This window comes from Mycolicibacterium peregrinum (assembly GCF_001665625.1).
Taxonomy (GTDB): Bacteria; Actinomycetota; Actinomycetes; order Mycobacteriales; family Mycobacteriaceae; genus Mycobacterium; species Mycobacterium peregrinum_B.
Map to the genome: position 1 here is coordinate 1 of NZ_LZSY01000110.1, position 57,671 is coordinate 57,671.

Annotated in this window: 49 protein-coding genes (1 of these 49 running past the window's edge); 23 read left to right on the forward strand and 26 right to left on the reverse strand. The window is 65.6% G+C overall.

Annotated elements, in window-relative coordinates; translation table 11 throughout:
• From A5779_RS16510 to A5779_RS16520, 3 genes are all read right to left on the reverse strand, one after another.
• On the reverse strand, window positions 1-1,943 hold a 1,943-nt coding region (locus A5779_RS16510), incomplete at its 3' end, for a condensation domain-containing protein (RefSeq protein ID WP_165609797.1).
• A 48-nt stretch (window positions 1,944-1,991) separates the two neighbouring features.
• Entirely contained in the window at window positions 1,992-2,207 is a 216-nt protein-coding gene (locus A5779_RS16515; RefSeq protein ID WP_004571464.1) for an MbtH family protein, read from the reverse strand.
• Between the two features lie 1,167 nt (window positions 2,208-3,374).
• Window positions 3,375-5,477 (reverse strand): RecQ family ATP-dependent DNA helicase, encoded by a 2,103-nt coding sequence (locus tag A5779_RS16520; RefSeq protein ID WP_064883675.1) that lies wholly within the window; start codon window positions 5,475-5,477, stop codon window positions 3,375-3,377.
• A gap of 388 nt (window positions 5,478-5,865) precedes the next feature.
• On the opposite strand from A5779_RS16520, the gene A5779_RS16525 reads away from it, so the two are divergent.
• A complete protein-coding gene (locus A5779_RS16525) occupies window positions 5,866-7,479 on the forward strand; it encodes an alpha/beta hydrolase (RefSeq protein ID WP_165609798.1) in 1,614 nt (537 codons plus the stop codon).
• On the opposite strand, the gene dmpG is transcribed toward A5779_RS16525, so the two are convergent.
• From dmpG to A5779_RS16540, 3 genes are read right to left on the reverse strand one after another with little or no spacing between them, the layout of a single operon-like run.
• Window positions 7,476-8,528 carry a 4-hydroxy-2-oxovalerate aldolase gene (gene dmpG / locus A5779_RS16530; protein ID WP_064883679.1) on the reverse strand — a complete coding sequence of 351 codons (1,053 nt, stop codon included), beginning with the start codon at window positions 8,526-8,528 and terminating at the stop codon, window positions 7,476-7,478. The genes A5779_RS16525 and dmpG overlap by 4 nt on opposite strands.
• Window positions 8,525-9,445 carry an acetaldehyde dehydrogenase (acetylating) gene (locus A5779_RS16535; protein ID WP_064883681.1) on the reverse strand — a complete coding sequence of 307 codons (921 nt, stop codon included), beginning with the start codon at window positions 9,443-9,445 and terminating at the stop codon, window positions 8,525-8,527. The genes dmpG and A5779_RS16535 overlap by 4 nt, the downstream gene beginning before the upstream one ends.
• 23 nt (window positions 9,446-9,468) lie before the next feature.
• Entirely contained in the window at window positions 9,469-10,254 is a 786-nt protein-coding gene (locus tag A5779_RS16540) for a 2-keto-4-pentenoate hydratase (RefSeq protein WP_064883683.1), read from the reverse strand.
• A gap of 73 nt (window positions 10,255-10,327) precedes the next feature.
• Between A5779_RS16540 and kstD the strand changes: the two genes are divergently transcribed.
• The 3 genes from kstD (at window position 10,328) to A5779_RS16555 (ending at window position 13,991) form a co-directional block, all read left to right on the forward strand.
• Window positions 10,328-12,031 carry a 3-oxosteroid 1-dehydrogenase gene (gene kstD / locus A5779_RS16545; protein WP_064884023.1) on the forward strand — a complete coding sequence of 568 codons (1,704 nt, stop codon included), beginning with the start codon at window positions 10,328-10,330 and terminating at the stop codon, window positions 12,029-12,031.
• A gap of 1 nt (window position 12,032) precedes the next feature.
• Window positions 12,033-12,893 (forward strand): enoyl-CoA hydratase ChsH3, encoded by an 861-nt coding sequence (locus A5779_RS16550; RefSeq protein ID WP_064883684.1) that lies wholly within the window; start codon window positions 12,033-12,035, stop codon window positions 12,891-12,893.
• Between the two features lie 252 nt (window positions 12,894-13,145).
• Window positions 13,146-13,991, forward strand: coding sequence for a hypothetical protein (locus A5779_RS16555; protein ID WP_064883686.1), 846 nt, complete (start codon window positions 13,146-13,148; stop codon window positions 13,989-13,991).
• Between the two features lie 207 nt (window positions 13,992-14,198).
• On the opposite strand, the gene A5779_RS34045 is transcribed toward A5779_RS16555, so the two are convergent.
• The 8 genes from A5779_RS34045 to A5779_RS16595 form a co-directional block, all read right to left on the reverse strand.
• On the reverse strand, window positions 14,199-14,996 hold the full coding sequence (locus tag A5779_RS34045) for a hypothetical protein (protein ID WP_236734793.1): 798 nt from the start codon (window positions 14,994-14,996) through the stop codon (window positions 14,199-14,201).
• Between the two features lie 26 nt (window positions 14,997-15,022).
• Complete coding sequence (locus A5779_RS16565) at window positions 15,023-16,129, reverse strand: hypothetical protein (RefSeq protein ID WP_064883690.1); 1,107 nt, start codon at window positions 16,127-16,129, stop codon at window positions 15,023-15,025.
• Window positions 16,130-16,204: 75 nt separating this feature from the next.
• The gene (locus tag A5779_RS16570) at window positions 16,205-17,359 is read right to left on the reverse strand and encodes a 17-hydroxy-3-oxo-4-pregnene-20-carboxyl-CoA lyase (protein ID WP_174554232.1); all 1,155 of its coding nucleotides are present in this window, start codon (window positions 17,357-17,359) and stop codon (window positions 16,205-16,207) included.
• 2 nt (window positions 17,360-17,361) lie between these two features.
• Window positions 17,362-17,772, reverse strand: coding sequence for a MaoC family dehydratase (locus A5779_RS16575; protein ID WP_236734794.1), 411 nt, complete (start codon window positions 17,770-17,772; stop codon window positions 17,362-17,364).
• Window positions 17,769-18,740, reverse strand: coding sequence for a bifunctional MaoC family dehydratase N-terminal/OB-fold nucleic acid binding domain-containing protein (locus tag A5779_RS16580; RefSeq protein ID WP_064883696.1), 972 nt, complete (start codon window positions 18,738-18,740; stop codon window positions 17,769-17,771). The genes A5779_RS16575 and A5779_RS16580 overlap by 4 nt, the downstream gene beginning before the upstream one ends.
• A gap of 14 nt (window positions 18,741-18,754) precedes the next feature.
• On the reverse strand, window positions 18,755-19,918 hold the full coding sequence (fadE29, locus tag A5779_RS16585) for an acyl-CoA dehydrogenase FadE29 (RefSeq protein ID WP_064883698.1): 1,164 nt from the start codon (window positions 19,916-19,918) through the stop codon (window positions 18,755-18,757).
• Window positions 19,918-20,922: an acyl-CoA dehydrogenase family protein gene (locus tag A5779_RS16590; protein WP_064883700.1), complete on the reverse strand. Its 1,005-nt coding sequence runs from the start codon at window positions 20,920-20,922 to the stop codon at window positions 19,918-19,920. Before A5779_RS16590 ends, fadE29 begins: the two co-directional genes overlap by 1 nt.
• A gap of 36 nt (window positions 20,923-20,958) precedes the next feature.
• Complete coding sequence (locus tag A5779_RS16595) at window positions 20,959-22,209, reverse strand: cytochrome P450 (RefSeq protein WP_064883702.1); 1,251 nt, start codon at window positions 22,207-22,209, stop codon at window positions 20,959-20,961.
• Between the two features lie 167 nt (window positions 22,210-22,376).
• Between A5779_RS16595 and A5779_RS16600 the strand changes: the two genes are divergently transcribed.
• From A5779_RS16600 to A5779_RS16625, 6 genes are all read left to right on the forward strand, one after another.
• On the forward strand, window positions 22,377-23,528 hold the full coding sequence (locus tag A5779_RS16600) for a steroid 3-ketoacyl-CoA thiolase (RefSeq protein ID WP_064883704.1): 1,152 nt from the start codon (window positions 22,377-22,379) through the stop codon (window positions 23,526-23,528).
• Window positions 23,528-23,902 carry a DUF8021 domain-containing protein gene (locus A5779_RS16605; protein WP_064883706.1) on the forward strand — a complete coding sequence of 125 codons (375 nt, stop codon included), beginning with the start codon at window positions 23,528-23,530 and terminating at the stop codon, window positions 23,900-23,902. The genes A5779_RS16600 and A5779_RS16605 overlap by 1 nt, the downstream gene beginning before the upstream one ends.
• 10 nt (window positions 23,903-23,912) lie before the next feature.
• Window positions 23,913-24,392 (forward strand): nitroreductase family deazaflavin-dependent oxidoreductase, encoded by a 480-nt coding sequence (locus A5779_RS16610; RefSeq protein WP_064883707.1) that lies wholly within the window; start codon window positions 23,913-23,915, stop codon window positions 24,390-24,392.
• A 198-nt stretch (window positions 24,393-24,590) separates the two neighbouring features.
• Window positions 24,591-26,057, forward strand: coding sequence for a histidine phosphatase family protein (locus A5779_RS16615; RefSeq protein ID WP_064883709.1), 1,467 nt, complete (start codon window positions 24,591-24,593; stop codon window positions 26,055-26,057).
• 236 nt (window positions 26,058-26,293) lie between these two features.
• Window positions 26,294-27,736 (forward strand): histidine phosphatase family protein, encoded by a 1,443-nt coding sequence (locus A5779_RS16620; protein WP_064883711.1) that lies wholly within the window; start codon window positions 26,294-26,296, stop codon window positions 27,734-27,736.
• A 175-nt stretch (window positions 27,737-27,911) separates the two neighbouring features.
• Window positions 27,912-29,207, forward strand: coding sequence for a histidine phosphatase family protein (locus A5779_RS16625; protein ID WP_064884025.1), 1,296 nt, complete (start codon window positions 27,912-27,914; stop codon window positions 29,205-29,207).
• Between the two features lie 69 nt (window positions 29,208-29,276).
• Here the strand turns inward: A5779_RS16625 and A5779_RS16630 are convergent, their stop codons facing one another.
• Window positions 29,277-30,182, reverse strand: coding sequence for an SDR family oxidoreductase (locus A5779_RS16630; RefSeq protein WP_064883713.1), 906 nt, complete (start codon window positions 30,180-30,182; stop codon window positions 29,277-29,279).
• Between the two features lie 21 nt (window positions 30,183-30,203).
• Window positions 30,204-30,986 (reverse strand): SDR family oxidoreductase, encoded by a 783-nt coding sequence (locus tag A5779_RS16635; protein ID WP_064883715.1) that lies wholly within the window; start codon window positions 30,984-30,986, stop codon window positions 30,204-30,206.
• A gap of 59 nt (window positions 30,987-31,045) precedes the next feature.
• Here A5779_RS16635 and echA20 point away from each other — a divergent pair, with 59 nt between their 5' ends.
• The 9 genes from echA20 (at window position 31,046) to narI (ending at window position 42,312) form a co-directional block, all read left to right on the forward strand.
• On the forward strand, window positions 31,046-31,801 hold the full coding sequence (gene echA20 / locus A5779_RS16640) for a (7aS)-7a-methyl-1,5-dioxo-2,3,5,6,7,7a-hexahydro-1H-indene-carboxyl-CoA hydrolase (protein WP_055117843.1): 756 nt from the start codon (window positions 31,046-31,048) through the stop codon (window positions 31,799-31,801).
• Window positions 31,798-32,685, forward strand: coding sequence for a cholesterol ring-cleaving hydrolase subunit IpdA (gene ipdA, locus A5779_RS16645; RefSeq protein ID WP_064883717.1), 888 nt, complete (start codon window positions 31,798-31,800; stop codon window positions 32,683-32,685). The genes echA20 and ipdA overlap by 4 nt, the downstream gene beginning before the upstream one ends.
• Window positions 32,682-33,431, forward strand: a complete 750-nt coding sequence (gene ipdB / locus A5779_RS16650) for a cholesterol ring-cleaving hydrolase subunit IpdB (RefSeq protein WP_064883719.1) — start codon at window positions 32,682-32,684, stop codon at window positions 33,429-33,431. Before ipdA ends, ipdB begins: the two co-directional genes overlap by 4 nt.
• 3 nt (window positions 33,432-33,434) lie before the next feature.
• Entirely contained in the window at window positions 33,435-34,505 is a 1,071-nt protein-coding gene (ipdC, locus tag A5779_RS16655; RefSeq protein WP_064883721.1) for a (3aS,4S,5R,7aS)-5-hydroxy-7a-methyl-1-oxo-octahydro-1H-indene-4-carboxyl-CoA dehydrogenase, read from the forward strand.
• Between the two features lie 94 nt (window positions 34,506-34,599).
• Window positions 34,600-35,271, forward strand: coding sequence for a class I SAM-dependent methyltransferase (locus A5779_RS16660; RefSeq protein WP_064883723.1), 672 nt, complete (start codon window positions 34,600-34,602; stop codon window positions 35,269-35,271).
• 328 nt (window positions 35,272-35,599) lie between these two features.
• The gene (locus tag A5779_RS16665; RefSeq protein WP_064883725.1) at window positions 35,600-39,274 is read left to right on the forward strand and encodes a nitrate reductase subunit alpha; all 3,675 of its coding nucleotides are present in this window, start codon (window positions 35,600-35,602) and stop codon (window positions 39,272-39,274) included.
• A gap of 1 nt (window position 39,275) precedes the next feature.
• On the forward strand, window positions 39,276-40,880 hold the full coding sequence (gene narH / locus A5779_RS16670) for a nitrate reductase subunit beta (protein WP_064883727.1): 1,605 nt from the start codon (window positions 39,276-39,278) through the stop codon (window positions 40,878-40,880).
• Window positions 40,877-41,572, forward strand: a complete 696-nt coding sequence (narJ, locus tag A5779_RS16675; protein WP_064883729.1) for a nitrate reductase molybdenum cofactor assembly chaperone — start codon at window positions 40,877-40,879, stop codon at window positions 41,570-41,572. Before narH ends, narJ begins: the two co-directional genes overlap by 4 nt.
• A complete protein-coding gene (gene narI / locus A5779_RS16680; RefSeq protein WP_064883731.1) occupies window positions 41,569-42,312 on the forward strand; it encodes a respiratory nitrate reductase subunit gamma in 744 nt (247 codons plus the stop codon). The genes narJ and narI overlap by 4 nt, the downstream gene beginning before the upstream one ends.
• Window positions 42,313-42,315: 3 nt before the next feature.
• Here narI and A5779_RS16685 read toward each other — a convergent pair whose 3' ends face one another.
• The 10 genes from A5779_RS16685 to A5779_RS16730 all read right to left on the reverse strand — a co-directional run bounded on the left by A5779_RS16685 (window position 42,316) and on the right by A5779_RS16730 (window position 53,050).
• Entirely contained in the window at window positions 42,316-42,951 is a 636-nt protein-coding gene (locus A5779_RS16685; protein ID WP_055117862.1) for a DUF1345 domain-containing protein, read from the reverse strand.
• Window positions 42,951-45,248 carry an FdhF/YdeP family oxidoreductase gene (locus A5779_RS16690; RefSeq protein WP_064883733.1) on the reverse strand — a complete coding sequence of 766 codons (2,298 nt, stop codon included), beginning with the start codon at window positions 45,246-45,248 and terminating at the stop codon, window positions 42,951-42,953. Before A5779_RS16690 ends, A5779_RS16685 begins: the two co-directional genes overlap by 1 nt.
• A 70-nt stretch (window positions 45,249-45,318) precedes the next feature.
• Entirely contained in the window at window positions 45,319-46,296 is a 978-nt protein-coding gene (locus A5779_RS16695; protein WP_064883735.1) for a cation diffusion facilitator family transporter, read from the reverse strand.
• Between the two features lie 84 nt (window positions 46,297-46,380).
• Complete coding sequence (gene fadA6, locus A5779_RS16700; protein ID WP_064883737.1) at window positions 46,381-47,529, reverse strand: steroid 3-ketoacyl-CoA thiolase FadA6; 1,149 nt, start codon at window positions 47,527-47,529, stop codon at window positions 46,381-46,383.
• 17 nt (window positions 47,530-47,546) lie between these two features.
• Entirely contained in the window at window positions 47,547-48,146 is a 600-nt protein-coding gene (locus A5779_RS16705; protein WP_064883739.1) for a TetR/AcrR family transcriptional regulator, read from the reverse strand.
• A gap of 114 nt (window positions 48,147-48,260) precedes the next feature.
• Window positions 48,261-48,941, reverse strand: coding sequence for an AmiS/UreI family transporter (locus tag A5779_RS16710; protein WP_064883741.1), 681 nt, complete (start codon window positions 48,939-48,941; stop codon window positions 48,261-48,263).
• Complete coding sequence (locus A5779_RS16715; RefSeq protein ID WP_064883742.1) at window positions 48,941-49,699, reverse strand: cysteine hydrolase family protein; 759 nt, start codon at window positions 49,697-49,699, stop codon at window positions 48,941-48,943. The genes A5779_RS16710 and A5779_RS16715 overlap by 1 nt, the downstream gene beginning before the upstream one ends.
• Before the next feature lie 64 nt (window positions 49,700-49,763).
• A complete protein-coding gene (locus A5779_RS16720; protein WP_064883743.1) occupies window positions 49,764-51,290 on the reverse strand; it encodes a DUF4153 domain-containing protein in 1,527 nt (508 codons plus the stop codon).
• Window positions 51,287-52,324, reverse strand: coding sequence for a HAMP domain-containing sensor histidine kinase (locus A5779_RS16725; RefSeq protein WP_064883745.1), 1,038 nt, complete (start codon window positions 52,322-52,324; stop codon window positions 51,287-51,289). Before A5779_RS16725 ends, A5779_RS16720 begins: the two co-directional genes overlap by 4 nt.
• A gap of 60 nt (window positions 52,325-52,384) precedes the next feature.
• The gene (locus A5779_RS16730) at window positions 52,385-53,050 is read right to left on the reverse strand and encodes a response regulator transcription factor (protein WP_064883747.1); all 666 of its coding nucleotides are present in this window, start codon (window positions 53,048-53,050) and stop codon (window positions 52,385-52,387) included.
• Window positions 53,051-53,173: 123 nt separating this feature from the next.
• Here A5779_RS16730 and A5779_RS16735 point away from each other — a divergent pair, with 123 nt between their 5' ends.
• The 4 genes in view from A5779_RS16735 to A5779_RS16750 are tightly spaced (each overlapping or abutting the next) and all read left to right on the forward strand, a layout consistent with a single transcriptional unit that may run on beyond the window.
• Window positions 53,174-54,475, forward strand: coding sequence for an SWIM zinc finger family protein (locus tag A5779_RS16735; RefSeq protein WP_064883749.1), 1,302 nt, complete (start codon window positions 53,174-53,176; stop codon window positions 54,473-54,475).
• Entirely contained in the window at window positions 54,472-55,932 is a 1,461-nt protein-coding gene (locus tag A5779_RS16740) for a DUF5691 domain-containing protein (protein ID WP_064883751.1), read from the forward strand. The genes A5779_RS16735 and A5779_RS16740 overlap by 4 nt, the downstream gene beginning before the upstream one ends.
• The gene (locus A5779_RS16745; protein ID WP_064883753.1) at window positions 55,929-57,020 is read left to right on the forward strand and encodes an ATP-binding protein; all 1,092 of its coding nucleotides are present in this window, start codon (window positions 55,929-55,931) and stop codon (window positions 57,018-57,020) included. The genes A5779_RS16740 and A5779_RS16745 overlap by 4 nt, the downstream gene beginning before the upstream one ends.
• A protein-coding gene (locus tag A5779_RS16750; protein ID WP_064883755.1) for a DUF5682 family protein crosses the window boundary here: on the forward strand, window positions 57,017-57,671 show its 5' portion. Its footprint extends 1,541 nt past the window's final position; only the first 655 of its 2,196 coding nucleotides appear in the window; it begins with the start codon at window positions 57,017-57,019; its stop codon lies off the right edge, out of view. Before A5779_RS16745 ends, A5779_RS16750 begins: the two co-directional genes overlap by 4 nt.

The window sequence follows — 57,671 nt, forward strand, 5'->3', positions numbered from 1 at the left end:
AACGACGAACACTGCGACCACACCTGCTGCGGCCCCAACTCGACACCCACATCCATACCGTCGAACAACCGCGTCACATTCTGATGCGTAACCGCAACACCTTTCGGCGTCCCCGTCGTCCCCGACGTATAGATAATGTGCGCCACATCATCAGGCGCAGGAAGTGGTAGCGCGGCGACCGACTGACCCTCAATCCGTGGATCATCAACAGCGATCACCGGCACACCGGATCCGTGGAACCGCTCGCCACGCCCAGCCACGGTGACCGCCGCGACCGGCTGCGCATCGGCCAACATGAACTCCACCCGAGCATCAGGGTGCGCCGGATCAATCGGCAAATACGCCGCACCAGACTTCAACACAGCCAAGATCGCCACCACCGCATCAACCGACCGGCCCATCATCAAACCGACACACCGACCCGGCCCAGCACCCTGAGCAATCAACAAGCGCGCCAACCGATTCGACGCCTCATCCAACTCCCGATACGACAACACACGACCATCAAAACTGACCGCCACCGCCTCCGGAGCACGCGCCACCTGCGCCGCAAATGCCGCCGGAACCGACAACTCCACTGCCGGCCGCGTCAATACACCCCGATGACCGACCTCCTCCAACCGAGCACAATCAGCAGCATCGAGAACATCCACAGCCGACAACCGCAGAGCCGGATCGGAGACGAACGCTGCGAGAATCCGCTGCAAACGCTCTGCCAGATCCGTGACGTCGAAACTGGAGAACGGTTGACCAGTGCCCATCGTGCTGAGAATCAATTCGTCTCCGGCACTGGAGAAGACGAGACCGAATCCACCGACAACACCGACGTTGGTCAACGATGCCGAAGCCTCCGCACCGCCGAAGTCCAACGTGAACGTAGACGGAAGGAAGTTGACACTCACCCGATTCGCCATCTGACCCGCCGACCGCGGGTTGAGCTTGCGCTCGAGTGCTTGTACCGGATAGCGCTGATGCTGCAACGCTTCCTGTATGTGGCCGTCGACATCGTCGATGAATTGGGAGATCGACATTGCCGGTGAGGACTTCACCCTGAGCGGCACGACGCCGGCCACCATGCCAGGCAGCGTCCGCGACTCCGGGCTTACCCGCCGACTGACCGGGAAGTCGAGCACAACGTCCGAACCCTCGGGAATCCACCCACGCACGAGCAACGCGCACGCCGCCGTGATGACCGATGAGCGGGCAACGTTCTTCGACCGAGCCAGAATGTCGACCTGGCGCAGCAGCTCAGAGTCGAATTGCACTGAGGTGGAATGCGAATGCTGCTCATCGCGATCGACGGATTCGGTCTGCCAAGAGTTCGGCCCCGCTTCCGGCGGAAGATGCCCAGTCCAATAGGCCTGGTCTGCGAGATACTCGCCGGAAGCCTCGTACTTCGACTCGTTGTCGATCAGATCCGCGAGCGAACCGAAGATCGGCGGAGGTATGGGAGCGCCGGAGAAAACTGCGGAGTACACCGACGCAAGCCGAGACCCGACAAGCGCAATCCCGGTTCCGTCGAGCACGATGTGATGACAGCAGGCGATCAGGAAGTGCTCATCGTCGCGTGTCTGATATAGCGCAAATCTGAACAGCGGTTCGGTGAAAGACATTGGCGCGCGCTGAATTGCGGCCGCCATGTCACGGGCTTCTGCTACGGGGTCAGACGTGCTGCGCAGGTCATAGAATTCCAGCTGCACGTCCGGGTGATCGACCGCCTTCTGGTAAACCTGCCCGTCCACTTCGAAGAAGCGGGCGCGGAGCGGCTCAGCCTCTCGCACGACTCGGTTGATCGCCCACTCGAGGGCGTCGCGGTCGAGCGCGCCCGCGATTTTCACGAATAGACCGAGTAACCACTCCGTGCCGGATTCGGCTACATCGTGCGCAAGCCAAATATCGAGCTGTGCGCGCGTTACTGGCAGCGACTGTTCATCAAGCTGCATCGGACTCTCCCACCGCAAGTTTCGGGCCCCCGCGCCGGTGTCTATTTGTCAGAGTCCCGCCAACCTGTCGCGCAGACTCTTAGGGCGTATGTCAGGCCAGTGCTGTTCGATGTAGTCCAAACAAGAAGCTCGATCCGCCTCGCCGTACACGACCTTCCAGCCGGCAGGGACGTCAGCGAATGTTGGCCATAGACTGTGTTGCTCCTCGTCGTTGACCAAGACGCGAAAGCTGCCATTGTCGTCGTCGAACGGATTGATGCTCACTTGGTCCTCCCCATCGTCGAGTAGACCAGTGAAAATCGATCAACAACCCGGCGCAGGCACCCAGCCCCGCCGGTTGCTTCACGATGCCTGTTTCCTGTGGCCCACTCCAGCTATGACGTTCTCGTTGCAGGGCGCCAGCATATCCACTTATCTTGACGAGAGTGCAGAAATTAGAAATCAGAGGATTTCCGGTTGCTGCAGTTCCGCCATTCAAGTACCAACTTGTCACGAGTTCTGGGATTCGGCAAATGTTTCTCAGGACCTGTCCAGACTTGCCGCCCACCGACCAGACGCGCGATGGCCTGCGGGTTGGGCAGCGTCGGCCCATGAGTCAGCGACCACGGCCACCCACGGACCGCGATTACGGCGAAAAATCTGGGCCTGGCCATCCACCATGGCCCGCTCCGCTGCGACGGTCCGGGCGCGCAAACGGCGATGGGACGCTCCGCTCCGCGATTGCCGGTGGCCCCGGAAGCCGAGGATCAACCTGCTCGACGCGGCGCCTCCACGCCCCGCCGATGTGTTCCCCCTGGACCAACACGACATCGTTAACAGGGCTAAATGCCCAGCAGATACACAGTTTCGAGCGGCATCGACCGACGGCGTTGCCGAGCCGGCCGCACGCCGCCTGCGCAGGCACAACGCGCTCGTGACGTAGCGCTTCACGCGATACCTGGCGAGCCCGTCAGGGCTAACACTCGGACGTCGCCAATCGGACAGAACGACACGCCCGGCTGCGGCGACTCGCCCGGACGTCTCACCTGTGAATACGACAACGACACGTCTGTAGTTCAATTCAGCGAAGCGAACAATCAGGGCCGAGAAACCCGCTGACCCGCCGAAGCGCGGACGACGGCACCGTAGCCCGGGCCCCTCCGCCGGTCAGCAAATTCTGTCGATAACGTAAGAGGCGTTCGATATAGGTTAATGGTGCCCAACGGCGAAGCAGTTTGAGTTAGCCACGCCTTCCTACCGCGATCTTGAATATGCAAAATCAAGATCGTTTGTATTAAATTTGCGATCGCAAATAGGGAACCACTCCACACAGGCACGGCGAAGCACTTAATACACCGGTTTTTGGCTAGTTTGGCAAACAACCGGCCGCCGAATAACGTTTGCAATTGGTCAGACGTTCCTATGAACTCGCTGAAGAACGTCGGAAAGGCCTCAGCTGACGGATGCCAAAACGAACGGCAAGACCCCGGGCGCTCCGGCGTCGCGCAGCAGCCGCGCGGCCATGGTCAGCGTCCAGCCGGTGTCCGTCATATCGTCGATCAGAAGCACCGGGCCCTCCCAGTGTCCGCCTGTTTCCCCGTCGGCGACACCCAAGTGCGGCTGTTCCCAGGCACCGTCCAGGGCCGCCACCCGATAAGCCGAATTCGCGGCGGTGACAGGGCGGTGCTGTGGGGCGTAGGACAGGACGCCGAGGTTTGTCAGCCGCCCGATCTGCGCCAGCCGCTGCACCGTCGAAGAGATCAACAGCGGGTGTGTGTGAGAGTCCAGCCCGATGACTGCGGTCGGCCGTTGATCCCAATCCCATGCCTTGAGGACCTCGATCGCCGCGCCGATCACGTCGTCGGGTACGTCGCCGTCGGGTTCGGCGAGCAGCCGCCGGAGCCGCGCTCCCCAGCCGAGATCGGTGAGTCGGCCGATCGCCCGGCCCGGGGCGGCGCCCTCGGTGATTCGGCCGGACAGCGGCACACCCAGCGCGGCCAGTCCGGACGGCCACTGCTTGCGCGGGGCAACCAGGACTCCGGGCCGGGACAACCGCTGGGCGGTATCGGCGAGGATGTCCCGCGCCACCGCGGCCTCGTACCGCCGGCCGGTGCAATTGTCACACCGCCCGCACTGGTCGCCGGGAATCAGCTCGGGATCGTCGAGCTGACCACGCAGGAAGACCATCCGGCAGCTGTCCGTGGCCTGATAGTCGAGCATCGCCTGTTGCTCACGGCGGCGTGCCTCGTCGAGTGCCCGGTAGCGGGGTTCGTCATAACTCCACGGTTCTCCGGTACCGACCCAGCCGCCCTTCACCCGGCGGACCGCACCGTCCACGTCGAGCACTTTGAGCACCATCTCGAGCCGCGACCGGTTGAGATCGACCAGTGGTTCCAGCGCCTGGGTCGACTGTGCGCGGTCGGTCTCCAGGGCACCGATGACGTGGCGCACCATCGATTCCGAGGGGAACGCCACCGACGCGAAGTACCTCCAGACGTCCTGATCTTCGGTGCCGGGAAGCAGGATCACCTCGGCGCTGTCGGTTGCCCGTCCGGCGCGGCCTACCTGCTGGTAGTAGGCGATCGGAGACGACGGCGCCCCCAGGTGCACGACGAAACCCAGGTCTGGCTTGTCGAAGCCCATCCCCAGCGCCGACGTTGCCACCAGCGCCTTGACCCGATTGCCGAGTAGGTCGGCTTCCAGTTGTTCGCGTTCGGTTGTGTCGGTGGACCCGGTATAGGCGGCCACCTTGTGGCCGCGCTCGGCCAAAAGCGCCGCCACGTCGTGCGCCTGGGCCACGGTCAGGGTGTAGATGATGCCGGAGCCGGGCAGAGAATCCAGTTGCGCCGCAATCCAGGCAGCACGCTGTGCGGGGGTGCCCGCCTGCACCACCGACAGGCGTAACGACTCGCGGTCCAGCCCGCCACGCAGCACCAAGGTATCCGATCCGCCCACCCCCAACTGGGCCGCGACGTCACTGACCACCCGGTCGTTGGCAGTCGCAGTAGTCGCGAGAACCGGTACCTGGGAACCCAATTCGGCGATCAGGGTGCGGATCCGGCGGTAGTCCGGCCGGAAGTCGTGCCCCCAGTCCGAGACGCAGTGCGCCTCGTCGACCACCACCAGACCCGCATCGGCGGCCAGGGCCGGCAGGACGTTGTCACGGAAATCGGGATTGTTGAGCCGCTCGGGGCTGACGAGCAGCACGTCGAGTTCCCCGTCGGCGACCTGCTGGTGTATCGCGTCCCACTCGGTGACATTGCCGGAGTTGATCGTGGCGGCCCGTACTCCGGCCCGCTCGGCAGCGGCCACCTGGTTGCGCATCAATGCCAGCAGCGGAGAGACGATGACCGTCGGCCCGCGACCGGAGGCACGCAGCAGCTTGGCCGCGATGAAGTAGACCGCGGATTTGCCCCACCCCGTGCGTTGTACGACCAATGCCCGGCGCCGCTCGACCACCAGGGCCTCGATGGCAGCCCACTGGTCATCGCGTAGCACCGCGGCGGGTCCGGCCAATTGTTCGAGGATCGACTGGGCCTGCTCGCGGGTTGCCATGGCTCAATCATGCCGGGAGCGGCTGACACCACTCACCGCGCCAAGGAACCGATCACCAAAACCCCTGGGACGCTAAGCGTTCCGCTTAAACATGAACATTTGTCAAGTTTTTCTCAAACCACTTCGAAGACGATGTTGATCCGGTAGACGTGAACGAATGCATCCGGGGGGATATGTAGGGCACGTCGGCGCGTTGGCGGTGGTTCTCGGCGTGGGATCAGCGGTGGCATTGGGGTTGGGATGCGGGGTGGCCACGGCTGACCCCACGCACTCGTCCACGTCGTCGGGCTCGTCAGGCTCGTCGAAGACGTCGGCCAAGACGCCTGATCGCGTGAAACCAAAACGGCAGCGCGCAGCGAAACCGCGCAATCCTGCCCCGGATACCGAGGTGACTCCGAGAACCGCGATCGACAAGGTGGGCGCCAAACTGCGCACCGCCGTGAGCGACGCCTTGGACGCTGTCGGTCCTACCCGGCCGCGCTCCGACGGCGATGCGACAGCAGGGACAACAACAGCCGCGGTGAAGGTCACGACCACCAAGGCACGGACAAAACGCGAGACCAGAACTGTCGGGCGCCTCCGGCCGCAGAGCCAGGCCACGAGCAGTGCACCCGAGATCGCGCCCGAAGCCGTGCAGACCATCCCCGAGACGTCCGAACCAAAAACACCCTTGGCTGTCGCTGTCGAATCGATCGCCGCGATCCCCAAGCCGGCGTTCACACCCGAGCCGAGGCCCGAGATTCCCGCACCGCCGAAGGCCGAGAAGGTGCAGACCGAGATAGCGGGAGCCGTCGCCACGGTGATCAACACCGTAATGAACCCGTTCTCGCTGAACGCCACGCCCGACTCCCCGGCCGATCCGCCCGCGGCGTGGGCCATGCTGGCATTCGCGCGCCGCGAATTCGAGCATGCTCTCAGGCAACCGCAAGACCTCCTGACCCGGGCCGGCATCGTCACGAGCACCGTCACCGCGGAGGGACCGGTGGCGCTTGCCCCGGGGATCGTCGTTCCGCCTGAACTCGCCGACCACGTGATCGCCACCCCCGCACCCTCGATCACCGACCAGATCACCGTGTTCGGGATGGAGGCGCTCAAGCAGGTCTCCCAGGCCATCGGCGTCAACATCACGATGAAGCTGGGTGAGCTGATCACCACCCCCACCCCGCCGTGGTTCACCACCATCGGGCTGACTGTCACCAAGGAGACCTACGAGGGCGGTGACGTCTGGGTCATCACCCCGCCGAACCCGACCGGTGAGCGGGTCATCGCGGTACACGGCAGCGGATTCGTCTACGACCCCAACATCATTCACTGGATGGACTACACCCAGATGGCACGTCAGACCGGTGCCACGATCGTCGTACCCCGCTACCCGCTGATCCCGGACGGCGGCACCGCCGAGAACTCCGTCCCGCCGATGGCCGATTTCATCGCGGCACAGGTCGAGGAGTACGGCGCCGAGAACGTCAGCGTGTATGCGGATTCGGCCGGCGGCACCCTGTCCATGCTCGCCGTGCAGAAGATCGTCCGCGATTGCAACGGCGATTCTGCATGCCTGGAGAGCCGAGTCCCGTCACGCATGGTGCTGCTCTCCCCTGGCCTCGAAGGCGAAGCTGCCTACACCGATCCGAACGTGGAGTTGGTGAACGACCCCGTCGTGTGGCTCACGGAGGAGGACAAGGAGTACTACGGCTCATGGGCCACCGGGCCGGAAGCGTTGTGGAACCCGATGATCGGGCCGACCGACGGAATGCCGCCGACCACGATCTACGTGGGTTCGCGCGAGCAGGCCGCGCCCGGCGCACTGCTTTACGCAAAGAGGATGGTCGACGCCGATCCGAATGCCGACGTCACCGTGGTGATCGGGATGGGCCAGATCCACGACTGGGCTCAAGGCGGTTATCTGCCGATCAACTCACAGGCCGCCAACTACCGCGACGACGTCTACCGACAGCTCGGCATCGTCGCTGACGACGACACCGAGCCGGCGGTCGAACTTTAGGCCTTGGCCTTTTCGGCTTCCTGCTCGCGCTTGATCTCCAGCGCGATGTCGATCAGCTGATCTTCCTGACCACCGATCAGCTTGCGCTGGCCGACGCGCAGCAACAGCTCGTGGGCGGGCACCCCGTAGCGTTCGCCCTGGCGCACCGCGTGCTTCAAGAAGCTGGAGTACACCCCCGCGTAACCCATCACCAGCGCGTTGCGGTCCAGCAGGCACTCGGCCGGCATCGCCGGGGCGACAACCTCTTCGGCGGCATCGGCGATGTCGAAGAAGTCGATGCCGGTCTTGACGCCGATCTTGTCGAATACGCCGACCAGCGCCTCGACCGGGGCGTTGCCCGCACCCGCGCCGAACCGACGGCACGAGCCGTCGATCTGCTTGGCACCGGCGCGCACGGCCTCGACCGAGTTGGCCACGCCGAGGCCGAGGTTCTCGTGGCCATGGAAACCGACCTGCGCGTCGTTACCGAGTTCGGCCACCAGAGCCGACACCCGGTCGGCGACACCTTCGAGCACCAGGGCGCCCGCGGAGTCGACGACGTAGACGCACTGGCAGCCGGCGTCGGCCATGATGCGGGCCTGCTTGGCCAGCTTCTCCGGCGCAATGGTGTGGCTCATCATCAGGAACCCGACGGTCTCCAGGCCCAGCTCACGAGCGAGCCCGAAGTGCTGGATCGAGACGTCGGCCTCGGTGCAGTGGGTTGCGATGCGGCAGATCGAGCCACCGTTGTTCTGGGCTTCCTTGATGTCTTCCTTGGTGCCCACACCGGGCAGCATCAGGAAGGCGATCTTGGCTTCCTTGGCCGTCTCGGCGGCCAGCTTGATCAGCTCCTGCTCCGGCGTCTTGGAGAACCCGTAGTTGAAGCTCGATCCGCCCAGTCCGTCCCCGTGGGTCACCTCGATGACCGGGACACCGGCAGTGTCCAGCGCGGCGACGATGGCGCCGACCTCGTCCTTGGTGAACTGGTGCCGCTTGTGATGGGACCCGTCACGCAGTGACGTGTCGGTCATCCGGACGTCCCAGGCGGAATTGAAGAAAATGTCGCTCATGCTTGGCCTCCTCCGGCCGGGGCGGCCAGGCGCTCTTTGGCGATTTCCTCGCCGACCTTGGTCGCCGCCGCGGTCATGATGTCCAGATTTCCAGCGTAGGGCGGCAGGTAGTCACCGGCACCCTCCACTTCCACGAACACCGTGACCAGGTGGTTTCCACCGTTGACCACCGACGGTTCGTCGAACTGCGGTTCGTTGAGCAGGCGGTAGCCCGGTACATAGGTCTGCACCTCGGCGACGACGTCCTTGATCGACTGCGTGATCGCGGCGTGGTCGGCGTCCTCGGGGATCGCGCAGAAGATGGTGTCGCGCATGATCATCGGCGGCTCGGCCGGGTTCAGGATGATGATCGCCTTGCCGTTGCGGGCCCCACCGATATCGCGCACACCGGCGCTGGTGGTCTTGGTGAACTCGTCGATGTTGGCGCGGGTGCCCGGACCGGCCGAGGCCGACGACACCGACGCCACGATCTCGGCATACGGCACATCCACCACACGGCTCACCGCGTAGACCATCGGGATCGTCGCCTGGCCACCGCAGGTGACCATGTTGACGTTCGGTGCGTCCAAGTGCGCGCGCAGGTTCGCCGGCGGGATCACACCCGGGCCGACGGCCGCGGGGGTCAGGTCGATCGCGCGGATGCCGGCCTCTTCGTAGCGCGGCGCGGCGTCCCGGTGCACGTAGGCGCTGGTGGCCTCGAATACCAGGTCCGGCTTGTCGGCTTGGGCCAGCAGCCAGTCCACACCCTCGTGGCTGGTTTCCAGGCCCAGCTTGCGCGCCCGGGCCAGACCCTCGGATTCCGGGTCGATGCCGATCATCCAACGTGGCTCCAGCCACTCCGAACGCAGCAATTTGTACAGCAGGTCGGTACTGATATTGCCCGACCCGACGATGGCAACTGATGCCTTCTCAGCCATAGCGGCTCCCTATCCTCGAAACATCATTCGAAAGAAAGATGCACTGAACCTAACCCGGCGAAGTCAGCGACGAAATCGCTGCCCGGAGGTGCATCTATCGCACGCGTACAAGAGCCGGGCAACACGATGTCTCCGGCCTTCAGACGCACCCCGAAGCTCTCCACCTTGCGGGCCAACCAAGCCACCGCAGTGACCGGATTACCCAGCACCGCATCGCTACGTCCCTCGGCCACGACCTCGCCGTGATTGGTCAGGACCGCGTCGATATTTCGGATGTCGATGTCCTTGGGCGACACCCGCGCCTCACCGAGCACCCATCCGGCGCTGCTGGCGTTGTCCGCGATCGTGTCGCACAACTTGATCTGCCAGTTGGTGATGCGGGTGTCGATCAACTCGATCGCCGGAGCGAACGCAGCCGTCGCGGCCAGCACGTCCTCCTCGGTGCACCCCGCACCGGGCAGATCTTCGGAAAGGATGAACCCGACCTCGACCTCGACCCGCGGGTACAGGAACTTCGACGAGGGCACCGGGACGTTCTCGAACACCTCCATCTCGTCGAGGAGATGGCCGTAGTCCGGCTCGTCGACACCCATCATGTCCTGCATCGCCTTGCTGGACAGTCCGACCTTGTGACCCACGATCCGGGCGCCCTCGGCAACCCGCTGCCGGATGTTGATCAGCTGGATCTCGTAGGCATCCACCACGTCGATTTCGCCGAACCGATCGGTCAGCGGCGTCATCGGGACCCGGCTGCGCTCGGCCTGGGCCAGATCGGCCGCCAGCTGGGCGCGTACCTCGTCACTAAGCATTCTGGTGAATTCCCCTCACTTCTTTGACCGGGGCGGTTGTTGGATTGCCGGTCAATTCTATAACGTGTTCTACATGACTGGACAGGAGTACGACGTTGTCGTGGTCGGCAGCGGCGCTGCCGGCATGGTCGCCGCCCTCACCGCTGCCCATCAGGGCCTCTCGACAGTAGTCGTAGAGAAGGCGCCGCACTATGGAGGTTCCACTGCGCGGTCAGGTGGTGGGGTCTGGATCCCGAACAACGAGATTCTCAAACGCGACGGCGTGAAAGACACCCCCGAGGCCGCCCGCACCTACCTGCACAAAATCATCGGTGACGTGGTGCCTGCAGAGAAGATCGACACCTACCTCGACCGCTCGCCGGAGATGCTCTCGTTCGTCCTCAAGCACTCCCCGCTGAAGCTGTGCTGGGTGCCCGGATACTCCGACTACTACCCTGAGACGCCCGGCGGCAAGCCCACCGGCCGCTCGGTGGAACCCAAGCCGTTCAACGCCAAGAAGCTCGGCGTTGACGAGAAGGGCCTGGAGCCGCCGTACGGCAAGGTGCCGATGAACATGGTGGTGATGCAGCAGGACTATGTCCGGCTCAACCAGCTCAAGCGTCATCCCCGCGGCGTGCTGCGCAGCCTCAAGGTGGGCGTCCGCTCCGTGTGGGCCAACGCCACCGGCAAGAACCTGGTCGGCATGGGCCGTGCGCTCATCGCACCGCTGCGCATCGGCCTGCAGCAGGCCGGCGTGCCGGTCCAGCTGAACACCGCGCTGACCGATCTCTACGTCGAGGACGGCGTCGTCCGCGGCGTGTACGTCGTCGATCCCCGCGACACTTCCGCTGAGCCGCAACTGATCCGCGCGCGCCGCGCAGTGATCCTGGGCTCCGGCGGATTCGAGCACAACGAGCAGATGCGGGTGAAGTACCAGCGCGCCCCCATCACCACCGAGTGGACCGTGGGCGCGGTGGCCAACACCGGCGACGGCATCCTGGCTGCCGAAAAGCAGGGCGCTGCACTCGAATTCATGGAGGACTCATGGTGGGGCCCGACGGTCCCACTGGTCGACTCCCCGTGGTTCGCCCTGTCCGAGCGCAACTCTCCCGGCTCGATCATCGTCAACATGGCCGGCAAGCGGTTCATGAACGAGTCGATGCCGTATGTCGAGGCCTGCCACCACATGTACGGCGGCGAATACGGCCAGGGCGCGGGCCCCGGCGAGAACATCCCGGCCTGGCTGATCTTCGACCAGCAGTACCGCGACCGCTTCATCTTCGCGGGTCTGCAGCCTGGACAACGCATTCCGAAGAAGTGGCTGGAGTCCGGCGTCATCGTCAAGGCCGACACCCTGGAGGAGTTGGCCGCCAAGACCGGTCTGCCCGCCGACGCGTTTGCCGCGACCATCGACCGGTTCAACGGCTTCGCCCGCTCCGGGGTGGACGAGGACTTCCACCGCGGCGAGAGCGCCTACGACCGCTACTACGGCGATCCCACCAACAAGCCCAATCCCAACCTCGGCGAGATCAAGCACGGCCCGTACTACGCAGCCAAGATGGTGCCGGGCGACCTGGGCACTAAGGGCGGTGTCCGCACCGACCTGGTCGGCCGGGTGCTACGCGATGACGACTCCGTGATCGAGGGCCTGTACGCCGCAGGTAACGTCAGCTCACCGGTCATGGGTCACACCTACCCCGGCCCCGGCGGCACCATTGGTCCCGCCATGACGTTCGGATACCTCGCGGCACTCGACATTGCCGCGGCGGTTCCCGCCACATCGACCACAAAGGGCTGACATGCCGATCGATCTCGACAAGGCGCTGGGCGCCGAGCTGGAACCCATCGAGTTCTCCTGGACCAGCAGCGACATCCAGCTGTACCACCTGGGCCTCGGCGCCGGTGCCGACCCGATGGACGCGCGCGAGCTGCGTTACCTCGTCGACGACACCCCGCAGGTGCTGCCGACGTTCGGCAACGTCGCGGCCAGCTTCCACATGACCGAGGCGCCCAAGGTGCAGTTCCCCGGCATCGACATCGAGCTGTCGAAGGTGCTGCACGCCAGCGAGGCTGTCAGCGTGCCCGGCCCGATCCCGACCAGCGGCACCGCGAAGTCGGTGCAGCGCTTCACCGAGATCTGGGACAAGGGCAAGGCTGCCGTCATCGTCAGCGAATCCACGGTGACCGATGAGTCCGGCAAGGTCCTGTGGACCACCAAGCGGTCGATCTTCGCCCGCGGTGAGGGCGGCTTCGGCGGCGAGCGCGGACCGGCCACCTCGGCCGAGCTGCCCGATCGCGCACCGGATATCGAGATCTCGCTGCCGACGCTGCCGCAGCAGGCGCTGCTGTATCGACTGTGCGGTGACCGTAATCCGCTGCACTCGGACCCGGCATTCGCTGCGGCAGCGGGCTTCGAGCGGCCGATCCTGCACGGACTGTGCACCTACGGCATCGGCTGCAAGGCCATCGTTGACAACCTGCTCGACGGCGACGTCTCTCAGGTGGCTTCCTACGGCGCCCGGTTCGCCGGCGTGGTGATCCCCGGCGAGACCCTGCAGGCCAACATCTGGAAGGAAGACGGCAAGTTCATCGGCGTGCTCACGGCACCGTCGCGGGACAACGCCGTCGTGCTGTCCGGTGTGGAGCTCGTTCCGGCGTAGCTGTCTTTCCCCCGCTTTTCCGCGCTTCGCCCCCGCTTTGTCACGCTGGAGTGGCTGTGGGCGCTGACAGCCACTCTGGCGTGACAACGCGAACGTCGCAGAGGGCCCGCCTTCGACCTGCCTTGGCCACTACCACAGCTGCGTGGTGTCGTCATCTGTCACCACAGAGCGGCTGTGGACAACGAGTGTCACTCCAGCGCTTGTGGATAACCGACGTGACGGATATGCCATTGCGCTGCACACTTTCTCGCCATGGGGGAACCATTCGTCGGCAGTAAGGCCGTTGCCAACGGCGAACTGCGCAAGAGCGCGCTACGCACCCAGTACACCAGGGTGTTCCGGGATGTCTACGTGAGCCCAGGCACCGAACTGACACCACTCATTCGGGCGCAGGCCGCTTGGCTATGGTCCCGGCAGCGCGGCATCGTGGCCGGAATCTCGGCAGCAGCCGTGCACGGCGCAAAATGGGTCGATCCGAAGTCACCGATTGAACTGATCCACTCCAACCGTAATCCGCTCGCGGGACTGCGGATTCGAACCGAAGCGATCGAAGACGATGAGATAGTCCGGTTCGAGGGCGTGCCAGTCACCTCATTGGCGCGCACCGCACTCGACATCGGCTGCTGGTATCCGCGGGACGACGCGGTAGCGACCCTCGATGCGCTTGCCCACGCGACCGACCTCAAAGCCGCCGACGTCGACCTGTTGATACAGCGATACGCGCGGCGCCGGGACATTCAGCGCGCCCGCACCGCCTTGGACTTGATGGATGGCGGCGCACAGTCCCCAAAGGAAACTTGGCTGCGGCTGATCCTCATCGACGGAGGCTTGCCTCGACCACAGACCCAGATCCCGGTTCTCGACGGCCCCGGCGACCCATTCGCGTATCTCGACATGGGTTGGGAGGACATCAAAGTCGCGGCCGAGTACGACGGTGAGGAACACCGATCCAGCAGCTGGCGGTACGGCTGGGATCTCCGAAGGGCCGAGCGGATACAACGGCAAGGATGGATCAACGTCCGCATCTCCGCCGGCGAACGTGAAGAAAATATCCTGCGTCGGGTTATCGCCGCTCGGGCACAACGAATGTCACGCTAGCGCAACCGTGGAGGCCCGCAGTCACTCTGGAGTGACAAAGCGGGCGGCTCGGCAGAACCGATCCTGTCCATTGTCACGCTGGAGCGACTGTCGACGTCGAGAGCCACTCCAGCGTGACAATTGGCGCGCGAGAGAGCGGGACAAACGAGCACGCTCAAACGCAGAACGCCCGCCGGGATCACCGACGGTCGTTCACACGCAACACAATTACATCCGCTTCCAGAGATCGTCCCCGCCGGAATGACGCGGGGCCTCGGGTGCCACCGGAACCGGGCCGGGAGCCGGCTGGCTCGGCGCGGCGGCAGGCGGAGCAGACGCGGCAGGCGGTGCGGAATGCGTGACCGGAGGCGCCGAGTGCGGAGCCGCCGACGCCGCCCCACCTGACGGGGCACTCATCTGCGTCTCCCGCGCATCCAGACCGGCTTCGCGTCGGTCCTGCGCGACATCGCGGTCGTTCTGCGCCGTCTCGCGATCGTCCTGCTGCTTGTCCCGCTCGTCGAGCTTGGCCTCGCGTTCATCCTGCTGCTGTTGTGGATTCGGGCCACCAGGACCACCCGGGCCGCCGGGCTGGCCGGCACCTGGTGCACCGCCGTTCTCCCCGCCGCCCTTGGCGCCCTCCATGGCCTTCATCATCGGCTCCATCAGCTGACCGAACTGTCCGCCCATCTGACCCATGGCCTGCGAAGGTGCACTGGCCATCTGGCCCATCTGGCCCAGCTGCCCCATCATCTGGCTGAGCTGGCCGACGCCCTGACCACCGGACTCGTCGGCCTTCTCGTAGGCGCCCTGCGCGTCCGACAGCTTGGCGTTGAACATGTTCTCTTTGGCCGACAATGCCGTTACGTTGGTGGCCAGCGAGGCCGCCAATGCCGGCAGGATGCCGGAGATGGTCATGCTCATCGCGTCTTCGCCGGGTTGAATCGGCGGCATTTCGGGCAGGTTCAACGACGCGGCGTTCCAGCCGAGCGGCCCGCCCATGGACATGGGGCCCAACGGACTACCCACAATTACCCCCTACTCGTCGAGACCGATCACCAATCGTCATAGTCATCGTCACCGTCCCCCGTGTCGTGTTCCAAAGGAGCCGGGACGGCCAGTCCGGTCGCGGTGCCCCCACCGCCACCGCCACGCTGACCGCCGCCCATCATGCCCATGCCACCGCCCATGCCGCCGGCCGAGTTGGCCGCCGCCACCGGGGCGACACCGCCGACCACAGCGGCGCTGGCTCCGGGGTCGACCGAGACCGGTGAGGTACTGCCACCGCCCACCATCTTGGCCAGCAAGGGGGTCTGCGGGCTGCCTCCACCCGAGCCTCCGGGCAGACCCGCTGCCTTGACCATGCCCGCACCGCTGCTTGGACCGGAGCCGCCGGCCGCCGGATGGTTCGAGAACGCCGAGAACGGGCTGACCCCACCACCGGTGCCCTTGCCGCCCGAACCCAACTGCGAGACCAGCTGCTGCAGCGGCTGTGCCATCTGCTGCAGCGGTTGAGAGAGCTGCTGCGGAATCTGGCCGGCCATCTGCGGGATCTGGCCGAGCATCTGCGGCAGCTGGCTGATCAGCTGCATCATCGATTCGGCGCCCTTCTGGGCCGCCTGCTGCGCCTGGGCCGTCGGCGGGGTGCCGATCTGCGGAAGGTTGGCAATCGTGCTGAGACTGTCCGCCATTTCCGTGGAGGCAGCCGAAACCGTCGCGGTGTTCTGCGCCAAGCCCGCCTTGATACGGCTCTCGATCAGCTCCTGCGTGTTCGGAACGACCAGCGCGGCCTGCTGCATCAGCTCGACCTCGTGCTGCACTTCCTGCGAGACCGCGTTGACGGCGGCCTTGGTCGCGGCCACCGTCGATGCCATTTTCATCAACGCCGTGGAGATGGCCTGCGCCTGTAGCCCATTGGCCTCGTGTCCGCCGATCATCGTGGTGGCCTCACCTGCGGCGGCCAGCGACGCGCCGCCCTCCCACGTGCCCTGCAGCTTCGACAGCTGGTTCGTCTGTTGCGGGACGACGTCGCCACTGATGTTGGCGGCGATCTTCTGATACGACGCCGCCGACGCGGTCAGCTGATCTTCGTCGACATTCGGCCAGCCAGGCCCCTGCAACGTCTGCGACCCGAACGGGCTCATGTCGCGCTCCACCGCCATACCGCGGCCCCCTTCTACGCGTGATGCATAACCGGAGCAAACATTACCGTGCCCGAAGGGGGCGGCGATGCACCTTTATCCGAGGATCAGCCCGGAGGTCGGCACGCCGGTGCCCGCGGTGACCAGCACATGCTCGACGCCGTCGACCTGGTTGACCGAGGTACCGCGCAATTGCCGCACGCCCTCGGCGATGCCGTTCATGCCGTGGATGTAGGCCTCGCCGAGCTGACCACCGTGGGTGTTGATCGGCAGCCGGCCGCCGAGTTCGATGGCGCCGCCGGCAATGAAGTCCTTGGCCTCGCCCTTACCGCAGAAGCCGAGCTCCTCGAGCTGGATCAAGGTGTACGGGGTGAAGTGGTCGTAGAGGATCGCAGTCTGGATGTCGTCGGGCGACAGGCCGCTCTGCTCCCACAGCTGGCGGCCGACCAGACCCATCTCGGGCAGACCGAGCTCGTCACGGTAGTACGAGTACATGGTGAACTGGTCGGTGCCCGCGCCCTGAGCGGCGGCCTCGATGATCGCCGGCCGGTGCTTGAGATCCTTGGCCCGCTCGGGCGTGGTGACGACGATGGCCACCCCGCCGTCGCTCTCCTGGCAGCAGTCCAGCAGCCGTAGCGGTTCGGCGATCCACCGCGAGTTCTGATGATCCTCGATGGTGATCGGCTTGCCGTAGAAGAACGCCTTCGGGTTGGTCGCGGCATGCTTGCGGTCCGCCACCGACACCGCGCCGAAATCCGCACTCGTGGCGCCGTATTCATGCATGTATCGCTGGGCGATCATCGCGACTGACGCGGCCGGGGTGCTCAGGCCGTGCGGGTAGGACCAGCTGTACTCCACGCCACGCGAGTCGGCGTTCACGGTCAGACCGGTCATCACCTGGCCGAACCGGAACTCCGAGCGCTCGTTGAAGGCCCGGTAGGCCACAACGACTTCCGCGACACCGCTCGCGACGGCCAGAGCCGCCTGCTGGACGGTCGCCGCTGCGGCGCCGCCCCCGTAGCCGATCTGGCTGAAGAACTTCAGATCCCCGATCCCGGTCGAGCGGGCCACGGCGGTCTCCAGGTTGGAGTCCATCGTGAACGTCACCAGACCGTCGACGTCGGACGGCTTGAGACCGGCGTCATCGAGGGCGTCGAGCACGGCCTCGGCGGCCAGACGCAACTCACTGCGACCGGAGTTCTTGGAGAAGTCGGTGGCACCGATACCGGCGATGGCGGCTTTACCGGACAGGGTCACTTGGCGCCTCCGAGCGTGAGGGTGGACGTGGCGATGACATGGTTGCCAAGGCTGTTGCTGCCCACCACTTTCAGGCTCACCAGGTCGCCCTCGATCTCGGTGACCTCACCGGTGAAGGTGATCGTGTCGTAGGCGTACCACGGCACTCCGAGACGGAGCTTGATCGATTTGATGACGGCGTTCGGCCCGGCCCAGTCGGTCACGTACCGGCCGACCAGTCCGGTGTCGGTCAGGATGTTGACGAAGATGTCTTTGGAACCCTTGGCTTGCGCCTTGTCCCGGTCGTGGTGCACATCCTGGTAGTCGCGTGTCGCGATGGCGGCGGAGACGATGAACGTCGGGTCGCCGTAGATCTTGAGTTCGGGGAGTGCTGTGCCCACTCGGACGTCGGAAACAGTCAGGCTCATGCTTGGGGCTCCCATGCGTACAACGTCCACGCCGGACTGATCTCACTGTCCGGGAAGTCGATATAGGTTGCGGTGACCGGCATTCCGATCTTCACCTGGTCGGCGGCAATGCCGCGCAGCTCGCCCAGCATCCGGACGCCCTCTTCGAGTTCCACGAGCGCGATCACGAACGGCAGGCTGCGTCCGGGCACCTTCGGGGCATGGTGCACGACGTAGCTGAACACCGTTCCCTTGCCGGACGCCACGACGTAGTCCGCCGGAGCATCTTTGTCGGCCCACACGGCGGGCACCGGCGGGTGCTGCAATGTGCCGTCTGGACGCTTCTGGATCCGCAGCTCATGCGCGTTGATGCCGTCCCAGAAGAACTTGGTGTCCCGTGAGGATGACGGACGCATCAATTTGTCGGGGTCGAGATCTTCTGGGATCTCGTAGGTTTCGGCGGCTTCATCGGCGGCCTGCTTGGCGGCGGGGAGGAACTTCATGATGCGCCAGTCCATGTCGGCGACTTCTTCGTCCCCGACGTGCCAACGGATCTTCTGGTTGATGAAGTAACCCTCACCCAGCGCGGTCTGCTTCGGGCCGACGATGCCGACGATCTCAGCGCTCATCACCACCTGTTCACCGGGCTGGATGTACCGGTGATAGGTCTGGTCGCAGTTCGTCGCGACGACACCGACATATCCGGCGTCGTCGAACAGCTTCATCGCACGGCCCAGCGGATCGTCGTCGGAGCGGGTGCGCCCCAGGCCCATCATGGTCCAGACCTGGATCATCGCCGGCGGTGCGACGATGCCGGGATGCCCGGCAGCTCGTGCTGCCTCTGCGTCGACGTAGATCGGGTTCTTGTCGCCGATCGCGTCAGTCCAGTGGTGAATCATCGGCTGATTCACCAGATCCCGGGCCACCGTCGGTTTGCTTTGCCCGGCCGCGATGATCTCGTTGATGCCGGCCTGCAGATTCGCGCTCATCTCAACCCTTCGCTCTACCGGGTCACCCGCGGCACCCGCAGGCCCGACGCCGCGATCATCTCGCGCATGACCTCGTTGACGCCACCGCCGAAGGTGATCACCAGGTTGCGCTTGGTCATCTTGTCCAGCCAGACCAGCAGCTCAGCCGTTTCCGGATCAGCGGGATTGCCGTAACCACCGACGATCTCTTCCGCCAGCCGGCCGACTTCCTGCAGCCGCTCGGTGGAGAACACCTTGGTGGCGGCAGCATCGGCCACGGCGATGGTCTCGCCCGAGGCCGCCACCTGCCAGTTGAGCAGCTCATTGATCCGCCAGATCGACTTGATCTGTCCCAGAAGCCGTTTCACGGCGTCCAGCTCGATCGGCGTGACGCCGTCCGAACCCGGCTTCGACGCCCAGGTGTGCACCTGGTCGTAGATGCCGGCGATCCGGCCGGCCGGTCCGAGGCCGACCCGCTCGTGGTTGAGCTGGGTGGTGATGAGCTTCCAGCCGCCGTTCTCCTCGCCGACGAGCATGTCGGCGGGCACCCGCACATCGTTGTAGTACGTGGCGTTGGTGTGGTGCGCCCCGTCAGACAGGATGATCGGGGTCCAGGAGTAACCGGGATCCTTGGTGTCGACGATCAGGATCGAGATGCCCTTGTGCTTGGCCGCAGTCGGATCGGTGCGGCAGGCCAGCCAGATGTAGTCGGCGTCATGCGCGCCGGTGGTCCACATCTTCTGGCCGTTGACGATGTACTCGTCACCATGGCGCACCGCGGTGGTGCGCAGCGACGCCAGGTCGGTCCCGGCATCGGGCTCGGAGTAACCGATGGCGAAATGCACTTCACCGGCAAGAATTCCGGGCAGGAACTTCTTCTTCTGTTCCTCGGTGCCGAGGGCCTGCAGGGTGGGGCCCACCGTCTGCAGCGTGACCATCGGCAGCGGGATGTCGGCCCGGTTCGCCTCGTTGATGAAGATCTGCTGCTCCACCGGGCCGAAGCCCAGGCCGCCGTACTCCTTGGGCCAACCGACACCGAGCTTGCCGTCGCTGCCCATGCGCTTGATCACCGCACGGTAGGCCTCGTTGTGCCGGTCGGACTCCATCGCCTCGGCCTCTTCGGGCGTGATGAGAGTCGAGAAGTATTCCCGCAGTTCGGCTTGCAGCGCACGCTGCTCCGGGGTCAGATCGATGAACATTACGCTCCCACCAAATCGAGGCGATGCGCTTGCCCGCCCAACAGTCGGGTCAGATCCTTGATCGAGGAGTAGTAGCGGTCCATCGGGTAGGTGATGTCCATACCCATACCGCCGTGCAGGTGATGGCACAGCCGCATGGCCGGCGCGGCCTGAGAGGTGAACCAGTAGCCCAGGATGGCCAGGTCCTCGTCAGCGTCAAGGCCTTCGGACAACCGCCACAGGACCGAGGTGGACAACAGCGAGATCGTCCGCGAGGCGATGTAGACCTCGGACAGCTGTGCGGCCACGGTCTGGAACGTCGACAGCGGACGACCGAACTGCTCACGCGTTGCCACGTAGTCGGCGGTCAGGCGCAACGCGCCGGCCACCAGCCCGGCAGCGAACGCCCCGGTGGCGGCGAGCGCCAGCTGGTTGACCCGGTGAGCACTCGCGCCGTCGAGCACGTCGTCGGCGTCGATCGCGACGTCAGCGAAGGTGACCACGTATTCGTCGGAAGCGTTGGCGGTCGGCGTCTTGGTGACCGTCACACCGTCAGCCGTGGGCGAGACCACCACCACCGCGTTGTCAGCGGTGACCAGCAGCCACTTCGCCGTCTCGGCATAGGGCACACCGACTTTGGTGCCGTTGAGCTTGCCGTCCGCGAAGTTCACCGCGGGCCGCTCCGGCAGCGACTGCCCCGGCTCGTTCAGCGCCGCAGAAAGCACAGCACCCGCGGCAACCTCGGCCAGATACCGATCCTGCTGGGCGTCCGAGGCCAGGTCGAGCAGCGGCACCAGCCCCAGGCCGATGGTGGCCAGCGCCGGGCCGGTGGTGCCGTGGCGACCGATCTCGGTCAGGGCGGTGGACAGCTCGGGCAGACCCAGACCGTCACCGCCGAGTCGTTCCGGCACTCCCAGCGCCGCGACTCCACCGGAAGCCAGTGCATCCCAAGAGTTGTCGCGTTCCAGAACGGACGTCACCACGTCGGCGACGGCCTGCTGTTCCGGGTTCGGTGTGAAATCCACCCGAATCCTCCTTGATCCGTTAGGCGGTCAGTGTGCTCAATGCGCGACCGGGCACGCGCCCGTGAAGTCCACCGGCCAGTGCTTGATGCCGTTGAGCCAACCCGACTTCAGCCGCTCAGGATCCCCGACCGGCTTGAGGTCGGGCATGTGGTCGGCCACCGCGTTGAAGATCAGGTTGATCGTCAGGCGGGCCAGGTTGGCGCCGATGCAATAGTGCGCCCCGGTGCCACCGAAGCCAACGTGCGGGTTCGGATCGCGAAGGATATTGAAATCGAAGGGGTGATCAAAAACCGTCTCGTCGAAGTTGGCCGAGCGGTACGACATGACCACGCGCTCGCCGGCCTTGATCTTGATGCCGGAAATCTCGGTGTCCTCGCTGGCGGTGCGCTGGAAGGCCGACACCGGGGTCGCCCACCGGATGATCTCGTCGACGGCGGTCTTGGGACGTTCCTTCTTGAACAGCTCCCACTGATCGGGGTTCTGCGAGAACGCGATCATGCCGTGGGTGATCGAGTTACGGCTGGTCTCGTTGCCTGCGACGGCCAGCATGATGACGAAGAAGCCGAACTCGTCGTCGCTGAGCTTCTCACCGTCGATGTCGGCCTGGATCAGCTTGGTGACGATGTCATCGGTGGGGTTCTTGCCCCGCTCCTCGGCCATCTTCATGGCGTAGGTGATGACCTCGAACGAGGACATGGCCGGGTCGACGTCGGCGTACTCGGGGTCGTCGCCGGCGGTCATCTCGTTGGACCAGCGGAACAGCTTGTCGCGATCGTCCTGGGGCACACCGAGCAGTTCGGCGATGGCCTGCAGCGGCAGCTCGCAGGACACCTGCTCGACGAAGTCGCCGGAGTTGGAGGCCGCCGCGTTCTTGGCGATCTGCTGCGCGCGGTTGTTCAGCTCGTCCTCGAGCCGCGAGAGCGCGCGAGGGGTGAAGCCACGGGAGATGATCTTGCGCAGGCGCGTGTGGTGCGGGGCGTCCATGTTCAACAGGACGGCGCGCTGCAGGTCGACCGCTTCGCGGGTCATCTCCTGGGGCCAGACCGGGATCGCGCCGTTCATCGCGCTGGAGAACACGTCACTGCGCAGCGAGACGTCCTTGACGTCTTCGTGCCGGGTCACCAACCAGTAGCCCTTGTCGCCGAAGCCTCCGGTGCCGCCGGGCACATCGACCCAGCGAACCGGCTCGGCCTTACGAAGCTCGGCGAGTTCGGCGACCGGCAGGCCCTTGAGGTTGAGCTCGGAATCGAGGAAGTCGAAATCCTTGGGGATGTTGGGGCAGCCCATGTGTCTTACTCCTAGTGTCTGTAGCAAGCCGTGCGCGTAGCCAGCAATGCTTGAAACAACGTGGTCTAGTACCAATTGAGACCATTGAAACATGCCTTGACCGCAGATCAAAGGTAGTGATGCATCCGCGCTTGTCAGAGTAATGAAACGTGTTCTAGCCTGGCTCCATGGGTAACCCTGTCATCGTCGAAGCCACCCGCAGCCCCATCGGCAAGCGCAACGGCTGGTTGTCCGGCCTGCACGCCACCGAGCTTCTGGGAGCCGTCCAGAAAGCCCTCATCGAGAAGGCCGGCATTGACGCCGGCAGTGTCGAGCAGCTCATCGGCGGCTGCGTCACGCAGTACGGCGAGCAGGGCAACAACGTCACCCGACAGTCCTGGCTGGTCGCCGGGCTTCCCGAGCACGTCGGTGCCACCACCGTCGACTGCCAGTGTGGCAGCGCGCAGCAGGCCAATCACCTGATCGCGGGCCTGATCGCCACCGGCGCCATCGACATCGGTATCGCCTGCGGCATCGAGGCAATGAGCCGGGTCGGTCTCGGCGCCAACGGCGGCGGTGCCCGCGCCGCGTCGTGGGACATCGACCTGCCCAACCAGTTCGAGGCCGCCGAACGGATCGCCAAGCGCCGCGGCATCACCCGCGCCGATGTGGATGCGCTCGGCCTGGCGTCTCAGCTCAAGGCCAAGCAGGCCTGGGCCGAGGGGCGTTTCGACCGGGAGATCTCCCCGATCGAGGCACCGGTCATCGACGAGAACAAGCAGCCGACGGCCGAACTCAACACGGTCAGCCGCGACCAGGGCCTGCGCGACACCACCGCCGAGGGCCTGGCCGGGCTGAAGCCCGTGATGGAGGGCGGCATCCACACCGCGGGTACGTCGTCGCAGATCTCCGACGGTGCCGCCGCGGTGCTGTGGATGGACGAGGACAAGGCGAAGGCCCTGGGCCTGAAGCCGCGCGCCCGCATCATCAGCCAAGCCAACGTCGGCGCCGAGACCTACTACCACCTCGACGGCCCGGTGCAGTCCACCGCCAAGGTGCTCGAGAAGGCCGGGATGAAGATCGGCGACATCGACCTGGTCGAGATCAACGAGGCGTTTGCGTCCGTGGTCCTGTCCTGGGCGCAGGTGCATGGCGCCGACATGGACAGGGTCAACGTCAACGGCGGCGCCATCGCGCTGGGCCATCCCGTGGGGTCGACCGGTGCCCGCCTGATCACGACGGCGCTGCACGAATTGGAGCGCTCCGACAAGAGCACCGCGCTGATCACCATGTGTGCCGGCGGTGCGCTGTCCACGGGCACGATCATCGAGCGCATCTAGTGGCGTTCAGTGAAGCCGAGCGCATCGCGGCCGCACAGGCCTACATCGATGCGCTGGTGAGCCACCGGGCGGATGCGGTCCCGTTCACACCGGACTGCATCCGCATCGAGATGGGTCTTAAGACAGGCCGTTCCGGAGATCACTTGCGCCGCAGCCTGAACAACGGTCCGCAGTTCAAGTTGATCGAGAAGACCACGGTGCCCGAATACAGCGTCGACGGCGACAACATCCGCGCCAAGTTCGACGTGCTGACCAAGCCGCGACTGTTCGGATGGCGGGTCTGCTCACACGTCGACGAGACGTTCCTGATCCCGGCGTCCGACGGGCAGATCCATCACATCCGCGCGTCCCTGACCCCGTTCCTCAGCCGCTAAGGTCCACCGCATGGCCAACACCCCTCGCCCGCTGAGCCCCAAACAGGTCGAACGTCTCAACGCGAAATCGACCGGCACCGCCATCAAGTGGATGTCGCGCGCCCAGACCTGGATCTTCAAGAAGACGGGCGGGCGGTTCGGAGACAAGTTCCTGCGTGGCGCCGAAGTCGGCATCCTGACCACGATCGGGCGCAAGTCGGGCGAGGAACGTGACAGCCCGCTGCTGTTCCTGCAGGAGGGCAAGCGCATCGTGCTGGTCGCCTCGCAGGGCGGCCGGGCCACCAACCCGATGTGGTACCTGAACCTGGTGGCCAACCCGAAGGTGAAGTTCCAGACCAAGCACGAGACCCTGGAACTCACCGCGCGCGACGCCACGGATGCCGAGCGCGACGCGTACTGGCCCAAGCTCGACGCCATGTACGCCGACTTCGTGAACTACCGCTCCTACACGGACCGCAAGATCCCGATCGTGATCTGCGACCCGGCCTGAACACCGACAACGTGCAGCGCCCCCGGACTTTGTCCGGGGGCGTTTTTTGTTCACCAGGTGTCCGGGAGCTGGACAATTACGCAACTCTGCGTAGCTGAATTGACGGGTAAACAGTTCTTTGATTATGTTCTGTGAGCGCGCACACAGTGAACGTCAAGTGAGCGGCAGGCCACATTTTCGTGAACCGATGGAGACCCTATGCAACGACCCACTCGACGCCGGGCTGCCGGTGCCGCCGCAACCACCCTGACCGCATGTGCTCTGTTCGCGGCGGCAACCCTGCCCGCCGCAGCGATGACCGTGACCTTCATCCGGCACGCCGAGTCCCAGGGCAACGCCTCCGGGTACATCGACACCAGCACGCCGGGCCCGCACCTGACCAACGGTCAGGTGAACCAGAACGGCGGCCCGAACGGTGAGCAGCAGGCCATCGACTGGGCCAACGCCCAGTGCCCCACCGCCGAGTGCACCAAGTACGACGGGCTCTACGCCTCGACCATGATCCGTACCCAGGAGACGGCAGCACCGTTCGCCGCCAAGCGCGGGTTGCCGGTCACGGTTCTGGGTGCCTACGACCCGGACCACCCGCAGCAGAACTCCGGCGTGCAGGAAATCAGCGCCGGCATCTTCGAGGGCCTGCCCGAAAGTGAAGGCATCGGCCGTATCGGCTACATCCTCGCGCCGCTGGCCTGGACCATGGGCCTGCAGTTCATCCCGATCCCCGGCGGCGAGAACGGCCTTGAGTTCAACGAGCGGGTGACGAATGCACTCACCCAGGTCGAGGAGGACACCGACGACACCAATGGTGACGGCGAGATCGACGCCGCGGTGTTCTCACACGGCGCCACCATCATGATGTGGACGATGATGAACGTCGACAACCCGAATCTTCTTCTGATCGTGCAGCATCCGCTGAACAACACCGACACGGTGGTGGTGGAGAAGAACGACGACGGCAGCTGGACGCTGAAGGAATGGGCCGGCCAGCAAGTCGGACCCGCGGATTACCCGACGCAGATGTTCGTCAATGTGCGCGACCTGATCGTGGCACCGCAGAAGGCGGTCTACAACATGCGCATCCCGGTCCTCTCGCTGGATGCGCAGGGCATCGTGACCACCGGCGCGCAGGGCCTCCAGGACGTCGCAGAGGCCGGGGTCAAGTTCGTCAAGGACTCGGTGACCGACACCGTCAACGCGATCACCGGCATCCCGGGCTCGCTGGGCCAGTCGACGACGCAGGTGTCGAAGCTCAGCACCCCGAAGGCTGTCAAGGCTGTCACCGAGAGCAGCACTCCGGCCGTGAGCGAACTCGCCGAGAACACGACGACCCCCGTCGAGAATGTCAGCGAGAGCACCACATCGACGGTCGACAAGGTCATCGATACCGACAAGACCGCTGATTCGGTCAAGGCCAAGATCACCACGGCTCGTACGGCCAACGGCGCCACCAAGCTGACCGATGGCAACAAGGCGGAGCCGGGCAAGCCCGCCGCCGCGGTTCGGGAGCGGATCAACCGGGCCGCCGACGACGTGCGCAGCGGCATCGAATCCTCGGCCCAGCAGGCTCGTGAGACGGTCAAGAAGCTCACCGGGGCCGACAAGACCACCAAGGCAGACAAGTCCGACAACAGCACAGCCAAGCCGAAAACTAAGGATGCCGCGTGAATTAAGCGGTAGCTCAACGTAATACAGGCGACCGGTCCCCCTCCTCACCTGAGGAGGGGGCTGAGTCGTTTCCTCGGCAGGGCTGCACCGAACGCACGAAATTTGTCAAATATCTTCCCACGCAATGGGATAACAGCTCGTCTTCACAGCAGACGGTCAGACAATCTATCTGGCCGGCCAGCGAACCGTCACCGGCAGGTCACGTGAAATCCACACAGCCGCAACGGAGGAACCACATGAACCGCCGCAGAGGTGACGCGCCGGCGTCACGGTATCGAAGTCTACTTGGGGGTGTCGGCCTGGCATTCCTCGCGTTCTTCCTGGCGATGCCCGTCGCCAACGCCGCCGAGGTCATGCGCGTGACGTTCGTGCGCCACGGCGAATCGGCGGGCAACGCGTCGGGGTTGATCGACACGTCGACGCCCGGTCCCGTGCTCACCCCGAAGGGACAGCAGCAGGCACAGGACGTCGCCAAACTGCTGGGGGACAACAACTACGACGCCATCTACGCATCGACCATGGTGCGGACCCAGCTGACCGCGGCACCGATGTCGCAGTATCTGGGGCTGCCGATTCAGGTGCTGCCCGGTCTGCAGGAGATCGAGGCCGGTGTCTTTGAAGGCACACCGGAGGCCGACGCCCAGGGCGGGTACGGCCTGTATCCGATCGGATGGACGTTCCCCGGAGTCATTCCCCAGATCCCGGAGTCGATATTCAACAAGGGCACGTTCATGCCCGGCACCGACGAAAACGGGTACACGTTCGACGCCAGGGTCAAGGGTGCGCTTCAGACCATGTATGACAACGGTGATCGCAACGCCGTCGTCTTCTCGCACGGCGGGACCATCATGTTCTGGACGATGATGAACGTCAAGAACCTCACCGTGATGGAGAAGCTCCAGCTGCTGCAGACAGCTCAGTTGGACAACACCGACTATGTGGTCATCGAGGGCAACAACGAGGACGGCTGGACCCTGGTGAACTGGAACGGCAAGCAGTTCAGCCCGGAACCGACCTTCGACCACGAGGTGGGTCTTCAGCTTCGGACCTTGTCCCGTCAGCTCACCGCCGCCGCCGACCAGGTCAAGGAGGCCTTCAAGACCGGCGACTTCGTGACCATCGCGACTGCGATCAACCGCGGCGTCGCCGACGCGTCCTTCTCGGTCACCAAGTTCAGCCGGGCGATCAACGCGGAGATCATCAAGCGGACCACCAAGGCGATCCCGACGAGCACCGAGGATCTGCAGGACAAGGTGTCCACCGGGGTCGAGAACATCAAGACCTCACTGAACGCCACCACCGACAGCATCGAGCAGAAGGTTCAGCCGGCTCCGGAGAGCATCTCGGACACCACGAAACCCGCTGATTCTGCACCCGTCTCGCGGGCGAAGTCGAAGCTGAAGACTGCTGTCGACGGCATCGTCAAGCCGCGGGCAACGGACCTGTCCGACGGCAACAAGGCGCTGCCCGGCGTCACGAAGTCGGTCAACCGTACCGGCGAGCAGGTTCAGACCGCCGTCAAGGACGCACAGGACCGGGTGTCGTCGTCGATCAAGAAGTTCGGCGACGCCGTCAAGAAGGCCACCGGCCAGCCCGGCAAGACCGCCGGTGCCGACGCCGGTGCCGGTGCCGGTGCCGGTGCCGACAACGACACCTCCGGCAAGAAGGACGCCGCCTAACCGGCCGGCATTTTCAATAGGCGCCCCAGATCAATTGATCTGGGGCGCCTCTTTATTCGCATCAACAACCGCAACAGCCGGTCTCGAACACCGGGACATCTGCACAATTCCAAACAATTCGGTCATACGTTCATCTCGCTCCACCTGTACACAACGATTGGAGGAACACAGCAAGATGAATCATTTTCCGAGATCGAGTATACGAGCGACAATTGCCTGCATAGGAATGATGTTCCTGGCATTTCTCCTGGCCATTCCCGCCGCCCACGCGGCGGAGGTCATGCGAATCACGTTCATCCGCCACGGAGAGTCGACAGCGAATGCCGCGAACGTTGCCGACTCGTCGGTACCCGGCCCCGTTCTCACCGAGAAGGGTCAGCAACAAGCCCGTGACATCGTCAAAGTACTGGGCGACAACAACTACGATGCAATCTACGCCTCGACGATGGTCCGGACCCAACTGACCGCCGCACCGATGGCGGAGTATCTGGGCCTTCCGATCCAGGTCCTCCCCGGCCTACAGGAGATCGAGGCGGGGATTTACGAGGGCACCCCCGAATCCGATGCCGTCAAGGGCTATCTTCAAGCACCGTTGAAATGGTTGCAGGGCGACCTGGATGCCCGGATCCCGGGCTCGATCAATGGCCGGGAATTCGATGCCCGCATGGATGGCGCAATTCAGACGATGTACGACAACGGGGATCGAAATGTCGCCGCGTTCTCGCACGGCGGAGCGATCATGTTCTGGGTTTTCCTGAATGCAGAAAATGCGGACCCGATGTGGCTGATGACCAATCCGCTGCGAAATACCGGTTACGTGGTGGTCGAGGGCAATCCCGAGGACGGCTGGCGCGTCGTCAACTGGAACGGCACCGAAATCGGCCCGGAAACCCCGTTCCGGGTCGAGGCCTTCCGACAGCTGCGCACGCTGTCGAGGCAACTGCAGCAGGCCGCAGACGGTGTCGTGCAGTCTTTCGAAACCCGTGATCCGGCCGCTATCGCCACCGCGATCAACCGTGGACTGGCCGATGCCAGCTTCTCCGTGACCAAGTTCAATCGCGCGATCACCGCGGACATCGTCAAACGCATCGACAAGGCAATCCCTAAGAACGAGAACGAATTACCCGAGAAGGTGTCGTCGGGAATCGAGAGCGTCAAGGCGGCCACGGAGGACACCGTGGACAGCGCCGAGGCCGCATCGAGCACCACAACCCAACAGGTCGCCTCGCCCGCGAAACCTGTCGTGACCGAGATGAAGTCCAGGCTCAAGGCACGTTCTGGTGCAACGGATCTCAGCGACGGCAACAAGGCTGGGCCCGGTGTCGCGAAGGCACTCAAGCGCTCCCACGACAAGTTGAAGGCTGTCGCCGAGGACACTCGCGAGCAGGTCTCGTCGTCGGCCCGCAAGATCGGTGAGGCCGTCAAGAAGGCCACGACCGCAGCCAAAGCCGGCGAGAAGGACGCCGCCTAAGCGAGCAGACGCAAAACTGCCCCAAATCAAGCGATTTGGGGCAGCTTTGTGTCTGCTCGGCGAGAGAACTCAGGCGCCGTAGACGGGAACCGCGGGGCGGGCCTTGGCCAGCAGGTCATTGACGACCGGCCCCAGCTCGGCCGGATCCCACTTCGCGCCCTTGTCGATCTGCGGTCCGTGAGCCCAGCCCTCGGCGACGCGGACCTTGCCGCCCTCGATCTCGAACACCTTGCCGGTGACGTCCTTGGACTCGACGCTGCCCAGCCACACCACCAGCGGCGAGATGTTCTCCGCAGCCATGGCATCGAACGCGTCGTCCTGGGTGGCCATCATGTCGGCGAACACGGTCTCGGTCATCCGGGTCCGGGCCGAAGGCGCAATGGCGTTCGCGGTGACGCCATAGCGGCCCATCTCGGCTGCGGCAACCAACGTCAGTGCGGCGATGCCGGCCTTGGACGCGCTGTAGGTGGCCTGCCCGACGCTGCCCTGCAGACCGGCACCGGAACTGGTGTTGATGATGCGCGCGTCAACGGTCTCGCCCGCCTTGGATTTGGCCCGCCAGTACGCGGCGGCGTGCTTCATGGTGGCGAAGTGCCCCTTGAGGTGCACGGCGGTGACGGCGTCGAACTCTTCCTCGGTGGCGTTGGCGAACATCCGGTCGCGCACGATGCCGGCGTTGTTCACCAGGACGTCGAGCGTGCCGTAGGTGTCGACAGCCTGCTGGATCAAGGCCTCGGCCTGGCCCCAGTCGGCGACGTTGGAACCGTTGGCAACGGCTTCGCCTCCGGCGGCGACGATCTCGTCGACCACTTTCTGCGCGGCGCTGCCACCACCTGCCGGCGAACCATCCAGGCCGACCCCGATGTCGTTGACCACGACACGGGCACCTTCTGCGGCGAACGCGAGCGCGTGCTCACGCCCGATACCGCCACCGGCGCCCGTAACGATGACCACGCGGCCGTCGAGCAATCCCATTGTCATGTCTCCTTTTTCGAGTTACTTGATGTCGGCGGTCGTGGTGGAAAGGTAGTGCGGTGGCTCGCCACCACCGTGCACCTCCAACGACGCACCGCTGATGTAAGAGGCGGCCGCGGACGACAAAAATGCGGCGGCCCAGCCGATATCGGCCGGCTTGGCGAGACGCCCCAGTGGCACATTCCGCGAAATGGCAGCGATCGAATCTGCGTCGCCATAGAACAATTCGGACTGCTCGGTCTCGACCATCCCGACCACCACCGAGTTCATCCGGACCTTGGGCGCCCACTCGACGGCCAACGTGGAGGTGAGGTTGTCGATGCCGGCTTTTGCCGCTCCGTACGCGGCCGTCCCCGGGGTGGGCCGGTGGCCGCTGACGCTGGAGATGTTGACGATGGTGCCGCCCGAGTCCTGCTTCTGCATCACGGCGTTGGCATGGGTGGACACCGAGAGCGCGCCGATCAGGTTGAGCTCGATGATCTTGGTGCTGAACTTCGCCGACGCATCGGCGGCCAGCACGTAGGGCGAGCCACCGGCGTTGTTGACGACGGCATCCAAACGACCGTGCTTCTCGACGATCGCGTCGATGAGCGACTTCACCGAGTCGTCATCCCGGATGTCGCAGCTGTGGAATTCGTAGGGCAGTCCCTCGACCGGGCGGCGTGCGCAGGTCACCACAGTGGCGCCCTGACCGGCAAAAACCGCGCTGATTCCAGCGCCAACCCCTCGCACTCCGCCGGTCACCAGGACCACCTTGCCGGTCAAACCCAAGTTGATGGCACCAGCTTCTGGCGTATCGGTCACTGTGCTAGCGTACCAAGCAAGTGCTTGCTTAGGTAGCGACCCCTCCAGGAAGTGGATTGATGACGATCACCACCAAGACAGTCGAGCCGGGCATCGTCTCGGTCACCGTCAACTACCCGCCCGTCAACGCCATCCCGTCGGCCGGCTGGTTCGAACTCGGCGACGCGATCACCGCGGCGGGCCGCGACCGCAGCACCCACGTGGTGATCCTGCGGGCCGAGGGCCGTGGCTTCAACGCCGGCGTGGACATCAAAGAAATGCAGAACACCGAGGGCTTCACCGCGCTCATCGACGCCAACCGCGGCTGCTACCACGCGTTCAAGTCCGTGTACGAGTGCGAGGTCCCCGTCGTCGCGGCGGTCAACGGATTCTGTGTGGGCGGCGGAATCGGCCTGGTCGGCAACGCCGACGTGATCGTGGCCTCCGACGACGCCAAGTTCGGCCTCCCCGAGGTGGAGCGCGGCGCGCTCGGTGCCGCCACCCATCTGTCCCGCCTGGTCCCGCAGCACCTGATGCGCCGGCTGTTCTTCACCGCCGCCACGGTCCCCGCCGAGACGCTGCACCACTTCGGTTCCGTCCACGAGGTCGTGCCCCGCGAGGAACTCGACGAAGCGGCCCTGCGCGTCGCCCGCGACATCGCCAGCAAGGACACCCGGGTGATCCGGGCGGCCAAGGAAGCTCTGAACTTCATCGACGTGCAGCCCGTGAACGCGCGCTACCGGATGGAGCAGGGCTTCACCTTCGAACTCAACCTGTCCGGTGTGTCCGACGAGCACCGTGACGCCTTCGCCGGAACTGACAAGGGGTCGAAATGAGCGATAAGCGAACAACTCTCGACGAGGCGGTCGCTTCGATCGAAAGCGGGATGACCATCGGCATCGGCGGCTGGGGATCCCGGCGCAAGCCGATGGCCTTCGTCCGCGCCCTGCTGCGCACCGACGTCAAGGACCTGACCGTCGTCACCTACGGCGGACCGGATCTGGGCCTGCTGTGCTCGGCCGGCAAGGTCAAGCGCGTCTACTACGGCTTCGTGTCGCTGGACTCGCCGCCGTTCTACGACCCGTGGTTCGCCAAGGCCCGCACCACCGGTGCGATCGAGGCCCGCGAGATGGACGAGGGCATGCTGCGCTGCGGCCTGCAGGCTGCCGCCCAGCGGCTGCCGTTCCTGCCGATCCGGGCCGGACTCGGCAGCGACGTCCGCACCTTCTGGGGTGACGAGCTCAAGACCGTGAAGTCGCCGTATGAGACCGACGGCGCCTACGAGGAACTGATCGCGATGCCCGCGCTGAACCTCGACGCGGCCTTCGTGCACATGAATCTCGGTGATGCCCAGGGCAATGCGGCCTACACCGGCATCGACCCGTACTTCGACGATCTCTTCCTCATGTCGGCCCAGCGCCGCTTCCTGTCGGTCGAGCGCGTGGTGTCCACCGAGGAACTGGTCAAGGCTGTTCCGACGCAGGCCCTGCTGATCAACCGGATGATGGTCGATTCCGTGGTGGAGGCACCGGGCGGCGCCCACTTCACCACCAACGAACCCGATTACCGGCGCGACGAGAAGTTCCAGCGCCATTACGCAGAGGCTTCAGGCTCCGACGAGACCTGGGCCGAGTTCGTCAAGACGTACCTGTCCGGTAGCGAGGCCGATTACCAGGCTGCCGTTCGGAAGTTCAAGGAAGATCAGGAGGCCAGCAAGTGATTGCCGTGACCCGTGCCGAGGTGTGCGCCGTCGCCTGCGCCGAGCTGTTCCGCGACGCCGGCGAGATCATGGCCAGCCCGATGACCACCGTCGTCCAGATCGGCGCCAGGTTGGCCCGGCTGACCTTCTCCCCCGACATCGTGCTCACCGACGGTGAGGCCCGGATCCTGGCCGATACCCCGGCGATCGGCGCCCCCTTCGCCGTCGAAGGCTGGATGCCGTTCAACCGGGTCTTCGAGACCCTGGCCTGGGGCAAGCGCCACGTGGTGATGGGTGCCAACCAGATCGACCGCTACGGCAACCAGAACCTGTCGGCGTTCGGCCCGATCCAGCACCCGACCCGGCAGATGTTCGGAGTCCGAGGCGCACCCGGCAACAGCATCAACCACGCCACGAGCTACTTCGTCGGCAACCACTCCAAGCGCGTGTTCTGCGACTCGGTGGACATCGTCTCCGGAATCGGCTGGGACAAGATCGATCCGGAGAACCCCGCGTACCGGTTCGCCAACATCTACCGCGTGGTGTCCAACCTGGGCGTGTTCGACTTCAACGGCCCCGACCATCAGATGCGCGCGGTGTCGCTGCACCCCGGGGTCGATGCCCAGCAGGTGGCCGACAACACCTCGTTCGAGGTGCACGGTCTGGAGGAAGCCGAGACCAGCCGGCTGGCCACCGAAGAGGAGCTCACGCTGCTGCGTGAGGTCATCGATCCGAAGTCGCTGCGCGACAAAGAGGTCAAGGTCTAAAGAATGGGCAAGCTCAAGACTCCGCTGACCGAACTGGTCGGCATCGAGCATCCCGTCGTACAGACGGGAATGGGCTGGGTGGCCGGTGCACGTCTGGTCGCCGCAACCTCCAATGCCGGCGGGCTGGGCATCCTGGCGTCAGCGACGATGACGCTCGAAGAGCTCCAGACCGCCGTCACCAAGGTCAAGGCCGCCACCGACAAACCCTTCGGCATCAACATGCGGGCCGACGCGGGCGATGCCGGTGCGCGCGTCGACCTCCTGATCCGCGAAGGAGTCAAAGTCGCCTCCTTCGCTCTAGCTCCGAAGCCCGAGCTGATCGCCAAGCTGAAAGACGCCGGCGTCGTGGTGATCCCATCGGTCGGTGCGGCCAAGCACGCCAAGAAGGTGGCCGGTTGGGGAGCCGACGCGGTGATCGTGCAGGGCGGGGAGGGCGGTGGCCACACCGGTCCCGTCGCGACGACGCTGCTGCTGCCCTCGGTGCTCGATGCGGTCAAGGACACCGGTATGCCGGTCATCGCGGCCGGCGGCTTCTTCGACGGCCGCGGCCTGGCTGCCGCGCTGTCCTATGGTGCGGCCGGAGTGGCGATGGGTACCCGGTTCCTGCTGACCTCGGATTCCACTGTTCCCGACGCCGTCAAGGAGCGTTACCTGCAGGCCGCGCTGGATGGCACCGTGGTGTCCACCCGTGTGGACGGCATGCCGCACCGGGTGCTGCGCACGGGCCTGGTCGAGAAGCTGGAGAGCGGTTCGCGAGCACGCGGTTTCGCCGCTGCGATCGGTAACGCCCAGAAGTTCAAGAAGCTCTCCGGGATGACGTGGCTGTCGATGGTGAAGGACGGCCTGGCCATGCGGCACGGCAAGGAACTCACCTGGTCGCAGGTCGTGATGGCGGCGAACACTCCGATGCTGCTCAAAGCCGGCCTGGTGGAGGGCAATACCGGCGCCGGTGTGCTGGCCTCGGGACAGGTGGCGGGCATCATCAACGACCTGCCGTCGTGCGCCGAGCTGGTCGAGAAGATCGTGGACGACGCCGTCACGCACCTGCAGTCCGCGTCGGGCTACATCCAGTAACTCACCTGCCGAGCAGACACAAAACTGCCCCTTCTCGCACGAGAAGGGGCAGTTTTGTGTCTGCTCACGGGAGAGCGCGGGGCACAGTGGATGAATGGACATCCGTCGCGTCGAGCACCCGCTGGTGAGGCACGCCGCCGAAGCACTACACGCCTTCAACAGCAGGCACCCGTGGAGTCACAACGACCATTTCCACGGTTGGATCCTGTCGAACCTGCCCCGACATCGCGACATGGCGATCGATGTCGGGTGCGGACAGGGCGGCCTGGTTGCTCAACTGGCCGATCGATTCACCCACGTTCGCGGTACGGATCGCGACGCGGGGATGCGTGCCGAAGCGGCCCGTCGTTGTGCCGCGCTGAGCAACGTCACGATCGACGACAGCCAACTGGACCAGCTCGACGGGCCGGTCGATCTGGTCACCATGGTGGCGGTGCTGCACCACCTCGACATCGAGCAGGCGCTGACGCAGATCAAACGATTGCTCGCCCCCGGCGGCCGGTTCCTGGTTGTCGGATTGGCCGCCCCGGTCTCGATTCGTGACACGGCATGGGATCTGGCGTCCGCGGTGACGAACCCGATCATCGGACTGGTCAAACATCCGCGGCCGGTGTCCGGGGGTACCCAACCCCCGACGTTCCCGGTCCGCGATCCCGAACTCAGCTTCGATGAACTTCGATCAATCGTCGGGCGGGTCATGCCCGGCGCGACGATGCGTCGTCGGCTGGCCTTCCGGCACACGATCTGCTGGACGAAGCCGGGTTGAGCCGCCCCGGCACTGTCCGCCGCGCAGGAACCGAATGGGCCCCGACGGATTGTTACCGCGGTGATAAATCATCGGGCCCGGCAGGCGGTGTGAACCGCCGTCGCCCGATGCGCCAACATGCCGTACTTTGGCCGCCGATCCGCCGATCACCGCAGGTGAAAGCGCAGTTCAAGACAGCATCGCCGGCTGCCGATATGACTACCGCGTTCCCGTGAAATAACTTGCGCGTTAACGCGGTTTCACAGCGCCGGCGACCCCTCGGTGCGTTCTTTTGACGGCCTCCGCAACCCTCCTACGCTCATGAATCAACAGCGTCCAGGGAGGTTTCGTGGTCGATTCACGTACAGGCGGCACACCACCCGGTGATGCTTTGCTGCGACTGGGCAAGTACTTTCACCGCGGCGAGATTTCCGACGATCAGCGAACCCTGCACAAGGTCGGCGGCCGCTCGGCTGACGACTTCTACCGGGACCGTTGGGCGCACGACAAAGTGGTGCGGTCGACCCACGGCGTCAACTGCACCGGATCCTGCTCGTGGAAGATCTACGTCAAGGACGGCGTGATCACGTGGGAGTCACAGCAGACCGACTACCCGTCGGTGGGCGCCGACAAGCCCGAGTACGAGCCGCGGGGATGCCCGCGCGGTGCGTCGTTCTCGTGGTACACGTATTCGCCTGCGCGCGTTCGCTATCCGTACGTTCGCGGCGTGCTGCTGGAGTACTACCGGGAGGCCAAGGAGCGCCTGAAGGACCCCGTGCTGGCTTGGGCCGACATCGTCGAGGATCCGGAAAAGTCGAAGCGGTACAAGACCGCCCGCGGCAAGGGTGGATTCGTCCGCGCCGAGTGGTGGGAGGCCGCCGAGATCGCCGCCGCGGCCCACGTCCACACCGTCAAGAAGTACGGACCCGACCGCGTGGCCGGGTTCTCGCCGATCCCGGCGATGTCGATGGTGAGCCACGCGGTCGGTGCCCGGTTCATCTCGCTGCTCGGCGGGTCGATGCTGTCGTTCTACGACTGGTACGCCGACCTGCCGGTGGCCTCGCCGCAGGTGTTCGGGGACCAGACCGACGTGCCCGAATCGGCAGACTGGTTCGACGCGGGCTACCTGATCATGTGGGGCTCCAACGTCCCCGTCACCCGAACTCCTGACGCGCACTACATGACCGAGGCCCGGTACCGCGGCCAAAAGGTGGTCGTGGTGTCTCCGGACTACGCCGACAACACCAAGTTCGCCGACGAATGGCTACCCGCCCGCCCCGGTACCGACGCGGCACTCGCCATGGCGATGGGTCACGTCATCCTCAAGGAGTTCTTCGTCGAGAGGCAGACGCCCTACTTCACCGACTACGTCAAGAAGTACACCGACCTGCCGTTCCTGGTCACTCTCACCGAGCGCGACGGACGGGTGCTCCCCGGAAAGTTCCTCACCGCGGCCGATCTCGGCGGCGAGTATGCGGACACCGAAGCCGCCGAATCCAAAACCGTCCTCCTGGACCAGGCCGGGCGGCCCGTGGTGCCCAACGGCTCGCTCGGGCACCGGTTCACCGCGTCCGGCGAGGGCCACTGGAACCTCGACCTCCAGGGTGTCCACCCGATGCTGACGCTGCTCGGCAACCATGACGACACAGTTACCGTGGCCCTGCCCCGGTTCGACAGCGACAAGCCCGGAGTCCTCGAACGCGGCGTGCCCACCAGAACCGTTGCCGGACAGCGCGTGACGACGGTCTTCGACCTGATGCTGGCGCAGTACGGGGTGGCCCGCGACGGCCTTGACGGGCAGTGGCCGTCGGGCTACGACGACGCCTCCGAGCCCTACACCCCCGCGTGGCAGGAAGAGATCACCGGCGTCCCCGCCCAGGCCGCCGAGCGTATCGCCCGCGAATTCGCCGACAACGCCGAACGTTCCAAGGGCCGCTCGATGATCCTGATGGGCGCGGGCACCAACCACTGGTTCCATTCCGACCAGATCTACCGGTCGTTTCTCACGCTGGTCATGCTCACCGGCTGCCAGGGGGTCAACGGCGGCGGCTGGGCACATTACGTCGGCCAGGAGAAGTGCCGGCCGGTAACCGGTTGGTCCACACTGGCTTTCGGCGCAGACTGGCAGCGTCCGGCCCGTCAGATGCAGGGCACCGTGTTCTGGTATCTGGCGACCGACCAGTGGCGGTATGACCCGTTCACCTCGGAGGTGATGGCCTCGCCGCTGGCCGAAGGCCAGTTCGCGGGCCGCACGGTGGCGGACAGTATCGCCCTGGCCAGCCGCCTCGGCTGGATGCCGAGCTACCCGACCTTCAACCGCAACCCGCTGGATCTCGCCGACGAGGCCACCCGAATGGGCAAGGATGCGGCGGAATACGTTGTGGACGGACTGAAGTCGGGTCATCTGCAGTTCGCCTGTGAAGATCCCGACGCCCCGGAGAACTTCCCGCGCTGCCTGACGGTGTGGCGGTCGAATCTGCTGGGGTCGTCGGCCAAGGGCAACGAGTACTTCCTCAAGCACCTGCTTGGGACCGACTCCGCGGTCGCCGCGCGCGACGAGGACGGTATCCGCCCGCAAGAGGTGCGCTGGCGCGACGAGGCGCCGGTGGGCAAGCTGGATCTGCTGCTGTCCCTCGATTTCCGCAATACCAGTACGACGCTGTTCTCCGACATCGTGCTGCCCGCCGCCACCTGGTACGAGAAGCACGACCTGTCCAGTACCGACATGCACCCGTTCGTCCACGCGTTCTCGCCGGCCATCTCACCGCCGTGGGAGACCAAGACCGATTTCGATGCGTTCCACCGCATCGCCCGCGGCTTCTCCTGGCTGGCCGAGAAGCACCTCGGCAAGCGCAAGGACATCGTGGCCATGCCGTTGCAGCACGACAGCGCGGACGCCACCGCGCAGCCCGGCGGTCGCGTGCTGGACTGGAAAGCCGTTGAGTGCGAACCGATTCCCGGTAAGACCATGCCCCGGCTGGTCATGGTGGACCGCGACTATCCGGCCATCGCCGAGAAGATGGCGGCCCTGGGGCCGATGGTGGAAACTGTCGGCCTCACCACCAAAGGAGTGACCACCCACCCCGACGCCGAGGTCGAGTACCTGCGCGGTGTCAACGGCGCGGTGGTCAGCGGTGTCGCGATCGGGCGCCCGTCGTTGGCCAAGGACACCCACGCCGCCGAGGCCATCCTGGCGCTGTCGGGCACCACGAACGGGCGCCTGGCGGTCGAGGGTTTCGAGGCGCTGGAACGCCGCACCGGAACCGAACTGGTGGACCTGGCCAAGGAGAGCGAGGGCAAGCGGATCACGTTCGCGGACACCCAGGCCCGGCCGGTGCCCGTCAACACCTCGCCGGAATGGTCCGGCTCGGAGACCGGCGGGCGACGCTACTCCCCCTTCACCATCAACACCGAGCGGCTCAAGCCATGGCACACGCTGACCGGCCGGCAGCACTTCTATCTGGACCACGACTGGATGAGTGAGCTCGGCGAGCAACTGCCCACGTTCCGGCCGCCGCTGGACATGACGGCGCTCTTCAACGAACCCAAGGTGGGCGATACGAGCGGCGGCATCACGGTGCGCTACCTGACCCCGCACTCCAAGTGGTCGATTCACTCTGCATACCAGGACAACCTGTACATGCTGACCCTGTCCCGCGGCGGTCAGTGCATCTGGATGTCGGACGTGGACGCGGCCAAGATCGGGGTCAAGGACAACGACTGGATCGAGTGCACCAACCGCAACGGCGTGGTGAATGCGCGGGCCATCGTCAGCCACCGCATGCCAGAGGGTCTGGTGTTCATGTACCACGCTCAGGACAAGGCCGTCGACGTGCCGCGCACCGAGAAGAACGGCAAACGCGGCGGTATCCACAACGCGCTGACCCGGATCATGATCAAACCCACCCACCTGATCGGCGGGTACGCGCAGCAGTCCTTCGCCCTGAACTACCACGGGCCTACCGGAAATCAACGCGATGAGGTCACCACGATTCGTCGCCGCTCGCAGGATGTGGAGTACTGACATGAGAGTCATGGCGCAGCTCGCGATGGTGATGAACCTCGACAAGTGCATCGGCTGCCACACCTGCAGCGTCACCTGCAAGCAGGCGTGGACGAACCGTAGCGGTGTCGAGTACGTCTGGTTCAACAATGTGGAAACCCGCCCAGGACAAGGCTATCCGCGCCAGTACCAGGACCAGGAGCGCTGGAAGGGCGGCTGGACGCTGAACAAGCGTGGCAAGCTCACCCTGAAGTCCGGCTCCCGGTTCAAGCGGTTGCTGAACATCTTCGCCAACCCGGACCTGCCCACGGTGTCCGACTACTACGACCCGTGGACATACGACTACGAGAACCTGCTGTCGGCGCCGGCCATGGACACCACACCCGTGGCGCGGCCCAAATCGCTGATCACCGGGCGCGACACCAAGGTCACCTGGGGCGCCAACTGGGACGACGACCTGGGCGGCGGTCCGGAGCAGGTGGGCCGGGACCCGTTGCTGGCCAAGGTCGCCGAGATATCCGACAAGGTCAAGCTCGAGTTCGAGCAGACCTTCATGTTCTACCTGCCGCGGATCTGTGAGCACTGCCTCAACCCGGCCTGCGCTGCAGCGTGTCCCTCCGGCGCCATCTACAAGCGCTCCGAAGACGGCATCGTGCTGGTGGATCAGGACAAGTGCCGAGGCTGGCGCCAGTGCGTCACCGGGTGTCCGTACAAGAAGATCTACTTCAACCACAAGACCGGCAAGGCCGAGAAGTGCACGTTCTGCTATCCGCGCGTCGAGGTCGGTATCCCCACCGTGTGCTCGGAGACCTGTGTCGGGCGACTCCGCTACATCGGCGTGATGCTCTACGACGCGGACGCGGTGCTGGAGGCCGCATCGGTCACCGACGACAAGGACCTCTACCCGTCACAGCTCGGTGTGTTCCTCAATCCGCATGACCCTCGGGTGGTGGCCGAAGCCGAGCGGGCCGGTATCTCCCCCGAATGGATTGAAGCGGCGCAGAACTCACCGGTTTACCGGCTGATAGTCGACTATCAGGTGGCACTGCCCCTGCATCCGGAATATCGGACCATGCCGATGGTCTGGTACGTGCCGCCGCTGTCCCCGGTGGTGGACATCCTGAAGGAGACCGGCCACGACGGCGAGAACAAGAACAACCTGTTCGGCGCCATCGACACGCTGCGCATCCCGGTCGAGTACCTCGCCGAGTTGTTCACCGCGGGCGAGGTCGGCCCGGTTCGGGCGTCCCTGCAACGACTGGCGGCCATGCGCGCCTACATGCGGGCGGCCAATCTCGGCGAGGAGTTCGACGAGACCATCCCGGACTCGGTGCGATTGAGCGGCGATGAGATCGAGGCGATGTACCGGCTGCTGGCCATCGCCAAGTATCAGGACCGTTATGTCATCCCGACCGGCGCCGGGTCGGACGCCCACCGCCTCGACGCCCTGGCGACCGGTTGCAGCCTCGACGGAGACGGTGGTCCGGGAATGACCGCTTACGACACCATGGTGGACAAGTTCCACCTGACCCACACCAATGATGCTGTTCCACAGGGTGATCCGACACGGGTCAACCTGCTCAACTGGGACGGCCGGAGCACAGACGGGTTGTTGCCGACCACATGAAGCTACTCACCCTCGGCCGCAGAACCGGTACAGGTTCGGCCCTGTCCGAGCGCCAGCAGCGACTGGTGTGGCGCATCGCCGCACTGTTGCTCGACTACCCCACGGCCGAGACGGCCGATCTCGTCGACCAGCTTGCGACTGCCGCAGCGGAACTGCCGGACCCGGCTCGGGTGCCGCTGACGGAGTTCCTGCATCAGTTCGACGGAACAGATCCGATGTGGCGGGCGTCGAACTATGTCGAGACGTTCGACATGCAGCGCCGCAGCAGCCTGCATCTGACCTACTACGCCTACGGCGACACCCGGAAACGCGGCATGGCCCTGCTGCGGTTCAAACACGCCTACCGCCAGGCGGGCCTGGAGGTAGGCGACCTGGAGAATTCCGAGCTCCCCGACTACCTGCCCATGGTGCTCGAGTTCGCCGCGACGGTCGATCAGATCCAAGGTGAGCGGCTGCTGGCCGAACACGTCCCGGTACTCGAACTGTTGCGGCTGTCCTTGCAGGACAACGGGTCCTACTACGCCGGCCTGCTGGCCGCCGTCCTTTCCACACTGCCGCCGGTGAACAGCGCCGATCGCCGCCGTATCGCGCAGCTCGCCGCCGAAGGACCGCCCGATGAGGATGTCGGTCTGGACCCGTTTGCGATGGACCCGATGACGATGGATGTGAGTGGACCCGGGGCGCGCCGATGAGCAACGTGTTGTGGATGACCCTGCCCTACATCGCCTTCACCTCGTTCGCGCTCGGGCACATCTGGCGTTACAAGGCCGACCAATTCGGTTGGACCACCAGGTCTTCGCAGATCTACGAGAGCAGGCTGCTGCGACTGGGCAGCCCGCTGTTCCACTTCGGCATCCTCGGCGTGCTCGCCGGGCACGTTGTCGGCCTGCTGATCCCGCAGTCGTGGACTTCAGCGGTCGGTGTCTCCGAGCACGTCTACCACCTGATGTCGGTGAGTATGGGGTCGGTGGCCGGGGTGGCCGTCGTCGCCGGAGTGGCGATCCTGCTCTACCGCCGGGTCACCGTCCCGGAGGTGCGTACCGCGACCACCCTCAACGACAAGGTGATGTATCTGCTGCTGGTCGGGGCGCTGGCGACCGGGATGCTGAACACCCTGACCAACGTGTTCTCGACGTACAACTACCGCGAGACGGTGTCGCCGTGGTTCCGCAGCTTGTTCACGCTTCATCCGGCGCCGCAGTTGATGGCGGAAACGCCATGGACGTTCCAGGCGCATGTGCTGATAGTGCTTGCTCTGCTCGGGTTGTGGCCCTACACCCGGTTGGTGCACATGTTCAGCGCACCGATCGGCTATCTGGTCCGACCGTTTGTGATCTACCGCAGCCGCGACCCGCAGCGGGCCGGGAAGAACCGCTACGCCAAGGCCTGGGTGACGCCACAGGCACCGCCCCCGCGCAGCCGTTGGGTGTGAACCTCAGCTGGACACGATTCCGACGACCAGGTTGATCGTCGTCGCGAGGATGACGGTGCCGAACAGGTACGACAGCAGGCAATGCCGCAGCGCTACACCACGAATCGTGGTGTCGGTGACGCTGGTGTCGGACACCTGGTATGTCATCCCGAGGTTGTAGCTGAAGTAGAAGAAGTCCCGGAATGCCGGTGGGTCGTCGGAGTTGAAGTCGATACCGCCGACCGCCGGCGTGTAGTAGAGCTTCGCGTAGCGCGCCGCGTACATCAGGTGCATGCCGGCCCACGCCATGAAAACCCCGGCCAGTGCGGCCGTCGCCGCCGTCGGATCGCTGTGCGAGCCGCCGTGCACAAGCATGAAGACAATGCTGACCAGGGCACCGACTGCGGCCGCCACGATCACGAGCTCCTCCACCACCGGGTTGAAGGCTTCCTGATGTGCGTGATGATGCGTGGCCTCGGCGTCCATGGGCCACAGCAGTATCCAGCCTGCAAGCACGAAAACCGCTCCTGTTGAGGCGATCCCGACCAGAAGGCCGAGCGGAGTGTCGGTCAACGCACCGGTGAGGGTTCCAGCGCCGATTCCGATGATCACCGAACCGCCGAGCCGGCCGGGCGCCGACAGCAGCCTGGACGCGCGCATCAGGCGGAGCGTTCCACAGTCACCTTGACATTCTTCATGATGGGCTGATCGCTCTGCGTGCTGAAATCGCCGATGGCACACAGGACATTCATCTCGGGCATGTACCCGGCCGCGTTACCGCGGGGAATGCCGTACGGGATGGCCTTGTAGCGCCGCAACGATCGGGTGCTGCCATCGCGCGCGGTGGCGACGATGTCGACGTCGTCGAATTCCTTGATCCCGCGATCGGCCATGTCCTGTTCATTCATGAAGACCAACGTGCGCAGGTTCTTGACGCCGCGGTAGCGGTCGTCGTCGGAGTAGATGGTGGTGTTCCACTGATCGTGCGATCGCACGGTGGCCAGGATCAGGGTGCCGGGCGTGGTGCTGTCGTCGGGCAGCGCGACCGCCGAGAATTCGGCCCGACCGGACGGGGTCAGGAAGATCAGTTCCCGCGCGGGCTGCTTGATGCGGAAGCCCAGTGGGAGTCGCACCCGGCGGTTGAAATCCTCGAAACCGTTGAGCACCTTGGCCATCGTGTCTCGGATCCGGTCGTAGTCCTCTACGTACCAGCTCCACGGCGTGCTGCTGGAGGGCAGCGCGGCCCGCGCGATCCCGGCGATGATCGCCGGTTCCGACATCAGGTGCGGCGAGGCGGGTTTCTTCATCCCGACCGAGAGATGCACCATGCTCATCGAATCCTCGACCGAGGTGGACTGCACCCCGGCCTTCTGGTGATCCTTTTCGGTGCGGCCCAGGCACGGCAGGATCAGTGCCCGGCGACCGTGGATCACATGACTACGGTTGAGTTTGGTGCTGACCTGCACCGTGAGATCGCATTTCTGCAGGCCCGCGTAGGTGTACGTGGTGTCCGGGGCGGCACTGGCGAAGTTGCCGCCCATGCCGACGAACACCTTGACCTCGTCGCGGTGCATGGCCTCGATGGTGCGCACGGTGTCCATCCCATGCTCGCGCGGCGGCTCGATTCCGCACACCTCGGCGAGCCGGTCGAGGAAGGCTGCGCTCGGTCGGTGGTCGATCCCGCAGGTGCGGTTGCCCTGCACATTGCTGTGTCCGCGCACCGGTGACGGTCCGGCGCCTTCGCGGCCCAGATTGCCGCGCAGCAGAAGCAGATTGACGATCTCCCGCACACTGTCCACACCGTGTTCGTGTTGGTTGATGCCGAGGCACCAGCTGATGATGCTGCGGTCGGCGTCGCTGTAGATCTTGGCCGCCTTGCGGATATCGGCTTGGCGCACACCGGACTTGTATTCGATCTCCTCCCATGCGGTGGCGTCGCACACTGCGCGGTAGTTCTCGAACCCGGCGGTGTAGCGGGCGATGAACTCGGCGTCCAACGCCTTGGGATCGTTTTCCGCTTGCTCCAGGACCGCTTTCGCGATTCCGCGGATGAGCGCCATATCCCCGCCGATCCGGGGCTGCAGGTTCAGCGTGCTGGTCCTGGTGGACTTGAAGGTGGCCATCCGCAGAAAGTCGTGCGGGATGATGGTCTTGGTGGCGCCGGCCTCGACCAGCGGGTTGATGTGGATGATCTGCGCGCCCCGGCGATAGGCCTCGGCCAGCGCGGTGAGCATGCGCGGCGCATTGGAGGCGGCGTTGACGCCGATGATGAACAGCGCGTCGGCGGTCTCCCAGTCCTCGAGGTCGACGGTGCCCTTGCCGGTTCCCAACGCCGCCTGCAGCGCCCGCCCGCTCGCCTCGTGGCACATGTTGGAACAGTCCGGGAGATTGTTCGTGCCGAGCTCGCGGGCCATCAGCTGGTAAAGGAACGTGGCCTCGTTGCCCAGCCGGCCCGAGGTGTAGAACGACGCCTGGTTCGGATCATCCAGATCCGCCAGGGCCTTGCCCAACAGGTCGAACGCGTCGCGCCAGCTGATCGGTTCGTAGTGATCGGTCTCGGAGTTGTACACCATCGGTTCAGTCAGCCTGCCCCGGTCTTCGAGGGCGAAATCGCTCCACGTCGCCAGTTCGGAGACGGTGTGCTGGGCGAAGAACTCCGGACCGCAGCGTTTGTGGGTCATCTCCCACGTGACGTGTTTGATGCCGTTCTCGCAGATGTCGAGTTTGAGGCCCTTCATGTCGTCGGGCCAGGCGCAGCCCGGACAGTCGAAGCCGCCGTCCTCGTGGTTCATCTTCATGATCGCGCGGGGGCCGTCGATGGGCTCGCGCTCCCGGATCAGGAACTCGGTGACGCTCTTGGCCGCACCCCATCCGGCCGCAGGGTGATGGTAGGGGTGGAACTCCGGTTGGTCATGCCACTCAGCATCTGTGCGCTGCTCGGTGCCCCGGTCAGTCATGGGTAAAGTCTGCGCGCAGGCAAACGCCCGCGTCCACGGTTTGGCCGCGTTTCGACGGCTCCGAGCTAACTCACAGGTACCAGTCGGGGAGTGGTTCTGGCCGCAACTCGGTCGTGTCGCCCGGGCGCGTGAGAGTCAGGACAGCGCGCACGATCTCCGGCCGGCTCTGCAGGGTGTCGGCGACCGCGTTGAGCCGCGCGGCGACATCGGATTCTGCCGCGTCACCGGTCAGGTCGACGGCTGCCACCAGGTAGATCCGGTCCGCCCCAACCCATTCCATGTGCAGGTAGCTGATCCGCTCGATGTCGGCGTGGTCGAGCAGCACCCGCAACACGGTGTTCCGGGCGAGCGGGGTGGCCGCCTCCCCGGTCAGGAAGTCCATGTTGCGCCCGATGAGGAACAACGCGACGCACCCCAGCAGCACTCCCACCAGGATCGAGCCGATCGCGTCCCAGACCACGTTTCCGGTGAGCTGGTGTGCGAGGATGCCGGCTGTCGCTATCGCGAGGCCGATCAAGGCCGACAGGTCCTCGGCGAACACCGCGCGCAACATCGGATTCGAGGTGACCCGAATATAGCGCAGCGGGTGGATCCGTCGTTGCACCGCACCGGTTTTCGTCTGGCGCAACGCCTGGGCGAACGACGTGCCCTCCAACACGAATGCGATCCCGAGCACGGCGTACGCCCAGCCGTAGGACGTCGCCTCCCCCTCCCCGCCGAGTGAGGTGACGCCGTGCCAGATCGACACCACCGAGCCGACGGTGAACAGCCCGAAGGCCGCGAACATCGACCAGATGTAGCCTGCCCGGCCATAGCCCAGCCGGTGTTGCGCATCGGCCGGCTTCATCGACTTGCGGGTTCCGATCAACAGGAACACCTCGTTGCCGGTGTCCGCCCAGGAATGGGCGGCCTCGGCCAGCATCGAAGCGCTTCCGGTGACGACGGCGGCCACCGTCTTGGCAATCGCGATGAGCACGTTGGCGCCGAGGGCGACGACGACGGTCAGGGCGCTCTCATTGTCGGCAGAGGTTGAACCGTCGGTGCCCATGACCCCACACCTACCCCTTGGTGAGCAGATACAAAAGCACCCCGAAACCGATGTTGTTTCGGGGTGCTTTTGTTCGCGGGAAACCTAGAGGCGCTCGATGATCGTGACGTTGGCGGTGCCGCCACCCTCACACATGGTCTGCAGGCCGTAGCGGCCGCCGGTGCGCTCGAGGGTGTTGAGCATGGTCGTGAAGAGCTTGGCACCGGTGGCGCCCAGCGGGTGCCCCAGCGCGATGGCGCCACCGCTCGGGTTGACCTTGGCCGGGTCGGCCTTGGTCTCCTTGAGCCAGGCCAGCACGACCGGCGCGAAGGCCTCGTTGATCTCGACGGTGTCGATGTCGTCGATCGACAGGCCGGTCTTCTCCAGCGCGTACTGGGTGGCCGGGATCGGGCCGGTCAGCATCATCACCGGGTCGTCGCCGCGGGCGCTGATGTGGTGGATGCGCGCGCGGGGCTTCAGGTTGTATTTGTTGACCGCTTCCTCCGACGCGAGCAGCACCGCGGCCGCACCATCGGAGATCTGGCTGGCCAGCGCGGCGGTCAGCCGTCCGCCCTCGACCAGCGGCTTGAGCGAGGCCAGCTTCTCCAGGGTCGACTCACGCGGACCCTCGTCGACGCCGAAGTCGCCGACCGGGATGATCTCGTTGTCGAAGTGCCCGGCCCGGATCGCGGCGAACGCGCGCTGGTGGCTGTTGTAGGCGAACTCCTCCATCTCCTCGCGGGAGAGGTCCCACTTCTCGGCGATCATCTCCGAGCCGCGGAACTGCGAGATCTCCTGGTCGCCGTAGCGGTGCAGCCAGCTCTTGGATTCGTTTGTGGGCGAGGTGAATCCGAACTCCTTGCCGACCACCATGGCCGAGGAGATCGGGATCCAGCTCATGTTCTGCATACCGCCGGCCAGGATCAGGTCGGCCGTGCCGGACATGATGGCCTGAGCGCCGAAAGAGATGGCCTGCTGGCTGGAGCCGCACTGCCGGTCGACGGTGACGCCGGGCACGGCCTCGGGGTAGCCGGCGGCCAGCCAGGTCAGCCGGCCGATGTTGCCGGCCTGTCCACCGATGGCGTCGACGCAACCCACGATGACGTCGTCGACCGCGCCCGGATCGACGTCGTTGCGGTCGAAGATGGCGCGGAACGCGTGCACGCCGAGATCGATCGGATGCACCTCGGCCAACGCGCCGTTCTTCTTGCCGACGGGCGTACGCACCGCGTCGACGATGTATGCCTCAGGCATTGTTTGTCTCCTTTGACCTAACGGGCGGCGGTGATTCCGCCGAGGACGATGGCGAGGTATTGCCGGCCGACCTCTTCGGCCGAAAGCGGTCCGCCCGGTTGATACCAGCGGACCGAAACCCAGGTGGTGTCACGAATGAACCGGTACACCAGGTCGACGTCGATGTCCTGGCGGAACGAGCCGTCGGCGATGCCCTGCTGCAGGATGTCCACCCACATCTTGCGCTGTTCCCGGTTGCGCTCGTCGACGAAACCGAACTGCGGGATGTCGGAAAGCCGCTTGGCCTCGTCCTGATAGATGACCACCTGCGCATGCCGGTGCTCGATCGCCTCGAACGAGGCCATGAACAGACCGGTGAGCCGACCCAACGGGCTGGTCTCCTGGTCGAGGATCTCCAGGTACCGGGCGAACAGCCAGTCGAGAAAATCCCGGAGGACCTCCTCAACCATCTGTTCTTTGGACTTGAAGTGGTGGTAGAGACTGCCTGACAGGATTCCTGCGGAGTCGGCGATATCGCGAACCGTCGTCGCCTTCAGTCCGCGTTCGGCAAACATCGTCGCGGCAAGGTCCAGCAGCTCGTCGCGTCTGCTCGCCGGTTGGGCGGGAGTGTCCCCCATCGCCCCAGCATAGCAACCAAGCGCTTGCTAGGTCACATTCGGTGGTGATTGATTTCGCCTGCGCACACGAGAAAGCGGGCCCCCGCATGGGAGGCCCGCTTGCGTCGAGCAGGATCACACAGGCTGGGGCACGCCCCTGGCGACCGAGACCTCGGCAGGATCGACGTCCGGAAACGGGATCGCGTCCGCATCGCGGCGGGAGCTGCGCCCAGACAGGATCACAGCCAGGACCGCTGCCGCCAGCAGCACCACCAGCGCGACCACACCCATCAGAGGCGACGTCGACCATATCCCGTTCAACAGCAAGATCGCCGACACTGTGCAGGTGGGAACCCCGAGCAGCACCAAGAACCATCCGGTGAAGTGCCCCAGATCGAGCCGGCCGACCTTCGCGACCCCCAGCCCCAACAGCACGAAGAACAGCGTCCACATGATCGCCCAGGTCGCCCAGATGACGGCGAAAACGGGGTCGGTTCCGACCCTCTTGATCGCGTAGTACGCCGCGATGGCCGCGACGAAGGTGCTGTACCAACCGAATCCGCGCGGATCGATGTCGAAGATCTGGATGAATCCGAACCACAGGTAGGTGAACCCGAACAAGTAGCTCGGCCACGTCGCGTTGACGATGCCGGGATCGCCGTCCGCCTGCACGAGGACCAGCGTCGGGAGGACTACCTGGGCGGTGCCGACGAACAGGTTGATCGGGGCGGCGCCGCGCCCGCTGACCAGACCGACCGAGACGAGTCCGTTGACGAACAGCGCCACACCGACGAGAAGCAGACCGACGTTTCCCATCAGTGACCGACCCACTCCACGAACTGGTCCGACGTGATCACCGGCGCGAAGAAGTTGTTGATCCGCTCGAAGGCTGCGCGCTCCTGGTCAGGATGTGCGGTACCGGTGGCATCGCCGATCACGATGGGAAGCAAGCCGTGGTCGCGCGCCGCGCGTGCATTGCCTTCGACGCACCAGTCGAGGTGAATTCCGGTGAGCACCACCACCTCGACTCGCTTCCGGTTCAGTGCGCCGGGCAGGTCGGTGCCCACGAAGGCCGTCTGCAGCGCCTTCTCGTACAACTCGTTGTCGCCGGGTTCGACGAGCTCGCGCAGCTCCCCCACAAGCTCGTTGTCCCAGGCGATCTGCTCCGGGGTCGCGTCGATGTGGCCGGTCCACCCGTCGTACTGTGCCTTGTCGAAATCGGTCTTCGGGTAATCGTCACGGAACACCGAGAACCCGATCCAGTTGAACGACACGAAGTTCGGCGCCGAGCGCGCGGCCTTGGCCGCTTTCACGGTCGCTTCCAGGCTGCCGCGGAAGGCATGGCCCTCCGCGTACTGAACCCCCCCCGGCCGGTACAGCGAGTTGGATTGGCTGATCGACAGGAAAGCGGCCGGCCGCGAGAGGATCTCGCGGAAATCGAGCTGCTCCCACTGCTTGGCAAGCGGCGGGATGGCGGCCCGGTTGTCGGGCGGATAACCCAGCGCTCCGGGATCGAGCGCAACCGGCTCGAGCGGGGTGATTCGAGGCGAACTGTCGAGGGCGAGTGCGGTCACACGGCCACCTTCGACCTCCGACGCCGAGGTTGACAGCCTTTGGATCGGCGCGATTCTGGGAACCCTACCGGTACTGCGGATAGGACCAGTACGCCGAGCAGTGCTCGGGACGGTCTTCGCTCGTCGGCCGATCGGCCCGGGCCCGCGACAGGTTGAAGGTGTACCAGGGATCGGGCTCGTGGACCCGTGCGGTCACGCATTCGCGCACCGACGCAGGCAACCGGTGCAGCGCCGGATCGATATCAGAGGACAACCCGGACAGATATTCGGCGTCGAGCGCGCCCGTCTGCTCGAAGCGATCGATGTTGCGGTCGGCGATCAACCGTTCCGGGTTTAACCCGGCCAGGCCGAGCAGGGCCAGCACACCGGCGATCAGGACGGCCCGCGGCAGCCACCTACCGGTCATCCGGATCCCGGCCACCGCGACGAGCACGAACACCGCACCCAGCCACACCTCGGTGGTGATGACCATCAGCCTCTCGGTGCTGAAGCCGTACGCCTGCTGGTACAGCCACATGCGGTGGATCGCCGATACCACCACCACAACCGATGTGGCACAAAGGATCCCGACCAAGATCCGCAACACCCGACGGTCGGATGCGCCGACCCGGCCGGCCACCCGGATCACCACGCTGAGCACCAGCAGCGTCAGCGCAGACACCCACAGCAACTGCCAGAATCCCTGGCGGGCGTACTCGGCATAGGTCAGTCCCTCGGTCTCCAGCACATGGGTGTGCCCACCGAACAACACGGTGGCCTGTACCGCGACGAACGCAATGAACAGTGTGTCGAGCACCCCCAACGGCAGCGCCCACTCCCACCGCGGCACCGGCTGCATCGGCGCCGGGGCCATCGCATCCAGGCGCGGCGGGAACCGCACCAGGTAGGCACCGCCCAGCACGAACGTCACCACGATGCCGAATACGGCTGTCCGCGAGAAGAAATCGACGCCGACGACCGAGGGCACCAGGTTGCCGGCCAGATGCGCGAAGGCCGGGTCCGCGGCGGCGAACAGCGCACCGAACACCACCACCAGTCCGACGGTGACTCCGGCCACCGCCGCGACGCGTCCGGGGCCGGGCAGACCCGAGCGCGCCGGTAGCGCGGTCCTCACCGCCTGGTACACCCAACTCCGCAACCTGCCGAACAGCACCCACGGCAGGAAAGGCCCGGTGAACACCGCCGTCCAGGTCCGGCCGCCGACCAGCGTGCACCAGCCGATGATCCAGGCCGCCGCCAGACACAGCGCGCCCATCCACCCCGCGGCCAGGAACGCCGGCACGGCCAGCAGCGCCAACGTCAAACCGATGCCGAACTGCTCGGACCGACTCGGGCGGCGCGGCGCGGTGCCGTAGACGAGGCCGAAGACCAGCAGGCCGACCACCAGGTAGCCGACGCTGAGCACGGACAGCCGCCACACCGCGGTACCGATCAGCCCGGCAACCAGCGCGGATACCAGCACCCGGCGCGGCGCCGACGCCAGCGGGTCAATGGGCCACACCCGACGGGACCACACCGTCCAGCCCGGTTCGCCCTGGCGTGGCAATGCGGGCCCCGGAAGGACCGGCAATCCTGAAACTGTTGTCGTCATCTCGACCTCTCCCCCATCGCAGAGTCAGGGATGTTGACCCTGATCCGACATCCCGGCTCGGTGTCCATCACTTCGATGACCCCGCCGTGCAATTCGACTGCCCACCGGGCGATCGCCAGCCCCAGGCCGGTTCCGCCGTCCGAGGTGGCGCCCCGGGTGAACCGCTCGAAGACCCGCTCCCGTTCGGCGGACGCGATCCCCGGGCCCTGATCGGTCACCTCGAGCCGCAGGCCAGACAGCCTGCGGGTCGCCAGCACCGTCACCTGCCCACCGGCCGGGCTGTGCCGAATCGCGTTGTCCACCAGATTGACCACGACCTGCCGCAGCCGCGCCGGGTCGGCCACGGCCTTCAGGCCCGGTGGGGACACCCGCACGGACACCGGTACGCCCGTAGCCGATATGGAAGCGTGTTCGACGGCCTCGTGCAGGAACTCGTCGACGTCGAACCGGCTGATCTGCAACGGAATTGCCCCGCCTTCGACCCGCGAGAGGTCGAGCAGGTTGGTCACCAGCTCGCCGAGGCGCTCGGTCTGGGACAGCGCCATCCGCATGGTCTCGGCATCGGGTTCGACGACGCCGTCGACCACGTTCTCCAACACCGCCTGCAACGCGGTGATGGGCGTGCGCAGCTCGTGGGACACGTTGCCGATCAGCCCTCGTCGGTACTCGTCGGCAGCCCCGAGATCGGCTGCCATCTGGTTGAATGCCGTTGCCAGTTGCCCGATTTCATCACGCGAGGTCGCACGTACCCGGATGCTGTAGTCGCCCTGCGCCATGGCGCGCGCCGCCGCCGTCATCTGACGTAGCGGCGAGGTCATGCCGTGGGCGAGGAACTGCGTCAGGATCAGCGAGGTGGCGAGCGCGGCGAGCAATGCGTACCGGAACTGCCAGCTGGCGCCGATCCAGAAGGTGAACGAGGCCAGCAGGATGGCCCCTCCGACCAGCAGACCGGTCTTGACCTTGAACGACGCGAACGGATCCAGCGGTCTCGGCAGCCGGTCCCACAGTTCGGTCGCCCGGGCGGCAAAGCTCATCTGAATCCTCGGCTCTTCGCGCAAGCGCTCATCTGAATCCTCGGCTCTTCGCGCAAGCGCTCATCGCGGAACCTCCAGGGCGTAGCCGACACCGTGCACGGTCCGGATCAGCTCCGACCCCAGCTTTCGCCGCAATGCCTTGACGTGACTGTCCACGGTCCGGGTTTCCACCTCTGAAGCCCAGCCCCAGACGTGTTCCAGCAGTGTCTCGCGAGGGACCGCAGCGCGGGGCCGACCAGCCAGGAAGGCCAGCAGGTCGAATTCGGTTCGGGTCAGGTGGATCTCCTGGTCGCCCTGATGTACCCGGCGCTCGGTCAGGTCGATGCGGTAGTCGCCGACCGACAGCGGTTGGTCACCGCTTGCGCGCTCCACGCGTCGCAACAGCACCCTCACTCTGGCCACCAGTTCGCGCATACTGAACGGCTTGGTCAGGTAGTCGTCGGCACCAATGCCCAAACCGATCAGCATGTCGGTCTCGTCGCTGCGGGCGGTCAGCATGAGCACCGGCACCACGCGCTCGGCCTGGATGCGCCGGCACACCTCCAGCCCGTCGAATCCGGGCAGCATGACGTCGAGCACCACGAGATCGGGTTGGGTCGCCGCTGCGGTTGCCACCGCCGACGGTCCGTCGACCGCCGTGTCGACCTCGAACGCCTCGGCGCGCAGCCTGGTGGCCACCGCGGACAGGATCGTCGGCTCGTCGTCGACCACCAGGATTCGCTTCACGAATCCGACTCTAAGTGCAGGTTGTGGTGGTCACGGGCAGCGTTTGTGAAGATCTTGTGGAGACGCTGTCCGCCCCGCTGGCTACGCTGGCTCAGGGTCAGTACGCATCTGGAGGGGCGGCGGTTGGATCAGCAGACGGTGTGGTCCACCGATGAGGCGCGCCAGTTTGCCGGGAAGGCCTACGCCGCAGGCCAGAAACTCGCGGGCGCGGCGGGCTGGTCCAACACCGGAGCCACCCAGACCATGTTGTGGGGAGACTTCCAGGGCAGCGGCCGCACCCCGTACCGCGTGCAGGTCAACCTGGTGGGCCCGACTTACAAGTGCTCGTGCCCGTCGCGGCAGTTTCCCTGCAAGCATGTGGTTGGTCTGGTGCTGCGCTGGTGCGGCGGCAACGTCGACACCGCGGCGGAAGCCCCGGCGAACGCCATCGTCTCGCCGGCACCCCCGAAGGCTCCGCGTGAGGTCAGCGAGAAGGCCGTCGCGGCGCGGGAACGCAGCGTCGCCGAGGGCCTGGAGCAACTCCGGCGGTGGATCGACGACCAGGTCCGCAACGGTATCGCCGGGATCAGCGTCGATCCGTATGCGGGGTGGAGTGAGCCGATCGCCAAGCGCATGGTCGACGCGAAGGCACCCGGCCTGGCGCGCTGGTTGCGCAGCCTGCCCGGACACCTCACGGACGACGAATGGCCGCGGAAGATCATCGAGGATCTCGGGTTGATGCGGCTGCTGACCGATGCCTACCGCACCATCGACGCGCTACCCGAGGAGACGGCCGCCGCGGTCCGCCGACACATCGGGTTCACCGTGGCCCGCGCCGAGGTGCTGGCCACCGATCCCGTGAACGACACCTGGCAGGTGCTCGGGTATGCCGAGACCCTCGAAGATCGCTACACCACCCGCCGGATGTGGTTGAGCGGCACGGACACCGGGCTGTTGGTCAACGTGCAGTCCACCGCGCCGAGCGGGGCAAGTTTCGACAACCGGCTCACCCCGGGCCGCGAGTTCACCGGCGGCGTCCACCTGTATCCGGGTGGGCCGTCGAGCTTCCGCGTCGCGCTCCCCGACGGCGATGTGCCGACAGTCGCCATCGAACATCTCAACGTGACCGGCACCGCTATCGACGACGCACTGGCGGCCCGGGCCCGCGCCCTGGCGGTTGATCCGTGGCTGCTGCGGTTTCCGGCCGTCGTCAACGCCCGCGCCGTACAACACAGCAGGCCCAAACGCCGCCATCTGGTCGACGCGGACGGTAATGCCCTTCCGGCGATCTGCGACGACGACCGCTGGGCACGTCTGCAGGCCGGAAGCGGCGGGCAGTTACGGCCGCTGCTGGTCGAGTTCACCACCGATGGTGTCGATCTGTTGTCGATGCTGAGTGACGCGCCACCTTCGCGCCTGACCGGACCGGCGGTGACGGCGCTGTGAGCGACTATCAGCGGATGATCTCCGCCGCCACCGTGGGATACGGCGCGAAACCCTTCCCCGACGGCATCTTCGACGCCCCGGTGGACGGCAGTGTGGCCGCGGTGCACGACGCGGCCGATCCGGTCGGGTCGGTGCTGCGGGTGGCGGGCCTTTACGCGCTGGCACGGCGCGCCGGCCAACGTCCCGAACGCGTCGAATCATCGGCGTCCCCGGCACCGCCGGAGACCCGGCCGCTGATCACCGACGCGCACGGTTTTCTCATCGAACGCGCTCTGACCGTGCGCCCCATCCTCGACGGCGCGCTCGCCGACCTCGCCGCCGCCGGCCTTCGCCTGCCCCCACGGCTGATCCCCGGGCTGCTACGGCTGCAGCAGAGTGACGTTGTGACGCAAGCACTCTGGGACGCCATCGGCAGCGGCGGTCAGTGGTATGCCGTGGAACACTACGGCCGCAACCACCGCGCGCTGCGCAACGTTGCGCGAACCGAGGCCACAGAGTGGCCCAAGGAAGCCGACTACACCCACGGTGACACCGCCAAGCGCCTGACCTGGCTGGCGACCGCGCGCACCATCGATCCCGACCGGGCCCGCGACCTGGTGGCGCAGCACTGGGTGTCCGAGGATGCTGAGTCGCGGGTGGCCCTGTTGGCGGCGTTCGCGGCACCCGAACACGACGCCGACGAGCCGTTCCTGGAGGCAGCGCTCGACGATCGGGCGGTCACGGTGCGCAGCGCCGCCATCGGCGTGCTCGGCGGGCGGTCCCGCAGCCGCTACCTGGACCGCATGAAAACTCGTGCTGCTCATATCTTCTCGGTCAAGAAGACATTGCTGGGCGCGAAAATCGCCGTCCACCCCCTACCCGGGCCCGACGCCGCGGCAGTCCGCGACGGGCTGAGCACCACCAAGCCGGAAGCCGTCGTCGCCCGTACCCCGATCGCCTTCTGGGCCGAGGTGCTCGGCGCGGTCGCTCCGGAGAAGGTGGCTCGCGCGCTCTCGGACGCCGACCACCAATCCGTACTGGCCGCGCTGACCGGCAGTGCCTTGCGCGGCAACGACCCCACCTGGGCGGTGCCACTGTTGCAGCGTTGCCTGCCCGTCGATTACGCCGCGTACTTCGATCCCGCCACCGCACACCCGGCGATCTCGGCCGAGTTGATCCGCGCTCTCACCGACACCGCCGAGTCCGCGCCCCTGCTCCGCATCGTGGCGGGCCTGCCGCGACCGTTCGCCCCTGACGTCGCCGCGGCTCTGTTCGGATCCCTGGCCGGAGCCGGCTGGGGCACGGCCCGCCAACGCCGCGAGGCCGCAGCGCACCTGGCCGCCGGGTACCCACTGGACTGGCTGCCGCGCTTCGCGAGGCTCACCGACCTCACCGGGGACGAGGAATTGCACAAGTTCTACGCCACCAGCTTCGAGCTGCTCACCCTGCGATCCGACCTTGCGAAGGAACTCTCATGACTGAAGCGACCCTGCTGCGTCCGCACGCCGAGCAATTGTTCGCCGCCGAACTCGCGGTCCTGCGCGCCGCTGACGACAAGCCCGCGCCACCCAACTGGTCGATGTCCCCGCACGCGGTCGTGCGCTATCTGCTGGGCGGGGAAACCGTTGAGGGCGTGGAGATCACCCCCAAGTACATCGGTCCCCGACGCATCGTCGAAGTGGCCGTGGCGACGCTGGCCACCGACCGGGCGCTGCTGCTGCTCGGCGTGCCGGGCACGGCCAAGACGTGGGTGTCGGAGCATCTGGCCGCAGCCGTGACCGGGGATTCGACACTGCTGGTGCAGGGCACCGCGGGCACCGTGGAGGAAGCCGTACGGTACGGCTGGAACTACGCCCGGTTGATCGCCGAAGGGCCCTCCGAGCAGGCGCTGGTCCCCTCCCCGATCATGACCGCGATGCGCGACGGCAAGATCGCGCGGCTTGAGGAGCTCACCCGCATCCCGTCGGAGGTGCAGGACGCCCTGATCACGGTCCTCTCCGAAAAGACCCTGCCCATTCCCGAACTCGGCTCCGAGGTGCAGGCCACGCAAGGGTTCAACGTGATCGCGACGGCCAACGACCGCGACCGCGGTGTCAACGATCTGTCGTCGGCACTGCGCCGCCGGTTCAACACCGTGGTCCTTCCGTTGCCCGCGAGCCTCGACGACGAGGTGGAGATCGTGACGCGCCGGGTGGCCGACATCAGCGGGTCACTGCAGCTGCCGAAGGTACCGACCTCAGCCGACGAGATCCGTCGGGTCGTCACGGTTTTCCGCGAACTGCGCTCCGGGTTGACCGCCGACGGCCGCAACAAGCTCAAGCAGCCGTCGGGCACGCTGTCCACCGCTGAGGCGATCTCCGTGGTGACGCAGGGCATCGCGATGTCAGCGCACTTCGGCGACGGCGTGCTGCGGCCGGCCGACACCGCGGCGGGCATCGTCGGTGCGGTGGTGAAGGATCCGGTCAACGATGCGGTGGTGTGGCTGGAGTACCTGGAGGCCGTGGTGCGCGAACGCGACGGCTGGGCCGACTTCTACCGGGCTTCGCGGGACGTGCTGAACTCGTGACCACCCACGTCCTGGGCATTCGGCACCACGGTCCCGGGTCTGCCCGTGCCGTGCTGTCCGAGCTGGACCGGATCCAGCCGGACATCGTGGTGATCGAAGGCCCGGCCGACGCAGACCGGCTCACTACGGACGTCGACCACACGGACATGGTGCCGCCCGTGGCGATCATGGCCTACGCCGTCGACGACCCCGCGGTTTCGGCGTTCTGGCCGTTCGGCGCCTTCTCCCCCGAGTGGCAGGCCTTGTTGTGGGCAGCGCGGCACGAGGTGCCGGTGCGGTTCTGCGACCTGCCCGCCGCCACCGTGCTGGCCCAGCGCGACCAACGGCACGAGAACACGTCACGCGTCCGGGTCGATCCGATCGCTGCGCTCGCCGATGCCGCGGGCTACGACGACCCCGAACGCTGGTGGGATGACGTTATCGAATCCCGCACGGTCGAATCCCCCACGGAAGGCAGCGGATTCGAGGCGATCACCGAGGCCATGCGGACCGTGCGGGAGCTCGAGCCCGACGAAGATGACCCGATCGAACACCAGCGCGAGGCACACATGCGCCAGGTGCTCCGCAAAGCCGCGAAGGAATTCGCGACGGTCGTCGTGGTGTGCGGAGCCTGGCACGCACCGGCGCTGGCTGGGAAACTGCCTGCCGCGA

Coding starts and splice junctions, on each gene's coding strand:
- A5779_RS16540 (WP_064883683.1), bottom strand. CDS start 10,254: ATGCTTAGTGACGAGGTACGCGCCCAGCTGGCGGCCGATCTGGCCCAG.
- A5779_RS16725 (WP_064883745.1), bottom strand. CDS start 52,324: ATGAGCTTTGCCGCCCGGGCGACCGAACTGTGGGACCGGCTGCCGAGA.
- A5779_RS16550 (WP_064883684.1), top strand. CDS start 12,033: ATGCCGATCGATCTCGACAAGGCGCTGGGCGCCGAGCTGGAACCCATC.
- A5779_RS16580 (WP_064883696.1), bottom strand. CDS start 18,740: ATGAGCGCGAATCTGCAGGCCGGCATCAACGAGATCATCGCGGCCGGG.
- A5779_RS16620 (WP_064883711.1), top strand. CDS start 26,294: ATGAACCGCCGCAGAGGTGACGCGCCGGCGTCACGGTATCGAAGTCTA.
- A5779_RS16535 (WP_064883681.1), bottom strand. CDS start 9,445: ATGGCTGAGAAGGCATCAGTTGCCATCGTCGGGTCGGGCAATATCAGT.
- A5779_RS16630 (WP_064883713.1), bottom strand. CDS start 30,182: ATGGGATTGCTCGACGGCCGCGTGGTCATCGTTACGGGCGCCGGTGGC.
- A5779_RS16595 (WP_064883702.1), bottom strand. CDS start 22,209: ATGGGCTGCCCCAACATCCCCAAGGATTTCGACTTCCTCGATTCCGAG.
- kstD (WP_064884023.1), top strand. CDS start 10,328: ATGACTGGACAGGAGTACGACGTTGTCGTGGTCGGCAGCGGCGCTGCC.
- ipdA (WP_064883717.1), top strand. CDS start 31,798: ATGAGCGATAAGCGAACAACTCTCGACGAGGCGGTCGCTTCGATCGAA.
- narH (WP_064883727.1), top strand. CDS start 39,276: ATGAGAGTCATGGCGCAGCTCGCGATGGTGATGAACCTCGACAAGTGC.
- fadA6 (WP_064883737.1), bottom strand. CDS start 47,529: ATGCCTGAGGCATACATCGTCGACGCGGTGCGTACGCCCGTCGGCAAG.
- ipdC (WP_064883721.1), top strand. CDS start 33,435: ATGGGCAAGCTCAAGACTCCGCTGACCGAACTGGTCGGCATCGAGCAT.
- A5779_RS16705 (WP_064883739.1), bottom strand. CDS start 48,146: ATGGGGGACACTCCCGCCCAACCGGCGAGCAGACGCGACGAGCTGCTG.
- A5779_RS16615 (WP_064883709.1), top strand. CDS start 24,591: ATGCAACGACCCACTCGACGCCGGGCTGCCGGTGCCGCCGCAACCACC.
- narI (WP_064883731.1), top strand. CDS start 41,569: ATGAGCAACGTGTTGTGGATGACCCTGCCCTACATCGCCTTCACCTCG.
- A5779_RS16555 (WP_064883686.1), top strand. CDS start 13,146: ATGGGGGAACCATTCGTCGGCAGTAAGGCCGTTGCCAACGGCGAACTG.
- fadE29 (WP_064883698.1), bottom strand. CDS start 19,918: ATGTTCATCGATCTGACCCCGGAGCAGCGTGCGCTGCAAGCCGAACTG.
- A5779_RS16720 (WP_064883743.1), bottom strand. CDS start 51,290: ATGACGACAACAGTTTCAGGATTGCCGGTCCTTCCGGGGCCCGCATTG.
- A5779_RS16625 (WP_064884025.1), top strand. CDS start 27,912: ATGAATCATTTTCCGAGATCGAGTATACGAGCGACAATTGCCTGCATA.
- A5779_RS16695 (WP_064883735.1), bottom strand. CDS start 46,296: ATGGGCACCGACGGTTCAACCTCTGCCGACAATGAGAGCGCCCTGACC.
- A5779_RS16660 (WP_064883723.1), top strand. CDS start 34,600: ATGGACATCCGTCGCGTCGAGCACCCGCTGGTGAGGCACGCCGCCGAA.
- A5779_RS16565 (WP_064883690.1), bottom strand. CDS start 16,129: ATGGCGGTGGAGCGCGACATGAGCCCGTTCGGGTCGCAGACGTTGCAG.
- A5779_RS16690 (WP_064883733.1), bottom strand. CDS start 45,248: ATGACTGACCGGGGCACCGAGCAGCGCACAGATGCTGAGTGGCATGAC.
- narJ (WP_064883729.1), top strand. CDS start 40,877: ATGAAGCTACTCACCCTCGGCCGCAGAACCGGTACAGGTTCGGCCCTG.
- echA20 (WP_055117843.1), top strand. CDS start 31,046: ATGACGATCACCACCAAGACAGTCGAGCCGGGCATCGTCTCGGTCACC.
- A5779_RS16520 (WP_064883675.1), bottom strand. CDS start 5,477: ATGGCAACCCGCGAGCAGGCCCAGTCGATCCTCGAACAATTGGCCGGA.
- A5779_RS16610 (WP_064883707.1), top strand. CDS start 23,913: ATGGCCAACACCCCTCGCCCGCTGAGCCCCAAACAGGTCGAACGTCTC.
- A5779_RS16745 (WP_064883753.1), top strand. CDS start 55,929: ATGACTGAAGCGACCCTGCTGCGTCCGCACGCCGAGCAATTGTTCGCC.
- dmpG (WP_064883679.1), bottom strand. CDS start 8,528: ATGAGCGACATTTTCTTCAATTCCGCCTGGGACGTCCGGATGACCGAC.
- A5779_RS16710 (WP_064883741.1), bottom strand. CDS start 48,941: ATGGGAAACGTCGGTCTGCTTCTCGTCGGTGTGGCGCTGTTCGTCAAC.
- A5779_RS16600 (WP_064883704.1), top strand. CDS start 22,377: ATGGGTAACCCTGTCATCGTCGAAGCCACCCGCAGCCCCATCGGCAAG.
- A5779_RS16575 (WP_236734794.1), bottom strand. CDS start 17,772: ATGAGCCTGACTGTTTCCGACGTCCGAGTGGGCACAGCACTCCCCGAA.
- A5779_RS16685 (WP_055117862.1), bottom strand. CDS start 42,951: ATGCGCGCGTCCAGGCTGCTGTCGGCGCCCGGCCGGCTCGGCGGTTCG.